Origin of the sequence: Parabacteroides sp. AM17-47, assembly GCF_003434625.1 — a bacterium.
Classification (GTDB): domain Bacteria; phylum Bacteroidota; class Bacteroidia; order Bacteroidales; family Tannerellaceae; genus Parabacteroides; species Parabacteroides distasonis.
In genome coordinates this window covers 1-57,671 of record NZ_QTLI01000009.1, presented here as the reverse complement: position 1 = coordinate 57,671, position 57,671 = coordinate 1, and the positions used below count along the sequence as shown (strand labels likewise).

Sequence of the window (57,671 nt, the reverse complement as noted above, 5' to 3'; positions counted from 1 at the left end):
GTCCGCCTTTAATCGATCCGCCGGGATCTCTTGATTAAAGATCAGGTAAACGGGAGAATACCGGGAAATCTTCCCGGTAGTAAACGCCTCTACATTCGGATTATAAGGGGGGAGATCTTGATCCGTGGAGCTTGTCGTATGACAACTTGTCAAGATAGACAAGAGACAAAGTACGCAGAATAAACCGATAGACCGTATCATACACATGAATGTTTAAATGGTTAATCCACAAATGTACATAAATAGAAGGATTTCTCTCCTATACTTTCAGACAAACTGATAATTTTCGTACATTTGTCTTAAATATGGAGCGACCAGTATGCCACCAAAGAAGTACAGGAGTCGCTAAACAAGAGGAAAGAAAAGTATATGGCGAAGAAATTCGAAATTCGAAATAGCACGGCGGAATTCCTTATCTTCATGCTAGAAGGCAAGGAAGATGGCATACAGGTAATGTATCATAACGAAACCATCTGGTGCACGCAGAAAGCGATGTCTACCCTGTTTGACTGCTCTACAGACAATATCGGATTACACCTAAAGAACATCTTTACATCCGGTGAATTACGGAAAGATTCAACTACCGAGTTTTTCTCGGTAGTTCAAATCGAGGGCGGACGGCAAGTATCCCGAAAAACATTGTTTTATAACCTTGATGCGATCATTTCTGTCGGTTATCGTGTAAACAGCGTTCGTGCTACACAATTTCGCCAATGGTGCACATCGGTCATCCGTCAATTCGCTATCCGTGGTTATGTGATAGACAAGAAGCGTATGGAGAACGGCTCTTTCATCGGTGAAGATTATTTTGAACATCTACTAGCCGAGATACGGGAGATACGGTTAAGCGAGCGTCACTTTTACCAAAAGTTGACCGATATCTATGCTACCGCTATTGACTATAGTCGTGACGCACCAACCACCCGCCTCTTTTTCCAAAAGGTACAAAATAAGATACATTATGCCGTACACGGTCATACCGCCGCCGAGTTAATCGTGAACCGAGCCAACTCGGAAAAAGAACATATGGGACTGACCACATGGGAAAATGCGCCTAAAGGGAAGATCGTAAAAACAGATGTGGCCATTGCCAAGAACTACCTTAACGAGATGGAGTTGGACGACATGGGACATTTAGTCAACGCAGTTCTAGATATGGCAGAGCGGATGGCTAAACGACATATACCCATGACCATGGAAGACTGGGCAAAACGTATCGACCTGATACTCGAAGCCGGAGGTAATGACTTATTGACCAACGCCGGCAAGGTGACAACCGAATTAGCCAAAGCTTTCGCAGAAGCCGAGTTCGAGAAGTATCGGGTCATTCAAGACCGTCTCTTCCAATCGGATTTTGACCGTTTCGATAGCGAGACCTTGTTCCCGACAGATTTCAATCCCGATAATACATAAATAGCAACATCATGACCAAGAAACTACACAAGGAAATCCCCATCGACTACGCCGTCTGCCAGCAACAAGATTGCCCTCGGGCCGAGAAGTGTCTGCACCAGATCGCCTACCGGCCGCTCATCGAACAACCGGCAACCGTATTACGGCTGCTGAACCCCACCCTCTGTACCCGGGATGGGGCTTGCCCCTACTTCCGAGACTCCGCTCCCGTCACCTACGCACGGGGTTTCACCGGAATGCAGAGCCGGATGTTCCCGGCGCAATACCAGCAATTCATGTCGATACTCATGTCCCATTTCGGACGTAACCCCTACTTCGAGCGGCGAAGGGGCGAATTTCCACTCTCACCTAAAGAGCAAAGGATCGTGCTAAACGCCTTGCGAAGGGTCGGAGTGACGGAAGAGCTAAGGTTCGATCATTATGAGGAGAGTGTCAATTGGTATGATTGAGGCAGTACTCCTTATAAAGTACCGCAATACTCAGCCGGACAGTACCGCAGTACTTCTTAAGGAGTACCGCAGTACTTTGCTCACAGTACTACAGTACTTCCTACGAAGTACTGGCAGATACCTCAGCCATCTATCCAAGTCGCTACTACCGAGGCCGGGACGAGTGCCATGGCACCTCATCGCATCCCTCTTGGGGATCGGCGGGGCGGCGTGGTGTATCCTGTATGGCATCGTGCCCCGGCAATTATTTCCCGCCCCCTGCTCTACCTTATTATATTCGGCCGAGGGCGAGCTTTTAGGCGCACGTATCGCACCGGACGGGCAATGGCGTTTCCCGGCGGCGGATAGCTTGCCTGATAAATTCGTGGATTGCTTGCTCACGTATGAGGATAAACGGTTCTTTTACCATCCCGGTATAGACCCCGCCGCCATCTTCCGGGCGATCCGCTTGAACGGGAAAGCGGGGCGTGTGGTGAGCGGAGGAAGTACCTTGACCATGCAATTGGCACGCATAGCGAGAGGGAACCAAGACCGGACCTTCTACGAGAAAACGATCGAGATGTGCTGGGCGCTCTTTCTGGAAACCACCTATAGCAAACAAGAGATACTGAACCTCTATGCCTCGCACGCTCCCTTCGGGGGAAACGTAATCGGGCTGGAGACCGCCGCATGGCGTTATTTCGGGCGAAGCGCCTCCGAGCTATCGTGGGCCGAGAGCGCCACGCTCGCGGTTCTTCCTAACTCCCCCGCCTTGATCCACCCCGGGAGAAACCGGAAACAACTGAAGGAGAAGCGGGATCGCTTATTGGCTTCCCTTCAAAAGAAAGGTGTATTGGAAGAGACCGAATACGAGCTGGCCTGCATGGAGCCACTTCCCGAAGCCCCTCTCCCTTTACCTAATGATGCCCCTCACCTGTTAGAAAGACTGGCCGCGGAACAACCGGGGCAACGCATCCAAACCTCCGTCCGCCAAGCCCTGCAACGGCAGACACAGGCCCTCGTAAACCGTTATGCCCGTGAATACAGTTCCAACCATATCCATAATCTGGCGGCGATCGTAGCGGACGTGGAGACCGGGGAGGTATTGGCCTACGCCGGAAACGCTACCTATCCGGCCGACGAGCGGCGGGGGAACCAAGTGGATATCATCACCTCGCCCCGCAGCACGGGAAGCATCCTCAAGCCCTTCCTGTATGCCGGTATGCTGCACGACGGGCTGTTGCTCCCCTCCATGCTGGTATCGGACGTGCCCTTGAATATAAATGGCTTCTCCCCCCATAATTACAACAAGACATTCTACGGGGCGGTACCGGCCCATGTAGCCATAGAGCGCTCCTTGAACGTTCCCTTGGTACGTATGCTCTCCCAGTATAATACCGGACGCTTTATGTCTTTACTGAAATCGTGGGGAATGACTACCTTACGTTTCTCCGAGGAACATTACGGGGCCTCCTTGATCTTGGGAGGGGCCGAGGGAACCTTATGGGATCTTTCCGGTATGTATGCCTCCATGTCTCGTGTGCTTAAACATTACCGTACTTACAACGGACGCTATAATCCGGCGGATATCCATCCGCTGACTCCCTTTCCTGCGGAGAGGAAGGAACCCATCCGTTCCCTTACCGATAGCCGGCTCACCGATAAGGCGCTCCTTTCCTCCGCGGCCCTGTGGTACACGTTCGAGGCGATGTCCGCCCTGAACCGTCCCGAGGAAGAGGCCGACTGGCAACAATTCGAGTCGATGAAACGGATCGCGTGGAAGACCGGGACGAGTTACGGGGGACGAGACGCTTGGGCGATCGGCACGACTCCCCGCTACGTCGTCGGCGTATGGGCCGGTAACGCTTCCGGCGAGGGCCGTCCAGGACTTACGGGTGTCGGCAACGCCGCCCCGGTCCTTTTCGATCTCTTTTCCCTATTGCCCGGTAGCGAATGGTTCGACCTGCCCTACGATGAGACGCTTCCCCTGGCGATCTGCCGGAACAGCGGACATAAAGCCTCGCCCTACTGCGAGCAAACGGACACCTTATACATGCCGCTGTCCGGCAATAACACGGGGATTTGCCCCTACCATAAGCTCGTGCATCTATCGGCGGACGGACGGTACAGGGTCAATAGTTCCTGCGAGTCTGTCGACCGGATGATCAGCCGCCCGTGGTTCGTGCTTCCTCCCGCACAGGAGTATTACTACCGCAACTATCACATCGATTATATCCCGCTCCCTCCGGTAAAACCCGGCTGCGGGCAAGACCTGAACCGCCAGATCGAACTGATCTATCCCGAGCATAACGCCATTCTCTACCTTCCGAAAGGCTTCTCCGGAAAGTCCGAGAAATTTATCTTCAAGGCCGCCCACGCCCGCCGTGACGCTACGATTTACTGGCATCTGGACGAAAGCTATCTGGGAGAGACCACCGAGAATCACCAGATCAGTTGCTCCGTGAGCCAAGGAAAACATCTCCTTACCCTCATCGACAACGAGGGGAACCAGAAGAAAATACAATTCGAGGTCAAGTAAAGCATCCGTTAAGCCTTGACCCAAACAGCCAATTTGCCTCCCTTGACAAGGAAACGGCCCTTCCCTTCCTCATCAATCGTCACGGTATCTTTTACCGAGCCTGTGATCTCATGCCATACCTCGCCTTTCCGGTTCTCCCCCACAGACATTGTTTTCTCTCCATCTTCCCCGTTCGAGATAACCACCGCCAAGCCCGAATCAGCATGTCCCGGATCTCCCAAGCGTACGAAGCCGATCGTGTTCGGATGATCAAAATAATCCACCTCTTCCCCGTACGCATATTCTTTCCGGACACGCAATAGCATATCCAATACCTTACGATGGGGAGATTTCTTCCCTTTTACGCCATAATAATCCCCATAAAAGATACACGGATACCCTTTCTTCATCAACAGGATCAAACCGTAGGCGGAAGGTTTGAACCAATCCTTCACCTGCGACTCCAAAGAACTGTTTTTCTGGGAATCATGGTTATCCACGAAGGTGACGGCTTGATCCGGGCATATCTCGACCAAGGTCCCTTTTAATAGATCGCGTAAATCATAGTCACGACCTTTCTCGGAAGCCTCATTCAAGTTATAATGTAAGGCTACGTCAAACAAATCCACGTTATATTCTACTTGCGACAGGTAAGCCTCCAACGATTCGGTATCGTTTTTCCAATATTCCCCGACAGCGTAGAAGCCCTCTCCCCGATCCGCTCTCACCGCCTCCAGAAAATGCTTGATAAACTGGTCGTTCATATGCTTGATCGCATCGAGTCGCATACCGTCCAAGTTTAGTTCGTTCGATACCCAGATCCCCCATTCCTGCATCTCACGCACGACTTCAGGGTTATCGAAATCCAGATCGGCGAACATGAGATAGTCGTAATTTCCATTCTCATCATCGACTCCCTCACTCCAATGTTTTCCCTCTCCCAGAATCTGGAATATACCTTCCTTCTTGCGGGACACATCATAGTCCGTCCCGGAGAAATGAAACCAATGCCATTTAAAATTAGAATACATATTGCCACGCCCCGGGAAGTCGAAGCCGGTCCATCCCTCTATCTCATGGGGTTCGCTGGTAGCGTTTTCCCGTTGCCCAGGATCTACCTCTTGCGCCATAAACCACTCGGTATAATCGGCTCCCGCCTTATGGTTCATCACGGCATCCAGATATACGCCAATCTGGTTCCGGTGAAGTTCCTCGATCATTTCTTGAAGTTCCTGTTTAGTTCCATACTTGGTGCGTATGGTCCCTTTTTGGTCGAACTCCCCCAAATCATATAGATCATAGGTTCCATACCCCTCGTCCGCTTGCTCATGGCCTTTGTACGCGGGTGGAATCCATACGGCGCTGATCCCGATCTCATGTAAATGCGAGGCATCATCCTTCAGCCGTTTCCACAGCATTCCATCGTTCGGCAGATTCCATTCGAAATACTGCATCATTACTCCATTTTCCATATGTTTCTTCTATTTGTTGATAAAACAACACTTCCCAAGCGTCATAAGTTGCTGAAACTAACCACCACATCCTTTTGTTATAGTAAAAAACTAAAGAATAATAAGATGGATTCAAAGCATGTTACAGAGAGTACGTCCGGTCAAGAGGACATTCAAAAGACTTGGTGGAAAGAAGCGATTATATACCAAATCTATCCCCGTAGCTTTCAGGACAGCGATGGCGACGGAATCGGTGACTTAAACGGTATCACCTCCCGCTTGGATTATATACAAAGCTTGGGTGTGGATATCATCTGGTTAAACCCGATCTTTCTCTCTCCCAACGATGATAATGGTTACGACATCAGCGACTATCGGGAAATCATGAGAGAATTCGGTACGATGGAAGATTTCGACCGCCTCCTGAAAGAGATTCATAAACGGGAGATGCGACTGGTACTGGACTTGGTAGTAAACCATACCAGCGACGAGCATCCTTGGTTCGAGGAAGCCCGTAAATCCAGACATAATCCCTATTATAATTATTACCATTGGTGGCCGGCCGAGAAAGGTGAGCCTCCCTTGCGCCTCAGCTATTTCGACGAGGAAGGCAACGCTTGGACGTATAACAAGTCAACCGACTCGTATTACCTGCATTATTTCTCCCGGAAACAACCCGACTTAAATTGGGAGAACCCGGAGGTACGCCAAGAGATTTTCGATATGATGCGCTTCTGGTTCGATAAAGGGATAGACGGTTTTCGCATGGATTCCATCTCTCTTATCGCCAAAGATCCCTCATTCCCTCTCATAGATTCCAAGAAATATCCGGATATATTTTCTTTCTATGCCAAAGAGCCTCGCCTGCACCTCTATCTTCACGAGATGAATCGGCAGGTATTAAGCAAATACGATTGTATGAGTGTTGGAGAAGGTTCGGCCGTGATGGTAGATGATGTCGCTAAATTTGTCGATCCGGCCCGGGAAGAGTTGAATATGCTTTATCATTTCGACGCCGCCCGTATCCGGAATACAACCCTACCGGACAATCCGGAATCCGGTATAGACTATAGCTTGATCGCCCTAAAGAAGATGTTTACGGAATGGGATAAGGCGGTAGATAAGGGTTGGCCCTCGATCTACTTGGGTAATCATGACCAGCCCCGTATGGTCAGTCGCTTTGGTAGCGATAAGGATGAGTTCAGGGCCTTGTCCGCCAAGATGCTTATTACTTTTCTGCTTACGATGAGAGGAACGCCTTATTGGTTCGCCGGGGACGAGATAGGTATGCGTAACATTCGGTTCGACCGTATCGAGGATTATAACGATATCGATACGATCAACCGCTATAAGAAAGCGAAAGCAGAGGGTAAAGATCCGCAGGCGGTATTGGACGAACAGAAAGAGACCGGACGAGACAACGCCCGCACTCCTTTCCAATGGGATCGCTCGCCGGAAGCGGGATTTACGGCAGGAACCCCTTGGTTAAAGGTAAATCCGGATTATACTTGGATAAACGTAGCGGACGAAGAAAAAGATCCGACCTCCATACTTAATTATTTTAAGAAAGTAGTCAGTTTCCGTAAGGAGAATCCGAGTTTGATTTATGGCAGTTATCATTTGCTGGATGCGGAGAATCCCCAATCCTATACCTTCTTACGCAAGACTGGGGCCGACACTTATCTGATTATGCTCAATTTCTCCCCCAAGGCGGCAATCTCCACTCCGGGGATAGATATGAGTAACGCACACGTCCTATTGGACAATTACGGGGACCGAAGTCATATGGCGCCTCAAAAAGATATCACGCTCCGTCCTTTCGAAGCGATTGTCTTTCAATTGAACCATCCCGTCTATGAATCCTTCATAGATTCGCTAGATCTTTTGGAATGATTCGTTAAAAAGAGGTACAAAACGCAACCAAAGACTTTTCGGATGTGTTTAAATACAAAGCATCAGAACTTTTAAATAAAATATAAAACTATTCGTTATGGGATTTATTTGGTCTATTATCATCGGTATCGTTGCCGGCTATCTGGCTGGTAAGATTATGCGTGGAGGAGGTTTCGGGGTCATTGTTAATTTGATCCTAGGTATTATTGGAGGTGTATTGGGTGGCTGGGTATTCAGCTTACTAGGCATATCGGCCGGTGGTATCTTAGGGAGCTTGATAACCTCTACGGTCGGAGCTATTTTGTTATTATGGATCGGCTCGCTATTCAACAAATCCAAAGAGGTTTAAGAAGGCGTGCTCAATTATCAAATCATATATTACATGGCAACAAGATCTCACGAAACTTTAGTTACGGCATAATATAATGTAAAAGGCAGTCCTTGCCGGACTGCCTTTTTATTTAGATCGTTTCCACTTTTTCTTTAGGTAAAACCCATTTCAATACCAGATAACCGCAAAGACCGGATATAAACGATCCCGTGAATACACCCAGCTTCGCCTGATTCAAGAGATCGGCACCCGCCGCCGTACTGCCGTCAAAGGAAAGATTCGCTATAAACAAAGCGACCGTGAAACCGATTCCTCCCAACATGGATACTCCAAATAAATTACGCTTGCTCATCCCTGTAGGCATGGAGGCAAATGGCGTACACGCGAACAAGTAGGAGAAAGAGAATATACCTAATGTCTTTCCTACAAATAGGCCCACGAACACTGCCAACGGAACATTAACTAATGTCTGGGGTTGGATATCCCCGAATGTCACACCGGCATTCACGAAAGCGAATAAAGGAAGTATCACATAGTTTACCAAAGGATGCAACTTATCAGCGATGGTCTGCAACGGACTGATCGTTTTATCCGCCAACGTATGGATGTTATTCAATACCTGAATTTGTGTAGGCGTAAGCACTTCCGCTTTACGGGACTGACGAACCTCGGTATAGTCCAGCATATTCAAATACCCGGTCATATCACACGTGAAATCATCTAGCTTAACAACCGGACGGGCAGGAACCGTAAAGGCGATCAACACGCCGGCGATTGTCGGATGGATTCCTGACTCCAGAAATAGCAACCAAACGATAAAGCCACCGATATAGAAAAACAATCGGTTGTGTACCCGGAACTTTCCTCCCACATACAACAAAGCGAGGACTATCAGGGATATCAACAAAGGCTCGAAAGCGATATGCCCGCTATAAAACAGGGCGATAATTATGATACCTCCAATATCATCCACCACAGCCAAGGCGGTCAAGAAGATACGCATGCTCAACGGCACCCGCTTCCCCAACAAGCCCAATACGGCCAAGGCGAAAGCGATATCCGTAGCCATCGGAATAGCCGCCCCGTTTACCTCGGGAGGCGTATTACATACTAACATATAAAATAAGACCGGCACGATCATTCCACCACAGGCGGCGATAATAGGCAATAGCGCCTTCCTCACGGAACTCAACTCACCGATCAATACCTCTTGCTTGATCTCCAGACCGATCACGAAAAAGAAAACCGCCATAAGGGCGTCGTTCACGAAAGCCAGCATAGACATGGTCTCCCCGTGATGCGCGAAGAAGTTAAACTGCCCGGCTTGCAGATCGATTGGAAAAGCTAATAATAAATGATACTTATGTGCCCAAGGCGAATTGGCCAAGACCATAGCGATGATGGTGGCGGCAAATAGTAAAAGACTGGCGTTCGGCTTCTGTATAGCGAAGCGACGCAACGGTTTAAGGATAACATTAATCGTACGGTCCATAAATAATAAGTTAGATGAAGGTCTTCAACAATTGATCGTACTATGACTATTCCCGTTTCCCTCTTGGGAGGGAAACGGAATATCATCTTGAAATACCTTCAAGTGTTTTTTCTATTAATTGACTGCTTTGGCTTTTCCTGCTTGCTCCAGGTTATAAGCGCTGCGTGTGAGTTTCTCTACCCAGATGACAAAGATACCAGTTAAAATTAAATTAAACACAATAGTTAACACAGAAATTATCAACATCGGGCCACCTAATCCATATCCCAAGGCTATGAAAATAACGCCGGCTCCTACCTCTCCACGGGTAAACATACCGATAGACAGCGCCAAACGCTCCCGTTTCATCCGGTCACGGTAGAAAAACAAAGGAAATAGTTTACCGATATTGGATAAGAATGAGACGATTACGACGTGTAAAGCGATCATCGACCATGACATCATCGGCTGTGCGCCTGTCACCGTAGTTACTTCCGCCGCTTGCTGAGCGAAATCCACGCCCATAAACACCGGCATGCTCACTCCGACAAGGAACATAAAGAGATAAGAGATAAAATCGGACACTTGATGCTCGATCTTGGTATCGATATGCTTATGCCGCATGATCATACCTACGACAAACGCAGGTAAAAGTACCTCGATATGGATGCTAGCCTCCTCCCCGTACATATGTTTCGATACCAGATAAATCACTTGCGTGATACCAAACGTCACGACGGCATAGAACAAGATGGCTTTCCAGTCTTGACGTACATTATAATATCCCATTTTCTTCCAGCCCAGGATCAAGAGCAATACCACAACCAGAATAATGACTCCCAATTGCCAGCGCAAGCCGATCATCATGATTTGCAACGGGATCATCAACAGGATCGTATCCAAGTCGTCGAAGATCGCCAATACCTGTACTTTCTTATATACCCAAGAGGCTTTTAGCCCGGCGGCGGCCAACATCGTAAACAAGATACCCGCCGAGGTAGGTGCGGCGAACCGGCTTAGCAACAGGTTCTCCTTCCAAGCGTCCCAACTTCCCCATAAATCGCCCGGAAGCAAGACAAACATATAATATAAAGCCACGAATATCCACGGAAACGCAGCCGTAGCCATCGCTATGAAATAATCTTCGGTATAAGACTTCCACCGGGTCTTATCAATCTCGAACTCACGCCCCACATTAATCATGATAAACGCTAGGCAAATAAACAAAAATGTATTAGAGATCGTCTTTACCAGCGAATACTGTTCCCCCACCATAGCGGGAAGCATTTGCGACACGACCAAACCCAACACTAGAAAAAGAGAGAATAAAAGAACTTTTTTCATTCAGATAAAACTATATTAATATTTACACAATAAAATGCAGGGGCAGGGTTCCTCATGAGCCTTGTCTCTACAAAAAACAATTGAAAATTGAATTAGTTGATCGCTTGCTACTCTTTTAGATAAGCGGTCTCAACCTTTAACAAACGATTTTTGAGGCGTTCAGCCTCTCCTTTACGGATACGAAGCGTCATCTCGCAATCCATCTCGAACTTCTGTGAGATGATAGCGGGGTTATCCTCTTTTACGATACGCATGATCCCGTTCAGGTATGGGTATTCGAAAACGACCGTGATGTCCTCGTCTACCGTACGTTCCTCGATCTCTGCGGCGGAGATAGCCTCAGCGGCGGCCGTGCGATAAGCGACGATCAGCCCGCTGGTCCCTAACTCGATCCCACCAAAGTAACGTACTACGACAATCAATAAATCGGTCAGCTCATTCGAGTTGATCTGTCCGAGGATCGGTTTCCCGGCCGTGGAAGAAGGCTCCCCGTCATCGTTGGCCCGGAACGTCTGCCGCTCTGGACCTAACATATACGCCCAGCATACATGGCGGGCATCATAATATTGTTTACGGTATTTCTCCAGTTGCTCCTTCACCTCTTCTACCGTACGCACGGGGATAGCATACGAGATAAAGCGGCTGCGCTTCTCGGTATAATATCCCTCGGCTACTTGCTTGATGGTCTTGTAACTGTCGTCTGCCATAAATCAATCCGGTATTTTAGTGTTAGACACTTCCTCCCGGTACGCCCGGAAATCTTTCATGATCTCTTCGATCTCCTCGATGAAATAAGGATCTTTCACCTTATTCCTCACCTCCTCATAATAGGTCTCTATGGCAGCCAACGCACATACGTCCTGCCCTCTCAGCACGAAGTAAGGTTCCTCCTTCTCCACGCACTGCTTGATCATTTGTATAGGATTCTTCATTTTTTCTTATTTGCTATATCTAACTCTTCTTTCAAGAACGGAGCCGTAAACCCGACACCACTCTTCGCTAAAGCCTCCGGAGTCCCTGTGAAAAGGACGTTACCTCCACGGCGACCGCCCTCGGGGCCCATATCGATCAAGTAATCGGCGCTTTTGATAACATCGAGGTTATGTTCGATAACGATGATCGTGTTGCCTTTATCCACCAACTTGTTCAATACCCCCAGCAAGACCCGGATATCCTCGAAGTGCAGACCGGTGGTAGGTTCATCCAATACATAAAGCGTCTTTCCCGTATCCCGCTTCGCCAGCTCGGTAGCCAGCTTGACACGTTGGCTCTCGCCACCGGATAAGGTAGTAGAGGGTTGCCCCAACTTGATATATCCCAGACCTACATCCTGCAGGACCTTGATCTTGGATAAGATAGTCGGGATATTCTCGAAGAACTCCACTGCCATATTAATCGTCATATCCAAGATATCCGCAATTGATTTCCCACGAAAACGAACCTCTAGGGTTTCCCGGTTATATCGCTTGCCGTGACAATCCTCGCAAGGCACCAGCACGTCCGGAAGGAAATTCATCTCGATCGTCTTATAGCCATTTCCCTTACAGGTCTCGCACCGTCCGCCCGATACGTTAAAAGAGAAACGTCCCGGTTTATACCCTCTCACCTTCGATTCCGGAAGTTCCACGAACAGATTCCGGATATCCGAGAATACCCCCGTATAGGTAGCTGGGTTGCTCCGGGGGGAACGACCGATCGGAGATTGATCCACATTCACGATCTTATCGACATGCTCGATTCCCTCGATGGCGTCGTATGCCAAGGGGTCTTCCAGCGAGCGATAGAAATGCTGGCTCAAGATCGGTTGCAGCGTGCGGTTTATCAAGGTAGACTTTCCGCTACCCGACACACCCGTGACGCAAATAAGAGTACCCAAGGGGAAAGACACGTCCACATGCTTCAGGTTATTGCCGCTGGCTCCCTTGATCGTAATAAACTGCCCGTTGCCTTTCCGACGCTCGGCAGGAACGGCTATCTCCGTGTTTCCATTCAGATAGGAAGAGGTCAAGGTATCTACACGCAGCATCTCCTTGGGCGTTCCCTCAAAAACGACCTCACCCCCCAGACGGCCCGCTTTAGGCCCCATATCCACCACGTAATCGGCACTCAGCATCATATCCTTATCATGCTCCACGACGATCACGGAGTTTCCCGTATCACGCAATTGCTTCAAGGAGTTAATCAGACGGACGTTGTCCCGCTGGTGCAAACCGATACTCGGCTCATCCAATATATAAAGTACGTTCACCAATTGGCTTCCGATCTGGGTAGCCAAACGGATACGCTGGCTCTCGCCACCGGACAAGGTAGCGGAACCCCGGTTCATGGAAAGATAATCCAATCCCACATCCAGCAAGAAGCGCAGGCGGGAGCGTATCTCCTTCAATATCTCCGTAGCGATCCGAAGCTGTTTCGGGTCCAGCTTCTCCTCGATACCCTCCAGCCACTCGTATAATTCCGAGATATCCATGGCCGACAACTCGGCGATATTCTTTCCCGCTATCCGGTAGCTCAACGCCTCCTTATTCAACCGCCAGCCGTTACATTCCGGACAAGTGGCCATCTTGATGAATTGTCCCGCCCATTTCTGCGCCGAGGCGGATGCCTCGCTCTCCTGTTGCATCAAGATATACTTGGCGACTCCCTCATACGACAAGAAATAGTTAGACGATCCTAACGAGTCATTCTTGATCTGCAACCGCTCGTCCGTACCGTTCATGATCTCGTCCATCGCCTCCTCGGGAATATCCCGTATAGGCGTCTTGATCGTCACGCCATGCTTTTGGCAAAGCGCCTCGATCTGCCAGAATATCAACGAATTCTTATATTTACCCAAAGCGACGATGCCACCGCTATATATACTTAAGGATGGATCGGGAACGATCTTGTCCATATCCAACAAATTGACCTGTCCTAAGCCTTTACATTTCGGACACGCTCCTTGAGGGGAGTTGAACGAGAAATTATGCGGAGCCGGCTCACTGTAAGACAATCCGGTCACCGGGTCCATCAAGCGACGACTATAATGGCGAACCTCGTTAGTCTCGGCATCCAGTATCAGCACAAGGCCATCGCCTTGCTTCATGGCGATCTTCAAGCTCTCTTTCAAACGACGCTCGTCTGCCTCGGAGACAATCATTTTATCGATCACCACCTCGATGCTGTGCATCTTATAACGATCCAGCTTCATCCCATGGAAGATCTCTTTCAACTCGCCATCGACACGGACGTTCAGATATCCTTTTTTACGTATCTGCTCGAAAAGTTCCTTATAGTGCCCCTTACGATTACGGACCAACGGAGCCAAGAGATACGTTTTTTTCCCGTTGTACTCATCCAAGATCAGCCGTAAGACTTGATCCTCGGTATATTTCACCATCTTCTCCCCGCTCAAATAGGAATAGGCCTCTCCCGCCCTAGCGTAAAGCAAACGGAAAAAGTCATAGATCTCGGTAGTCGTACCGACGGTGGAACGAGGATTCTTATTGGTTGTCTTTTGCTCAATGGAGATAACCGGACTCAGACCCGTTATCTTATCCACATCGGGTCTCTCCATATTCCCTAAGAAATTCCGGGCGTAAGCCGAGAATGTCTCCACATACCGCCTTTGTCCCTCAGCGAAAATCGTATCGAACGCCAATGATGACTTGCCGCTACCACTCATGCCGGTAATCACCGTCAACTTATTCCTCGGAATCTCTACATCTATATTCTTCAGATTATGAACACGTGCGCCAAGTATGGATATGCGCCCGCCTTCCAATGCCTGCTTATCTTTTATCATCTTTTACCTATCTGGTTTTAGGGGCCGTAAAGATACGAAAAAAACAGAAGCCAATCAAACTTTCCAGCAAATCATAGTGTAATCTCAGCCACTTCCTCCAGCCTGTTTGTTCCCTACGGGAAGACCTCGCAGTATCCACCGTAAGGAACCAGGGTTTCTATTTATCCTTCACCTCTGGCTGGGGAGAAGGAGCCTGTATGTTCTCATAAAACCTCTTTTTCTCCTCGTTACTTTTTTGGACAAGGCTTGTCACATATACCGTAAATATTGGAAACATCATCATGCCCAAAGCAGCCAATACGACTGAGAGGACTCGTCCCGTAACCGTAATAGCGGATATGTTAGAGCCAACCGTCGTCACATCCATAAACGCCCACCATAGAGCGTCCCCATAATTAGCCACCAACGGGTTCACCTTATGCTCCAAGACAAAAAATATAAGACTTGAGAAATAAACCGTGGCCAACAACATCGTCAAGTAAGAAACAAACAAGCCGGATGCCTTATTATACGACAACCATCCCACCACGATCGCCAACGCATACCCGCCCCGTACCAAAGGAACGAAACGTAAGAAATAACTAAGCTCGGGTGAGGTGATAATATGATAATATTCTATTATATTTTGGTAAGGGATCGCTACAAGCAAGAAAATAAAGTGCGTTCGCAAATAACGTAATTTATCTTTCGATAGGAAAAGTTCCAAAACAAAATCGAAAAGAAAAAACAAACAGATCCATAATTGAATCTTCTTATAAGAAGTTTGCGTGTAAAAGGGAATATTCTTAAATGTATCGATGGAGATACTGATAACCAAGAACAGCGACAACAATAGTATAATGATATGTAACACACCATATACCCCCTTCTTTCTCAATGCGAAATCAAATACGGCCATTTTCATAAGCGTTACTATTTATTTAATTATAATCCTTTTCATTTTGGTTTATGACAACAAACCTCATATACCATTTGTTTAAACAGCGAAATGTGTTAATTAACCAAGTTTTACGTAGCAAAAACAAAACATCTTCTTTGATTCGCTGTTATAAACTCAGACTTAAACGAGAGAAGTAATTCTCATTTTTAAAACATAAATCTATGGCAAATATCAACAAGACAGTAAAGCTAGGTGTGTTTACCCTAGCAATCATGAACGTGACGGCAGTAGTATCTTTACGCGGACTGCCAGCAGAAGCCGTATACGGACTAAGTTCGGCTTTCTATTACTTATTCGCGGCAATCGTATTCTTAATCCCGACCTCTTTGGTGGCAGCGGAATTAGCGGCAATGTTCCAAGACAAACAAGGTGGTGTATTCCGTTGGGTAGGTGAGGCCTATGGAAAACGTCTAGGCTTTCTGGCTATCTGGGTTCAATGGATTGAAAGTACGATCTGGTATCCGACAGTATTAACTTTTGGAGCCGTATCCATCGCCTTCATCGGTATGGATCATCCCGAAGATATGCTGCTGGCGAATAACAAATACTACACGTTAGCGATCGTGTTAATTATTTATTGGCTGGCTACATTTATCTCACTAAAGGGATTGAGTTGGGTTGGAAAAGTAGCGAAAATTGGAGGTATGGTAGGTACTATCATCCCGGCGGCGTTACTCATCATTTTAGGTATCGTATACCTAGCGACTGGCGGGCATTCCAATATGGATTTCCACAGTAACTTCTTCCCCGACTTCAGTAAATTCGACAACTTAGTCTTAGCCGCAAGTATCTTCCTTTTTTACGCAGGTATGGAAATGGGCGGTATTCACGTGAAAGACGTCGACAATCCTTCTAAAAACTATCCGAAAGCTGTATTTATCGGTGCCTTGATCACCGTTGTAATCTTCGTACTAGGAACTTTTGCGTTGGGTATTATTATCCCAGAGAAAGACATCAATCTTACGCAAAGTTTATTAGTGGGATTCGACAATTACTTCAAGTACATTCATGCCTCATGGTTATCTCCAATTATCGCTATCGCTTTGGCATTTGGCGTATTAGCAGGAGTATTGACATGGGTCGCTGGTCCTTCCAAAGGTATATTCGCAGTTGGTAAAGCAGGTTATCTGCCCCCGTTCTTCCAGAAGACCAATAAGATCGGCGTACAGAAAAACATCCTTTATATCCAAGGAGCGGCTGTTACACTTCTTAGCTTATTATTCGTGGTAATGCCATCCGTACAAAGCTTTTATCAGATCTTATCACAGCTTACGGTGATCTTATATTTAATAATGTATATGTTGATGTTCTCCGGAGCGATCGCATTACGTTATAAGATGAAAAAGGCAGGTCGTCCTTTCCGTATCGGAAAAGGTGGCAATGGCTTGATGTGGTTGATCGGAGGTTTAGGATTCTGTGGTTCCTTATTAGCGTTCGTATTAAGTTTCATTCCTCCTAGCCAGATTTCTACAGGAAATAATACGGTTTGGTTCGCCGTTCTCTTCATCGGTGTAATTGTTGTCGTTGCGGCACCGTTTATTATCTATGCGTCTAAGAAAGCATCTTGGGTAGATCCGAACACTGAATTCGAACCGTTCCATTGGGAAGTAAAAAATGACGTATCCGAGACGAATACGACAAAAGCATAACACACATTCATCTCGATAATTACCTAGTCCGGGCTGCGAAAATATTGCAGCTCGGACTTTTTCGTAAAAATAGCACAGAATATTTACGTTTTATTATGTGTATTATAAAAATGTAATTATCTTTGCGATAGTATTCATAAAATAAAATATCAAAAGAACTATGGCACGTACAGTAGATTATTCAAAAAAGGCAGAGAAAATCAAAGAGCAAGTAGATGAATTAGTACAAGAATTAATGGCTGCTAAATCGGCTCCGGTAGTCTCCAAAAGAAGTTTAAAAGTAGCTGACATCAATTTCGAGAACGAGGATGTTAATACATTAATGCAAATACAAGCTCGCCTCGCTCGAGTTATCTTGGAGAAGAGCAAATAAGAAAAAACTCTGCTAAGGTTTTAATAAAAGCGCCTTTCCCGTCTTTAAGGATGTTTCGGGAAAGGCACTTTATTTTTCAGGTCTCGTGCGAACTTTCAAAGAAAAAGCTTATCTTTGAAAACCTAATCAATAACATGTATGGAACTAACACTCCCAACGAAAGTTAATGTGACACATCCCATCATGCTAGACACGAAGATATTAGTCGTGATCGGAGCGAACGGTGCGGGGAAAAGCTCTTTTGGCAGAGATTTATTGGAGAGATATGCGGGTCAAGCGAAAAGAATATCCGGTATACATGCCTTATTCATCAGCGATGACGAATCTAAATTATCGGCCTCCAATGAATTCGCACGTTTACAGTCTATGATCAAAGAACGACTGTTCATGCCACGTATTTCTGAATACGAGAAACTGATTTTGCAACTCCAGAGCGAGGAGTTCGAGGCGGCAGTCAATTTCAAGGAAGCCTGCAAGACTAATAACGAAGTAGATCCTCCGATCACCAAGATAGATATTATACAAGCGATCTGGGAAAAGATGTTTCCGCATAATCGTCTGATACGAAAGTCGGGATTTATCGAGCTTGTATCCACGGGGCGTGATTCAAATTCCTATACCGCCGGACGCATGAGCGATAGCGAGAAACTGGTGTTCTACTTGATTGGGGCCGCATTATGCGCATGCCCGAACGCCTTGCTCGTGATCGAAGAGCCGGAAACCCTTCTCCACAACTCCATAAAGAACCAGCTTTGGGACGAGATTGAGGCGATACGCCCGGACTGTACGTTTGTTTATCTCACACATGACATTGATTTCGCCACCTCCCGCTCCGACAGCAAACGGATCTGGATTCGTTCTTACGACGCAGATCATTCCGTATGGGATTACGAGTTGATCGAGAGTAATGAAAGTTTTCCAGAAGAAGTATATATGGAAATACTTGGCAGCCGGAAACCGATCTTGTTTATCGAAGGGACCGACACGAACAGTATCGACAGCAAGCTTTACCCCTTCATATTCCCCGATTATTTGGTGAAACCGATGGGTGGTTGCCAAAAAGTAATCGAGACAACCAAAGCGTTCGGCCAACTGAAAGACTTCCATACATTAGATAGCAAAGGTATCGTAGATCGTGATAGGCGTACGCAAGGAGAAATAAACTATCTACGGGAACAACATATTTATGTACCGGACGTAGCGGAAGTGGAGAACCTATTGATGATAGAGGATGTGATCAAGACGGTCGCCAAACGGTTGATGAAAGATCCGGACGATGTTTTCAAGCAAGTGAAAGAAAACGTAGTACGTCTTTTCCAAAAAGAACTGGATTCGCAAGTAATCCTTCATGCCAAACATCAAGTCCGTAAAAAACTGGAGACTACCGTTGATCGCAAGATAACGACGGTGGAGCAATTAACCGAACATGTAGAGAGTATCCGTCTGAACATCCATGCGGAAGAAATATACAAAAACATAAAAGAAGAGTTCGAGTCTTATATAGAAACGGAGAACTACAAAAGCATCCTCCGTGTTTATAATCAAAAAGGGATGTTACCACAGAGCCGCCTATGCGCGATCTGCGGTATCAGTAACAAAGAGAGTTATTTAAACCTGATTCTCTCCATATTAAAGGAAAACAAGGAGGATGCGGAAGCGATACGAAAGGCTATCAAACATTCATTGGGCACATAAAAAGTTTCTAAAAATGCGGGGAAAGTCCATAAAAAATTGTTCTTTTGCAAACTGTTTTATAACATTAATGGGCCAAAGCCCTATATATTAATTGTCATATGCGTACACCTACACTTCAATATCTTTACTTGCAAAAGCCGGTAACCATGATGGTAGTAATCTGTATTATATCTGTGTTACCTTGGATTGGCCTCGGCGACTTTTCCACCAAAGGGGAACCTCGGGAAGCGGCTGTAGCGATCTCCATGCTCGAGACAGGTAATTGGGTCTTGCCACAATCTTACGCGAACGAGTTCGCTTTTAAGCCACCGATGGCGCATTGGTTAATGGCTGCTTTCTCCTATCCACAGGGATATGTTTCCGAGTTCACCTCCCGCTTGCCATCGGCTTTAGCCTTTATTACCTTGATCGGGTTCGTATTGGTCTTTTTCGGTAAACGAATCGTAAAGTTTCAGGAGGCATTCATAGCGACCCTCCTATTGGTCACCTGCGTAGAGATACATCGGGCGGCCATGACGACTCGGGTGGATATGTTGCTCACTACTTTCATCGTCATAGGGCTTTTCCAGCTATATCGATGGGAAGATAAATTAGAGCTGAAAGGACTTCCCATATTCATACCTTTATTATTAGGATGCGCCGTTCTGACCAAAGGACCGGTAGGCGTAGTATTGCCCCTATTCGTATTCGGCATTTATCTATTAATGTTAGGTCAATACAGTTATCTCACCATATTCAAGACTTTATTATATGCGGGAATTTCCTCTTTATTCCTACCGATGTTGTGGTATACCGCTGCATGGAAGCAGGGTGGAGATGAGTTCCTTAATGTCGTATTAGCGGAGAATTTCGCTCGTTTCTTACACCTAAACACTCCTGAAATTTCCTATGATCTGGGGCATGAGAATGGTGTTTGGTACAATTTCATGACGTTGGCGGCAGGCTTTATACCTTGGACTATTTTCTTTTTCTTCTCTTTATTCGGGCTGAAACTTAGTAAGCCTGAGCAACCTATTAAAGAGATCTTAAAGAATACGTGGAAACGTATCCGCTCCATGGAAAAAGTTCGTTTATTTAGTTTGGTTGCTTTAGTCGGCATCCTTTTCTTCTATTCGATCCCTTCCAGTAAACGAAGCGTATATTTAATGCCGGCTTATCCGTTCATTGCCTTGTTCTTGGCTCAGTATGCCTTATATATTACAGAATACCGTACGAAAGTAACTCGGGTATTCGCTGCCTTTTTAGCTTCCGTAGTAAGTGTCGTCATGATAGCGATCTTGCTTACGGTATTCAGTATTATTGATCCTGTTGGTATCGTCGGTCAATATACACAAAACGCATCGACCTTGGACATGGTACAAATGGTATCAAAAGTATTAGTTCACCCCAGTACGCTTACGATCTGTATTATCTTCATAAATCTATTGATATTAGGAACGGTCTATTACCAGATGTTCAAGAAAATAAATATCAAGATTCTCTACGCTACGATAGCCTTGACATTCTCGGTTAATTTATTAATTGATGGTGTCATTATGAGAGGTATTCGTGAAGGGGATTCTTGCCGTGTTTTCGCTGAACGTATCCTGAAAGAATATCCATTGAATAAAAAGAATGTATATGTCGTAAATAACCTTCGGATTTATCGGAATCTGTACGGGTTAAACTTCTATATGGGAAATATCTTCCATGACTTCGATAAAGAAACACCCGCCAAAGGTTATTTCCTGATCGGAGAAAATGAGATGGAAAAGGTACTTTCCACATACGGGGATAAATATACCTTCCGTACACTGACTAAGTCAGATCAAACGTTCAGCGAGCTAAAACAAAAAATCGTGCTTAGCGAGTTCGAGTTGAAATAGAAATGTAATATCTAATAGTATACCATGAATAGTTCCTATATTTCCCCTTTCGCCAAGCCGGTCTACATCATGTTGAAACCGGTTGGTTCTGTTTGTAATTTGGCATGCGAGTATTGTTATTACCTTGAGAAAAGTAAGTTCTATCCGGACGTGAAGAATCACATCATGACGGATCAGATACTCGAGAAGTTCATCAAGGAATACATGGAATGCCAAACCATGCAAGAAGTCTTGTTTACATGGCATGGAGGCGAGACGCTGATGCGGCCGATCAGCTTCTATAAAAAAGCCTTGGAGTTGCAGCGTAAGTATGCGGGAGGACGGCAAATAGATAACTGTATCCAAACCAATGGTACCCTATTGAATGATGAGTGGTGCCAATTTTTCAAGGAAAATAATTTCTTGGTGGGTGTATCTATCGATGGCCCGCAAGAGTTCCACGACGAATACCGTAGGAACCGGCAGGGACTCCCCTCTTTCTATAAGGTGATGAAGGGAATCGAGTTGCTGAAAAAACATGGGGTAGAATATAACGCCATGGCCGTCGTGAATGATTATAACGTGGATTATCCGCTGGAATTCTATAATTTCTTCAAGGAACTGGATTGCCGTTTCATCCAATTCGCCCCGATCGTGGAGCGTATCGGCCGGCACAAGGAAGGTACCAAGCTATCTTCTCCCGAGGAACAAGACGCTGCGATCGAGCTAGCTCCGTTCTCGGTAGATAGCGAGAAATGGGGGGATTTCCTTTGCGCCTTGTTCGACGAGTGGCTGAAAGAGGATGTCGGCAAGTTCTACATCCAATTATTCGATTCCACCTTGGCCAACTGGGTAGGCGAGCAACCCGGGGTCTGCTCCTTGGCCCGCCATTGCGGTCACGCCGGGGTAATGGAGTTCAATGGCGACGTATATGCTTGCGACCATTTCGTATTCCCGGAATACAAACTCGGGAATATCCAAACAAAGACATTAACGGAGATGATGTACAGTCCGGTACAACAAAAGTTTGGAACGGATAAAGAAGATAAGCTCCCTACGCAATGCAAGGAATGCGAATATCTTTTCGCTTGCCATGGGGAATGCCCGAAAAACCGGTTCCTCCATACGCCGAATGGAGAACCGGGACTAAATTATCTATGTAAGGGATACAAGAAATTCTTCAAGCACGTAGCTCCTTACATGGATTTTATGAAAAAAGAGTTATTGAATCAACGTCCACCCGCAAACGTGATGGATTGGGCTAAACAACAACAACATGAATATTAACAGACGTGATTTCATTAAAACAGGAAGTATGGTTATGCTTGGAACATTAGCGGCTCCTTCCCTACTAGGAAGTTGCACCGGTAGTGAGAGTGATAAAGCAGCCGGTATTTCATTCGCCATGAATTATTTCAAGGTGAGTGAGGGGGATTTGAGGAAAGTATTGGCAGCAGCCTTGGAGAAAGGCGGGGATTATGCCGATTTGTTTTTTGAGCATTCATACAGGAACAACGTGGGGTTGCAGGATGGTGCCGTAAACCGTGCCTCATCTAACATCGATTTTGGGATGGGCGTACGTGTTTTGTCCGGCGACCAAACGGGATATGCCTACGTGGAGAACGTCAGCTTGGACGAGATGCTGAAGGCGGCTCGTACGGCCGCACGGATCGCCACCGGATCAGCGAATACCGCTCCTATCAACTTAACGGAAGAAAAGCATACGAACAATTTCTATAGCGTACAAACACCTTGGGACGAGATAGCCATTAATGACAAGATGCCTTTCTTGCAGAAACTGAACGATCAGATCTTCGCCAAGGACAAGCGGGTCACCAAGGTGATGGCCTCTTTGGGAGACACGACCTCTCATATCTTATTCTGTAACTCGGAAGGGCAGATTTATTACGATTATCGCCCGATGAGTGCTTTGAGTGCCGTCTGTATTATGGAGGATAACGGGAAGATCGAGAACTCGTACGCCGCACGGGCTTTTCGTATGGGAGCGGAATTCCTGACGGACGACCTGATCGACGAGCTTGCCCAAGAGGCGGTGGATAAGACCTCTATCTTATTTCAGGCGATCAAGCCTAAAGGCGGGGAAATGCCCGTTGTCATGGGTGCCGGTGGCTCTGGCATCTTATTGCACGAGGCGATCGGCCATGCTTTCGAGGCAGATTTCAACCGTAAGAACACCTCTATTTTCTCTGATCAACTGAACAAGAAAGTTTGTAACGAGCATATCAACGTGGTGGACGACGGCACGATTCCTTTCAACCGGGGCTCGGTCAATATCGATGACGAGGGTGTGGACGGACAAAAAACCTATATCGTACGGGAGGGAGTCTTGACCAGTTATCTGCACGATCGTATCAGCGCGAAACATTACGGCATCCCCTCTACGGGCAATGGCCGCCGGGAGTCTTTCCGTCAGATGCCTATCCCCCGTATGCGTGCCACTTATATGGAAGCGGGAAACGTGACGGAAGAGGAGATCATCTCTACCGTAAAGAAAGGTATCTATGCCGCCAACTTCACGAACGGGCAGGTACAGATCGGCGCGGGCGATTTTACCTTCTTCGTGAAGGATGGTTACTTGATCGAGAACGGCAAGCTTACCCAACCTATCAAGGATATCAATATCATCGGTAACGGCCCGAAAGCGTTGGCGGATATCACGATGGTGGGTAATAATTATAAAATGGATAACGGCACATGGACCTGCGGTAAGGATGGACAGTCTTGCCCGGTAACCTGCGGTATGCCGTCGGCTTTAGTCAGCAAACTTACAGTAGGAGGAGAAAACTAATATGATAACAAACGAAAATAAGAAATTGGCTCAATGGGCCATGGAATATGCCTTGAAGAATGGTTGCCAATCTTCACGTGTCACGCTTTACAATGGTTCCAGCAGTTCGTTTGAGATACGGGATATGAAAATAGACCGTCTGCAACAGGCGTCCGAGAACAGCATGGTGGTTCATTTGTTCGTGGACGGCCGTTACGGCTCCTACTCTACCAATCGCTTGGATAAGAAAGAGCTGGAGAAGTTCATCAAGGATGGTATCGCCGCCACTCGTTTCCTCGCCGAGGACAAGGCTCGCACGCTGCCGGACGCTTCCTTGTATTATAAAGGTGGGGCGGCGGACTTGCGATTGGTCGACCCGAATTTCGACTCCGTGCAACCGGACGACAAGGTAGCGTTGGCCATGAGCGTCTGTGAGGAGATCATGGGCAAGGACGACCGGATCATCTCCGCCAACGCTTCCTACAGCGACGAGAAGGACTTTAAGTACATGGTAGCCAGCAACGGTTTCGAAGGCGAGGCTTCCGGTTCCTCTTATGGCTTGGTGGGGAGTGTCAGCATCCGTGGGGAGGGCGACGCCCGTCCCGAGTCTTATTGGTACGACTCTTCCTTGTATTATGACGAGCTGGTGAAGACCGGTATCGGTACGAAAGCGCTGGAACGGGTGCTTCGAAAACTGGGACAGCGGAAAGTGGCGTCCGGTAAATATACCATGATCGTGGATAACATGAACTCCAGTCGTCTGCTTTCTCCAGTAATCGGAGCCATTTACGGTTCCTCCATCCAGCAAAAGAACTCTTTCTTGTTGGATAAGATCGACCAAAAGGTAGCGAGCGACAAGATGACCTTGATAGATGAGCCTCATTTGGTAAAGGCTTCCGGCGCACGTTATTTCGATAGCGAGGGTGTTGCCACGAAACGTCTTCCGGTATTCGAGCAGGGTATATTGAAAACGTATTATATCGATACGTATTCCGCCAACAAGATGGGCATGGAACAAACGATCGGCTCTCCCTCGATTCTTACCATGCGGAATGGTGATAAGGATCTGGACGGATTGATCGCCTCTATCGACAAAGGTATATTGGTGACCGGCTTCAACGGTGGAAACTGCAATAGCACGACTGGCGATTTCTCGTATGGCGTGGAAGGTTTCTTGATCGAGAGAGGCAAGCTATCCCAACCGATCTCCGAGATGAACGCCACGGGTAATATGCTCTCCCTATGGAGTAACCTAGCGGAAGTCGGAAACGACCCCCGCCTATCCTCCAGCTGGCGAATCCCTTCCTTGCTTTTCAATGGGGTTGATTTTAGCGGATTATAAAAAGTAATACAGAACATTAAGAGAAGGCGGAATATTTTTGAAGTCCGCCTTCTTTATTTGTATATCCATAAAAGATTACCTATATTTGCGCTTAGATATTAAATAATCAAAATCAAAAATTATGAGGAATTTCGGAAAGTCAGAAACGATATCCACCAAAGAAAAGCTTGGAGACTTTTTCATAGACATTGCCAAGTTGGTTTTCGCAGGAGTGGTATTAAGTACCTTATTGGATTTAACGGAAGATAAGATATTGATACTGATATTAGGAATCATATCTACAGTCATCATGTTAATTATGGGATTTGAGTTATATAAAAGAACAAGGAGGTAATATATGGAACCTGCAATAATATTATTTAGCTTTTTAATTGTAGTAGGAATTGTCGGTATAGCGATATTGCGTTATCAGGATTGGAAATACAAGAAACAACATCCGGAAGAACAAGAATAAAAGAAGCCGGAACCGCTAAACACAGTTCCGGCTTCTTTGTTTTTCCTTACACCAAATTATAGATCGCTATAAAATGGCAAACCGTTCCCCCGAGAACGAATAAATGCCATGCGGAATGCATATATTTATATTTATCCAGAAAGAAGAAAATCGTTCCTAAGGAATAGAACAAGCCTCCTCCGATCAGCCAATATAAGACATACATCGAATCCGTACGCTGGAAAACATCGATCAAAGGTTTGAAAGCGATAATCACCACCCAACTCATCAGCAGATAACAAACCGTTTTCAGATTATCCTTTTTCTTCATCCGACGGAAACTAAACCATACGCCGATAACCGCGGCCAGCCAAACCGTAATAAATAATCCCCAGCCCCAGAAACCCTCGTCGCGGAGAGCCACCAAGGTAAATGGCGTATAAGTACCTGCGATATGCAAATAAATAGCGCTATGATCCCAACGGCGCAACTGGCATTTTCGCTTGGGATCGGAAGCGGCGTGGTAAAAGGTAGAGGTCACATACGAGGAAGTCATGCACAACGCATAAACGGCGAAACTACCGATCACCCACGGATCACCTATACGAATCCCGGCGATCATCAAAACGATAATCGCTGTTAAGCCGAACAACATGCCCGCGCCATGCGTAAGCACATTCGCTACTTCCTCACCATGAGTCTGTCTTTGTTTTCTCATCCATCCGATCGCTACGACTACAAGGCGCTAGCCTTGAAACCGGCCTCCGATACGGCGGAAAGAATGGTCTCCGCCGGAAGATCGGTTGTTATAGTCAATGTTTTATCCGGGGATTTCAAGTCGATCGACCATGCGTCCTCTTTTACTAATTTATTCAACTTAGCGCCGATAGCCGCCACGCATCCGCCACATTTAGCGTTTGTCTTAAATTTTAATGTTGCCATATCTCTACTTATTATTTAAAGTTTACTCCATTTCAACCGTAAGCTATTTAATACCACCGACACGGAACTGAAAGCCATCGCGGCGCTCGCCAACATCGGGTTCAGTAACAGTCCGTTCACCGGGAATAAGACACCCGCCGCCAATGGGATTCCGATCAAGTTATAGATAAATGCCCAGAATAAATTCTGGTGGATCGAGCGAACCGTACGTTTCGACAAGCGGATCGCATCCGGCAATAACATCAAATCCGAAGTAATCAACGTGACCATCGCCACATCCATGGCGATATCCGTTCCCTTACCCATCGCAATGCTCACATCCGCACGGGCTAAAGCTTGCGAGTCGTTGATACCATCCCCAACCATAGCCACTTTCCTTCCGGCGGCTTGCAAGGAACGGATATACTCCTCCTTATCGCTCGGCAAGACATCTGCCTTATAATGACGGATATCCAGCATGGCCGCAACGGTCTCGGCGGTCCGTTTTCCATCGCCGGTCAATAAATGAACCTCGATACCCATTTCTTTCAAGGCCTCTACCGCCTCTCCCGACGTAGGTTTCAACCGATCCGAAATAGCCATGACCGCAAGCAATTCCGATTCCCAACCGTAATAAACGATACTCTTGCCATCCTCTTCCCACCGGATGATTTCCCGCCCAGCCTCGGGCGGAACCATCGCCTTGAAGGTTTCCAAAAAGCCTTTGCTTCCTACCCAATACGTCACGCCATGTACCTGCATTTGGATACCACGCCCCGTTACGCTCTCGAAACTATCAGCGTCGATCTCCGCAGCCTCCGTTCCTTTCAACCATGAGAGGATAGCGGACGCCAAAGGATGCTCAGACTTCATCTCGGCGGTATAAAGGATATCCAGCATATCCCGGCTCGCCTCCGATATCCAGAAAGAGTCTGTCACCTCGGGCACGCCCTCGGTCAAGGTCCCGGTCTTATCCAGCACGACGGTATCCACCTTACAAAGGTTTTCCAAGGCAAAAGCGTCTTTGATCAATATATGATGCTCGGCGCCTTTACCCATCCCGACCATCAAGGCAGTTGGCGTAGCAAGTCCCAACGCGCAAGGGCAAGCGATCACCAATACCGATACCGCCGATAAGAGAGCGTACGAGAAGTACCCGCTTCCTCCTACTACCAGCCAGACGATAAAAGTGAGTATCGCCAATCCGACAACGATCGGTACAAATATACCACTTATTTTATCAACGATACGCTGCACAGGTGCCTTACTTCCTTGAGCGGCTTGTACCATCTGTACGATTTGCGATAATACGGTAGCGCTCCCCACCCCGGTCGCCTCCATCAAGAAAGCGCCCTTTTGGTTGATCGTCCCGGCCAAGACCCGGTCACCTTGTGATTTCACGACAGGGATCGGCTCGCCACTCAACATGCTCTCATCCACGGAAGAGGAACCTTGAGACACCGTGCCGTCCACCGGGATCTTCTCACCGGGACGGACACTGACAAGATCTCCCACCCGCAAGAACGAGATAGAGACCTCTTCCTCCTGTCCATCCCGCACACGACGGGCGGTTTTAGGCTGCAATCCCATCAAGCTCTTGATAGCGGAAGAAGTGCTGTTCTTCGCCCGCTCCTCCAGAAGTTTACCCAACAGAACGAACGCTATGATCACGCCGGATGCCTCATAATAAACATGCGGCTCCAATCCTTTCTCATACCAGAACCGCGGATATACGGTATTGAAGAAACTGAACAGGAAAGCGATCGAGGTACTCAACGCCACCAACGTATCCATATTGGCGCTACCGTGCAACGCATGGCGCACGCCGTTCACGTAGAACGACCGCCCGAACACGATCATAATCACCAAGGCCAGCGCCATCATGATCCAGTTACCGCCGGGCGTATGCATAAACACCATTCCCAGCAGGGCCAGCGGAATGGAAAGTACCCACGCCCCGATCGTATTCCGGCGTAGCTTCCGGTAATGCTCTCGTGCCATCTCTTCCTGTACCGCCGTCGGATCCTCTACCTCCACGACCAAATCGTATCCGGCCTCCTGCACGGCCTCTCTCATTTTCTGAGGAGTAATCAAGGATGGATGGTATTTGACGGAAAGCGTATTCGCCGCGAAATTCACCGATGCCTCCTCCACGCCGGGAAGTCCCTTCACCGTATTCTCTACGTTATTGGCACATACGGCACAACTCATCTCGAGAACCGGTAGTATAATTGTCTCCAAATCTTTCATAGATCGTATCACCTGTTTAGTTATATATAAATGAATAACAAAGATACGATAAATATGATTGCAACCAGATTGCAAACTTTACGAAACAGTATTTACGTACGTTAAGAAACCTAGGAACTTAATAGATTTATTTGAGAAATATGACTATTATTTAACAGGGAAATACCCGACATTTGTAACGATTTTCAAACCAATTACTAAAACTTAATAACAATATGATTCTAGACTCACTTGAGAACTCTAAGCGGATCGAATGTATCCATCCGCTGTTTAAGCAGGCTTTTGACTATGTTAAGTCTACTGATTTTTCAAAAATGGAAGATGGTAAATACGATATAGCGGACGCTGGTTTCACGGTTAGCATCGCCAGCCTCTTCGGAAAGGAGAAGTCGGAAGCGGCCATCGAGACCCACAAGAAATTTATCGATATCCAATTCCCCTTATTGGGCGTAGAGAAAATCGGATGGAAACCGGGAGATCAATTACTAGAGGAGTCCGTTCCATACAACGAGGAGCAAGATATCGCCTTTTATATCGACAAACCTACCGCCTATACGAAAATCTATCCCGGACAATTCGCCATTTATTTCCCGGAAGACGGGCACGCCCCGGGTATCGGCCAAGGGAATATCCGGAAGGTGGTTATCAAGATCCCGGTCCAATAGTATCGAATACCCTATTTGTTCCGCAAGAATAACCAGCTGAATACTTATATATTCTATATCGGATCTACTTCTATTCTACAAACCACGGCGTGGTCTTTGTAAACCACGCCATGATCTGTAAAGACCACGCCGTGGTTTATAGGATTCACGACGAGAATCAAGGAATAGATACAGATACGATTATCTTTATTCATAAGAAGATTTCCCTATTCAACCGTATATTCGCATATATGCGTTTGTAATACTTTATTCACCTCAAATCCACTTAAATCTCGTAAATTCTTGTTACCTTTGATGCCCGGTACAAAATAAAAGTAATACAAAGGAAGATGATTTCAGAAGAATTGAAGAACGACCTAAAGATAAAATGGGATCGGATGAGAGATGGTATGGCGAAGATGGATATGGATGCCTGTTTGCTTACCGTAGATGTAAATCTTTATTATACGACAGGACAAATCTATAGTGGTTATTTTTATTTGCCGGTAGACGGTGAGCCGTGGTTCCTAATCAAGCGACCGAACGGGCTTTCAGGACATCAAGTGGAATACATCCGTAAGCCGGAAGACATCCCACCCTTATTTGCGGAACGAGGGATTAAGATGCCCAAAAAGCTCTTGTTAGAGGCAGATGAGTTGACTTATAATGAATACATCCGTTTAGATAAGGTATTCCAACCGGAGGAGGCCGGTAACGCCACCGCTTTCATGCGAAACCTTCGCCGGGTAAAAACCCCTTGGGAGATCGGGCAATTCCGTATCGCCGCCCGCAAGCACGAGGCTACTTATAGCGAGATCCCGGAATGCTTCCGTCCCGGTATGACAGACTTGGAGTTTCAGTACGAGATCGAGAAACGTATGCGCAAGAACGGCTCGATCGGTCTTTTCCGTGCTTTCGGAGCCAATATGGATATCTATATGGGTAGTATTCTCGCCGGGGAAAACGCCGAGACCCCATCCCCTTTTGATTTCGCTTTGGGCGGAGGCGGCATAGACGCTTCTTGTCCGCTAGGCGCTAACGGTACTTTATTAAAAGAAGGTACCGCTATCATGGTGGATATGGCCGGCAATTATACGGCTTATATGACGGACATGACCCGTGTCTTCTCCGTAGGCCGCCTGACGGAGGAAGCTTATCGGGCGCATCAAGTGGCCCTTACGATACAGCAGGAGGTAGAAAACGCTACCCGTCCGGGAACCGCTTGTTCGGATTTATATAATATAGCGGCGAATATCGCTAAGAAAGAAGGTCTTTCGGCTAACTTTATGGGAACCGAGCAACAGGCTAAATTCGTAGGACATGGCATCGGTATACAGATCAATGAGCTACCCGTGCTTACCCCGCGCTCGAAAGAGGAGCTTTTACCGAATATGGTGTTCGCCTTGGAGCCCAAATTCGTGATCCCGGGTGTCGGTGCCGTGGGTATCGAGAACAGTTTCCTTGTAACGGAGACGGGCGTGGAGAAGTTGACACGGTTCAACGAGGAGATCATCCCACTTGGAAATTAAGATTTAATAGAAGAACTTGTTATACATTATTAAATTAAAGCACATGAAAAAAACATTAGCTTTTCTACTTTTGCTGGCTATTATCATTATGCCGGCCAATGCCATGGAAAAGGAGAACGTGAAGCCTGTCAAGAACGTGATTCTCTTAATCCCGGACGGAACCTCATTGGCGACTATCTCTATCGCCCGTTGGTTGCAATGGTACCAAGATCCCAGCAAACCGAAATTGAACATCGACCCGTATTTGTGCGGAACGGTGCGTACGCATTCTTCTAACGCCCCTATCGGCGACTCCGCTCCTACTACATCATGCTACATGACCGGACAGCCGAGCCGTACGGGTTATGTATCCACTTACCCGGAGAACGACGGTGATAACGATATCTACCCGACCGACCCGGCCCGTGCCTTCCAACCGCTTACCACCGTATTGGAGGCTGGCAAGATGTTGCAGGGCAAAGCTACAGGATTGGTTTTCACTTGCGAATTCCCGCACGCTACCCCGGCGGACTGCTCCGCTCATAGCTACAATCGTGGTAAATACGACTGGATCGCTCCGCAGATGGTTCATAATGATATCGATGTCGTTATCGGTGGTGGAGTTTCTATCCTTACAAAGGATATGGAAGATTATCTATTGGCGAACGGATACAATGTTTATAAAAATGACTTGAAAGGTATGCGTGCCGATAATAATCAGAAGATGTGGGCTTTATATGGCAACAAGGAAATGGCTTACGATATCGACCGCAATCCGGAAGAGCAACCTTCTATCGAGGAAATGACTCGTAAGGCGATCGACAAATTATCCAAGAACCCGAATGGCTTCTTCTTAATGGTAGAAGGCAGTAAGGTAGACTGGGCCGCTCATGGAAATGACCCGGTAGGTATGGCTACCGATTTCTTGGCATTCGATCGTGCCTGCGGTGCCGCATTGGAGTTCGCACGCAATAACGGCGAGACTGCCGTTGTCATCGTACCCGACCACGGAAACAGCGGTATCAGCTTAGGTAGAAGAGATTGTAAAGGTTACGATAAATTGACGAAAGATCAATTGTTCCACCAATTCTCCCTGTATAAATTGACCGCCGAGGGTTTCGCCAACAAGGTAAACAGCGTTCCTAACTCAGAAGTGCAGAACGTATTCCGCACCTACGCCGGCTTCGAGCTGACTCCGGAAGAGATGAACGCATTGAACAATTGCAAAGATTATAAGAATAGCCCGATACCGGAAGACCAACGCAAACCGGAAGATAATTCCTCCATGTACAGTGGCTCGTTAACCGGATTGATGGCGCATATCATCACTTCCCGCACTTGCTTCGGTTTCACGACCGGCGGCCATACGGGCGAGGAAGTATTCCTTGCCGCTTACCATCCGCAAGGAACCTTACCCATAGGTATGAATACGAACATCGAGCTGAATGAGTACTTATGCAATTTGTTCGGATTGACACACGATAACTTGGAAAATCTTACAAGCAAGAACTTCGCACGCCACACGGACGTATTCGAGGATTACACTTGCGAGATCGTCCCTGCCGCCGACGAGAAAGGTTCTCCAACCTTGATCGTTAAGAACAAGAAAGATAAGAAAAAACAGCTAACGATCACCCCGTTCTCCAATATCGTGAAGTCCGGGAAGAAAGGCCAAGATGAGATACGGTTAAACTCTGTCGTCGTTTATGTCGATAAAAATAACACGTTCTATCTTCCGGCAAGTCTAGTTGATTTCTTAAAATAAAATCTAAAGCGGAGGCCCTTCGGTCTCCGCTTTTTTTATACATTCGCGTACATAAGACAGAATATACACAACCTATGAAAAGTAAAAGTTTAGTTTCTATCGATCAATGTTCCAAAGAGGACATTCTTCGTATTCTGGATAACGCAAGGAAGTTTGAGGAGAATCCGAATCGGAAATTACTGGAAGGCAAAGTCGCCGCCACCCTGTTCTTCGAGCCCTCTACACGTACGAGACTGAGTTTCGAGACAGCCGTAAACCGTTTAGGTGGACGGGTGATCGGTTTCTCGGACGCTTCCACGACTAGTTCCTCCAAGGGCGAAACCTTGAAAGATACGATCTTGATGGTAAGCAATTACGTGGACTTGATCATTATGAGACATCATCTGGAAGGAGCCGCCCGCTATGCTTCCGAGGTGACGGATGTCCCTATCATCAACGCTGGTGACGGGGCGAACCAACATCCCTCGCAAACCATGCTGGACCTGTATTCCATCCGCAAGACACAAGGCAAGCTGGATAACCTCACCATCACGATGGTCGGCGATTTGAAGTATGGCCGTACGGTTCACTCCTTGATCGTGGGAATGTCTCACTTCCATCCGACCTTCCACTTCGTCGCGCCGAACGAGCTGCGCATGCCGGACGAGCAAAAGAACTTCTGCGACAAGCACGGACTCAAATACGAGGAGCATACCGATTTCACGGAAGATATCATCAACCAGACGGATATCCTTTATATGACCCGTGTACAACGTGAGCGTTTCACAGACTTGGAAGAGTACGAGCGGGTAAAGAACGTGTATATCCTGCGTAACGACATGCTGAGAAACAGCCGTGAGAACCTGCGTATCTTACATCCGCTACCCCGTGTGAATGAGATAGCTTACGATGTAGATGACAATCCAAAGGCTTATTACATCCAGCAGGCACGCAACGGGCTGTTCGCACGCCAAGCTATCATTTGCGAAGTTTTAGGTATATCTATCGACGAATAAAAACGAAGTTTTATGTCAGCAGAAAAGAAAAAAGAGTTGCAGGTAGCCGCTTTAGAGAACGGTACCGCCATAGACCATATTCCTCCCAGCCAATTATTCAAGGTAGCCTCTTTACTGGGACTGGAGAAAATGAACAATACGATCACGATCGGCAATAATTTCCATAGCAACAAGATGGGATGCAAGGGTATGATCAAGATCGCCGACAAGTTTTTCGAGGAGGACGAGATCAACCGTATCGCCATGATCGCCCCGAATATTATATTGAACATTATCCGTGATTATGAGGTTGTAGAGAAGAAGACGGTTACTTTACCCGACGAGCTGATTGGCTTGGTCAAATGTAACAATCCGAAATGTATCACCAATAATGAGCCGATGCTTTCCCGCTTCCACGTGATCGACAAGGAGAAGGGAACCATTAAATGTCATTATTGCGAACGTAAGATTAATAAAGAAGACATAATCATTAGATAATTGAAAATTAAGAATTGAGAATTGAGAATTAGCTTTACGGAATCTTTAATTCTCAATTCTCAACTTTCAATTATAAAAACGCAGTTTTTATTATGAAGCACGATTGGAAACCGGGAACCATGATCTATCCATTGCCAGCCGTAATGGTGAGTTGTGGAAATGAGCCTTCCGAGTACAATATAATAACAGTCGCATGGGTCGGTACGATTTGTACGAATCCGGCGATGTGCTATATATCCGTACGTCCGGAACGATTCTCTTATCCGATCTTGAAGAAGAATATGGAATTCGTCATCAACTTGACGAATCGTGAGCTGGCCTACGCCACGGATTGGTGCGGGGTAAACTCAGGGAAAGACCATCATAAATTCGAGGAGATGAAGCTCACTCCCGGAAAAGCGACCGTCGTTAACGCCCCTACGATAGACGAGTCTCCGCTTTGTATCGAATGCCGGGTAAAAGAGGTAATCGCTCTCGGAAGTCATGATATGTTTATCGCTGATGTCGTAAACGTACAGGCCGATGACCGATATCTAGACCCAGAGACAGGGGCTTTTGATATGCAGAAAGCGGATCTTTTGGCTTACTCGCATGGTAAGTATTACGGGTTAGGTGAATTTGTCGGTAAATTCGGCTGGTCCGTGAAAAAGAAAAAATAACGGTATGAAAAAAGTCTACCTTATAGGAGCGTTGCTATCTTTCGGTCTGTTAGCAGAAGCCCAGAGCTTCATGCGTTTCGAGGACAAGGCATTCAACTTTGGAGCCAAAGTAGGATTCAACGCCACTTTCCCAGTCATAAACTCCCTTTCCATCAATGGGAAGGAAGCGGAGAATATAGACATCGAATATAAGGTAGGTTATCTGGCCGCGGTCTTTTGCCGGGTCAATATCGAACGGTTCTTCCTCCAGCCTAGTTTCTCATGGCATCGTTCTGAGGGAAATATCCGTTTTTCCATACCTCAAAGTTTGCCGGAAAATAATATGATGTCCAATACATCGGCAACTACCGACCTCTTGATGATGAAAACCAGTTCCTTAGAGGTTCCCATAATGGTAGGCTATAACCTAGTGAAGAAAGGGCCTTACGGACTTAGCCTTATGGTCGGCCCCAAATTAAAATACAACTATAAGATCGCCTATACGGTAGAGTCTTCCACCACGCATGTAGAATACGTGAATGACAACACCCCGTTCGGAGTCAATATCGCTACGGGCGTAGGGGTTAGCATCGGACGGCTATTCTTCGACTTTGTCTATGAGTTCGGATTGAATCAAGTGGAATCCGATTTCGAGAAAGTCAACAACCCGGTTCCCGAGATTAATTATGATATCAATATTGACAAGCGAACGAACGTGATGAGTATCTCACTCGGCGTACTCTTCTAAAAAGACATTTTACCCATTTTTCAAGTACTTGACCAAAACCTTATCGATCCGGGCGCCATCCATATCTACGATCTCGAACTCAAAGTCCAGCCACTTTAATTTCTCACCCGTCTTCGGTACACGTTCCAATATCTCTAGGATCAAGCCGCTCAAGGTATTATAATCATGCTCGGCATACAAATCCTCCATGTCGAAATATTCCAAGAAATCATAGAAAGAATATTGGCCGTCCACCAACCAAGTACCATCCTCACGTTGTATGATCTCGGACTCCTCTCCGACTTCCGGTACTTGTCCGATTAAGCCTTCCATAATATCCTTCAAGGTTACGATACCTTGGATACCTCCGAACTCATCCGTAACGAGTCCATATTTCACGTGTGTCTGCTTGAAAGATTCCAAGGCATTATATACGCTCTGGTTCTCGGGAACGAACTGTGCCGGGCGAAGTACTTGGTTGATCGAGAAATCCGGTTGATCGATCCTTCCGAACAAATCTTTCAGATAAACGACTCCTACTATATTATCGAACTTCTCTGAAGCCACGGGATATATATTAAATAAGTTCTCCTCCACTTTCTCCCGAATCTTCTCCGTACTATCCGTCACATCCAGCCAAACCAGCTCGCTACGATGCGTCATGATAGAACCCACGTTACGGTCTCCCAGATTAAAGACCCGCTCTACGATGTCCTGCTCTACCTCTTGCACCTCGCCACCGTCGAAGCCCTCTTTCACGATCGCCTTGATTTCTTCCTCTGTTACCCTATTTTCCTCTTTCGTATCCACACCCGTCATCTTCACAGCCAACGCCGTACTCTTTGAAAGTAGCCAAACAAAAGGAGAGGATATCAAGGAAAGAAAATTCATGGGTTTAGCAACTAACATAGAGACCTTCTCGGCACACCCCATGCCGATCCGCTTCGGTACCAACTCTCCGAATATAAGTGTAAGATACGTCACGATAATAACGATCGTCGTTTTAGCGATCCCCAACGCATACGGTTCTAGGGCCGGTATTTGCGCTATTATAACAGCGAAATTATGAGCTAACGCCTCGCCAGAGTACAAACCGGTCAAGATACCGATCAAGGTAATTCCGATCTGGATGGTTGAGAGAAACTTATCCGGCTCATTTGCCAGCTTCAAAGCAGTGCCCGCAGATTTATTACCACGTTTCGCTTCGGTTTCCAACCTAGCCTTCCGGGCTGAGACCAAGGCGATTTCCGACATCGCAAGAATTCCATTCAGTAAGATAAGGCCAATAATAATGACTATTTCCATTAATTAATTTATAGTTTGATTATGCTGCGAAGATATATAAATACTTTAATATATAAAACAAGACACCTAAGTGTCTGCGCTTACATTTAACTAAAAAACCTTACGAATCCCTTGCGGTTTCAAAAGAAAGGCGTACTTTTGCATGACAAATACAAAGTGTGATTAGAAATGCTCGATAAAATTAAGGCTCTGCTTCAAGAAGTAGAGAATATGAAAGCGGCAAATGCCGAGGAACTAGAAGCTTTACGTATAAAGTATCTCAGCAAAAAAGGCGAGATATCGGCGTTGATGAATGATTTCCGTAATGTAGCGGCTGATCAAAAACGTGAGGTTGGCAAATACTTGAACGAACTAAAGGAAACAACCCAGAGCAAGATCAACGAATTAAAAGAAAGCTTTGAGAATGTACAGACCGCAAACGATGATATCGATTTGACTCGTACGGCTTACCCGATCGAACTAGGCACTCGTCATCCTCTATCACTTGTAAAGAAAGAAATTTGCGATATATTCGGACGGTTAGGATTCAGCATCGCTGAGGGACCGGAAATCGAGGACGATTGGCATGTCTTCTCTTCCTTGAATTTCGCCGAGGACCATCCTGCCCGCGATATGCAAGATACGTTCTTTATCCAGCATAACCCGGATGTATTGCTTCGCACACATACTTCTTCCGTACAGACCCGAGTAATGGAAAAGCAAGAACCGCCTATCCGTATCATCTGTCCGGGACGTGTATATCGTAATGAGGCTATCTCCTATCGTGCTCACTGTTTCTTCCATCAAGTAGAAGCGTTATATGTAGATAAGAACGTCTCATTCGCCGACTTGAAACAAGCCTTGTTGTTCTTCGCCAAGGAAATGTTCAGTCCGGATACAAAAATTCGCTTGCGTCCTTCTTACTTCCCGTTCACGGAGCCATCCGCCGAGATGGACATCTCCTGCAACATTTGTGGAGGTAAGGGTTGCCCCTTCTGTAAAGGAACCGGTTGGGTAGAGATCCTCGGTTGCGGTATGGTAGACCCGAACGTGCTTGAGAACTGCGGTATCGATAGCAAGGTTTATTCAGGCTACGCGTTGGGAATGGGTATCGAGCGTATTACCAATTTGAAATACCAAGTAAAAGACTTACGCATGTTCTCGGAAAACGATGTTCGTTTCTTGAGACAGTTTGAGTCGGCCAATTAAATTGAAAACCTAAATCATTTACCATCTCCCCGGGCCTTAACCTAGCCCGGGGGAAACACACTAGGTTGATTATGATAAAGGTTTTTCTTTTAATAATAGGAGGAGCTATCGGATCTGCGCTACGGTTCGGAGTTTCTACGTGGGTGCAACGATCGATGCTTTACTCCTTTCCTTTTGGTATCTTGTCGGTCAATGTGATCGGCTCCTTTTTAATCGGCTTCTGCTGGAGTATAGCGGAAGCCTATAATTTTTCTATCAATACAAGAGCTTTCCTATTCACTGGTCTTTTCGGTGGTTTCACGACTTTCTCTTCTTTCGCTCTCGACACGATGGTACTTATGCGTACCGGAGAATACAAGATGGCACTACTCAATGTACTTGCCAGTAATATCCTTGGTTTGATAGCGGTCTTCCTTGGGATCATACTTGGGAAGAATATCATTGCAATGATCAAGTAAATAAATAAAAAAAAACGGCACAAGTCAGTCATGACAAGGCCGTGTTATATCGAATAAAGCTGTTTCCAAATTATCTATTTACTAACCTCAAGAATACTTTCTTAGAAAAATAAGAAGGTAAAAACAGAATAAAGAAATACAGATACGAAGCCATCGGGGAATATCCGAGAACCGTTCTATAAACACGTAAATTATACTTTATGAGAGACCATTTATTCCGAGAGATAGAACTTGAGTGAATTCGGTAAATCGCCAATGGCTCTTTCAAGCCGTAAGCGACCTCACAACGCCTAAGTATGGTAAGCCATAACCCCCAATCTTGCCGTTTACGTAATTCCGGCATAAAGACCTTTCCCACTTTCTCCGTATCATAGACAGCGGTCAAGCAGCCAATCCCATCATCACACCGCATAGAGAAATAGGTCTCCCTTCTTTTTCCGATAACAATGCTGGAAATCTTGCCACTCTCGTCGCAAGTCATATACGAGGTATAAGATAAGGCACAATCCTTCTCTCGCATAAAAGCCAACTGTTTCTCCAGCTTCTCCGGACGCCATCGATCATCACTATCGCAAAAAGCGATAAATCGTCCTTTGGCCTCCGAGATAGAGCGATTCCGGCAAACACCCGCCCCACAATTCTTTTCTAACCGGAACAACTTAATACGGGAATCCCTTTGAATATACCGCTCTATGATCTCAACAGAACGATCCGTAGAGCAATCGTCGGTAATCAACAGTTCCCAATTAAGATAAGTCTGAGAAAGAATCGACTCAATGGTTTCCGCTATAAAAGACGAAGAATTATAAGAAGGAGTAATAATGGAGACCAAACCGAAATTATCCATAACTATTTTCCGATACATTCATAGGTAAAGCCTAGCTCACCCAATTCCTTTGCGTCATAGATATTGCGACCATCCAGCAGCAAAGGTTGCCTCATCACTTTCTTGATCACGGCCCAACTTGGCAAGCGAAACTGTTTCCACTCGGTCAACAACAACAATGCGTCCGCATCGATTACCGCCTCATACATATCCTTCGCGTAAACAACCCGATCAGCAACTCTACGTTTGCACTCGCCTATCGCCACAGGATCAAACACCTTGACCACGGCACCCGCTTTCCGTAAAAGATCAATCATCACCAAAGAGGTAGCCTCACGCATATCATCCGTCTCCGGCTTGAAAGACAAGCCCCAGAGAGCGATCGTTCTCCCCTCCAAAGAGTCAAAATGTTTTCTAAGCTTCGTATAAAGGATCGTCTTCTGACGTTCATTCACCTCCTCCACGGCCTTTAGCACTCCCATCGGATAACCATTCTTTTCCGCCGTCTTGATAAGAGCCTTCACGTCTTTAGGGAAACAACTACCTCCATAGCCACATCCCGGATACAAGAATTTATTACCGATTCGACTGTCCGAACCGATCCCCTTCCGGACCATATTCACGTCAGCGCCAACCAACTCGCAAAGATTCGCTATATCATTCATGAACGAGATACGAGTAGCCAACATGGAATTAGCCGCGTACTTAATCATCTCCGCCGAGGGAATATCCGTAAAGATCACCCGGAAATTATTCAGGAGAAACGGACGATAGAGCTTGCTCATCATCTCCTTCGCCCTCTCCGACTCCACACCGACCACTACCCGGTCCGGACTCATGAAATCCTTGATGGCCGCACCCTCCTTCAAGAACTCCGGATTCGAGGCCACATCAAAGGGGATATCCATCCCACGTTTACTCAACTCCTCTTGAATCGCTGCCTTTACCTTCCGTGCCGTACCCACGGGAACCGTACTCTTGGTTACCAATACCGTATATTTCTTAATATATTGGCCAAACGTACGAGCCACCTCCAGCACATAACGCAGGTCGGCGCTACCATCCTCATCCGGTGGCGTACCCACGGCGCTAAAAACGATATCCACGTTATCCAGACAAGAGGCCAGATCCGTCGTAAAATGAAGTCTGCCTTCCTTGGAATTACGCAATACCATCTCTTCCAACCCCGGCTCATAAATCGGGATATTCCCCTCCAACAAGCCATTTATTTTCTCCCGGTTGACATCCACGCAAGTGACATCAACCCCCATCTCGGCAAAACAAGTCCCGGACACCAGGCCTACGTAGCCGGTGCCGACGATTGCGATATTCATAAGTTATAAGATTATATATTTCAGGAAATCTATAGAGAAGTCAAGTTTTGGTATACGTATATTACGCATATCAAGCCAAATGATATGCGATATTCAATTTTTTAAACTATTTACGGCAAAGAAGACAAGGATAGCCTCATGCTTTTCCCTCTATCAACGAAAGCAAGGTATTCAAATAATTATCAACAGAATCCATCAAGGGAAGAATCTCATTGGCATCCTTTCTTGCTATAACAAGGGCTTCCCGTTCTTCATCTGTTAGATTCATAGTTCTATACCATCTAATTCCACATTCTTGAAAAAAGGAGTACCTTTACGTTTCATCCATTCAGTAAAGGTATATAACTTAGTGCTAAAATATTCGCCAAATTGCCATCCTAGGTCGATTAAAGGATAGGCATAGGTATCAAAATCCGCAGAGGTTATCTTTTCCTTGTCCAACAATATTAGAATATCCCAATCCGATTCATCATGGACATCTCCACGGGCTTGCGAACCAAACAAAAAAACCTTTGTTCCAGCTGGCATCACTTGCTTTATCAAAGCCCTAAGAGAATATAATATATCGTCCTTCCTCATTGTTGTACAAAATAAACATATTATCATACGATCGATCATATTGATTTACAGCCATCGCACGATAGTTACCACCACAAATATACTTACTTTTAGCTAGGCCACAAATATTCTTCTTGATTTTTATCATATAAGACACCTTGCCTACATAGCCGGTACCGACAATGGCATTATATACAACCCCCGTTTTCCAGTACGAGGCGAATCAAAGCATAGGTACTTTCCAGAAGGGGATACTCTGGGATGTAAATCGCAAGCTATATGGCATTTAAAATCTTTCGTTTGAAACTCTTTGGGAGAATAGATACTTAGCAACAAATCCGCACTTTGAGTATTGATATCAGCCTTATAGATTTTTGCCATCCTATATTTATCCGGATAAGTATCCGCCACAAAAGACGTATCCGAGATAAAGGACTGATGACCATCCGAATTCAACACATCCCCTGCTATTATTTGATAATGATCTACATCTTTCATGTCATACAATACATGACAACTGTTACCATTTATAATGCAAGACGCTATCAATTGATTCCTGTTATTCCATACATAATGAGAACCGGACTCTTGAGTAGGTAAGGTAATAAGTCGCCGATCACGCAAATCATAAATCATGATCTTGGTATGCCGCCTCATATAATCCCCATCGGTTGGTATTTTCCGGTATAAGAAAGAAAGATACCGACCGTCTTTCGAGAACTCCGAATGGGTTACAAAATGCATATACCCCTGCCTATAGGATTCATCTTCCATCTGTGCCAACTCAGACAAAGAGATAAGCAACTCTGAAGTATTCTCCTTTAAATCCACCAAGAACAAACCGCTATCTTTAGGTGCCGGATCATCCAATTTCCCTCCATCCCGATAAGGATAACCATACCCGGGCATACAACGCTCCAAGCGCTCATAACTAAAAGAAGAGGCCAAAGATCTTTGTCCATCATGATAGACCGCATCAATCGGGCAGTCTATTACTTGGTATTCCCCTGTCGATAAATCATGAATCTTAGACACAAGCCGATTCGCTATCGCCGTATTATAAATCATCCGGTTCTTATCCAACCATTGCAGCCTGCATCCTTTATGATAATTCCATGCGTAAGAGGTATCCACCCTATGAAAGTCCTTTATAGGGCCTTGTTCCAAATCAAAATATCCGACATCCAGTCCATCAGACGGTAAAGGCATACGTAAATCCAACCTATTTTGATTCGCCAATAGCTTGGTCTCATCAAAAGAAAAAGGCGTGACATCGTGAAATCCAAAAAAGAAGCCTTCCCGGTATTGATAGGGAGAGGCGAAATACTCCTTCTTCCTTGGCAGCAAATCAAATATGCCTTGATACATATTCCGCACGAACTGCTTTAAGGCTGGATTTTTACGGACGAGGTTATAGATGGTAGATTCTAGTTTATTCATAAATCAACATGATTATTTTTTCAATTCAGAGACAACTGCCTTAAACTTCCCTGCTTTTGTACGGGGAATCTCATCCACATACTCAAATTTTACCTTTATGGTAGGGCTTATCCATTGAGATATATTTACCAACAATTTCTTCTCCGTAGCCACACTATAGGAATTCCTTCTCACAATACGTAAAATCATCTCCCCCGATACTTTTTGAGCTACTTGGCACTCCTTTATCTCCGATGTATCCTTGAATATATAGTCCAAACGTTGAATATGAAGCCCCTCTGGTGTAACTATATAGTCTTCATTCCGACCAACAATATCTTCTATAATTTGGCTATGTAATCCACATCCACATTCCCGGTCGGAGAACACTGCCGTATCCCCGTTTTGATAACGGATAAAAGGCATACCAAGATTAGCGAACCCGGTAGCCAAAATCTCACCCTGCACCCCATTCTCTACGGGAACAGCCAGATCCAATTCCATATGACCAATCTCGAAATCCTCGTGATAAACCGAGTGGGTACAATGGGTAGCGATAGCGGCTTGCTCAGAAAAACTATACAGCTCATGGATCTGTACATCTTTAAAAACAGTCTGTAAAATACTTTTCTGATTCTCATACAATTTCTCCGCTCCCGTGAATATGTGTTTAGGAGGAAAATCCAAAGCCATACCCACATTCATCAACTCATTCGCAAATGTGGTCATAATAGATGGATAGCCTATGAACATCTCTATACGTTTCAGATTAATCCAATTTACGATATCCCGAATCTTCTGTTCATTCAACTGATGCATATTTATGAAATAACGGTTCAAGGCTCTATCATATCTCCAAAAGGGAGGTCTCGAAGTTGAAATAGGAACAATAGGACGACCGGAGAAATTTATACAAGCTTTTCCGAGATCAAAGCCAAATCTATTTTTATATCTTTGGTCTACCGCCCAATAATAGGCTGCACTATATTTAGTCCAATAGAAGTCCAACGCTTTTCCCGTTGAGCCACTAGTATTAAATAGAATAAGATCTTTTTGAGGAATATTATTGGCAACCAAGCCAAGCCAATTCTCTCGAATTTCCTCTTTCGTCAGAATCGGGAACTTTTGCAAGTCTCCTAATTGTTTAAAATCAGAAGGAGATAAACCAGCATTAGCATATTTCTTTCGATAATAAGGACAGTGATTATAGGCCTGTTCCAATATCTTAAAAATATGTTCTTCTTTGTAAGAACGAATCTGTTCTTTTGACCAACCCTGGGTTGAGTTCAAGAAATCCAAGATCTTATAAAAGTCATCGTTGAAACGCTGTCTCTTTAGTTTGTAGCCGTGAAGAGAGACTGCGATATTTTGAAGCCAATAAGGAAGGGAAGAGTAAATAGATATAGTGTTCATTTGTCATTTGTCTTTTGATAATTAGGTAACTCGATATACCCCTTCCAGCCAAAATAAGGAACAAAATCAAAATGCTCCTTCTCTCTCAGTTCATCCAAGCTACCCCTCCAATCTTTAATATCACTAACTATATTTATAGTTTGTGGGTCAATTTCAGATATAGGCATTTCATGCTTTGAGAAAGCCTCATATACCACAGGTAATTTTCTCCAGTCAAAACCCATCAATGTCGTAGCCACAGTATCTACACTAGCGGGATCCTCTCCCGATATATAGACACCACATTCCTTTGGATCTCCTTGCATCGGACCAGCTCCTTCCATGGCAATAACACCATCTATAACTGAATAATAACGTTTTTTTGTTTTCCGAAACGTACCATCCGGATTCCCATATATCAGACAACGATTCAAATCCAGCGTCATTCGCCAAGTGGTATCATTCCCATACCAGTTCCCACTCCGGATTGTATTGTGCGTAGCGCCAAATACCTTCTCCCCCTCTGCACGAAGTATTTGAGCCATCTTAATTCCTATAAATGGAATATTGATTATTATCCTTTTTACGAACTTGGATCCCCATGTCTCGAACTGTCGTTTAAATGATGTATCAGGATAATCATCACCTCCATGTTTAGGAGATCCCCATGTGTGATGGGGTAAATAATTCTTATCAGCCGTTATCCCCACAAAATTCTTAATGCTTAAAGTAACACCTGTTTTTTTATGTGTTTTCATCTTCGGCAAAGAAATCACCACATCTGCCATAATAGGAGTAGCGCAAAGTAAATACTCTTGTATTGTTCCCTGATGATGTTTATTCAACTCCTCATAATTGGAGTCTGCTCCAAAATAATTACCTTCTCCCTTATGCCCATAAAACAAACTGTTCTTTTCTAAATTAAAAAGAACTGTTCCATTTGGGTCACCGGCCAATTTCTTTTTATGCGTGATAATCCCTTTCTCACTTGTCCACTCTTCATTCCGCAAATCAATTATTCGTACCGGCACTCCATACTTAGAGGTACAATCCGAAGCTATTTTTGTTAAGCCTAATTTTTTATCAATCTGCTCAAAAGAGGAATCGGTTTGAGGAGCGTCACAAATATAGACTTCTCCCTTTCCTCCTAATTTCTCACATACATAATTCGCTACATACCGAATCAACTCCGGAGATGTAACAACACATTTCCATTCATTTTTATCCGTTTCTTTTCCCTCTTTCACCAAATTTGGCTTCAATACCACCCGATCTCCCGGACGGATATCCATGAAATCAAGATAAGGAAATTGTTCATTTACATATACGTTCATATTCATTACGAATTAATATTCATCTACACAAGGATTGATACAATTGATTGTAACGATTCCCCATAACGGATACATCACATTTTTCACTCCGTTGTTTACATTTTTCAGAAACACTTTTATAGAATAATTGATCTTCCATCAACAGCCTTATTTTAGCCGCTAAATCTTTCTCATTATGAGGCTCAAAAAGAAGTCCTGCACCTTCTACTATATTCGACAGACCTTCCACATCCGAAGCGATAACAGGTTTTCCCGCAGCCATACCTTCTACTGCCGCTAAACCAAAACCTTCAAAATTGGATGACATAACAACAATATCTGATGCCTTCAAGATAGAAATAGCATCCTCCCTTACACTCAAAAATAAAATTCGTTTCGATAGATTGTAATATTGAGCAAGTTTTTGATACTCATCTAACAAGGGGCCATCTCCGACAAACAGAACATAAAAATCATCTGGTAAAAGAGCTAAAGCCTTTATAAGAGTCTTTTGATCTTTTTGTGGATAAAACCGACCTATTTGGACTATCAATTTTGCTTGAGAGGAAAGATTCAATTGTTCTCGGGCAATAATCTCACATTGCCGAATATTTTTTACATTAACACCATTGTTAATCACAAAAAACTGATACTTATTCCCTAGATACGATTTAAAAAATAGAGAAACTCCCTCTGAAATAGCAACAATTGCATCATATTTAGAATAAATAAATCTCTCTATAGGCTTCAATATCTTAAAAGACTGCCTATTGTTAAACGTACTATGTTCTGTCAATACCAATTTACAAGAAGCTGAAGAGAAATACTTTGCTAATGCCACCCAATAAAGAGCGGGAAACAGATGCACATGAACAATATCAAACTCTTTAATTATCTTTCTTAATTGAAAAAAGAATTTAGGATTATATAAAGAGTACCTTCTATTCTCTAAATAAATAACCTCACATCCCAACTTCTTTAAATCCTTTTCGTAAGAAGGAGACATTATAGACAAAGAAACAACCGTCACTAAGTTACCATGAGTAATTTGATAATCTACTAAATCTTTTACGATCTTTGCGGCACCATTTCCCCGCCACAATTGAGGGATAACATGAAGGATTCTCATTTTTAATTTTCTCTTTCTAGTTTAGTATACAAATCCATATAGCACTTCACGATAACAGGTAATTTAAATCGCTCAATATTTTCAAGTCCTCTCTTGATGAGATCATCACGATAATGATGATTTTTAATAAGTTTCATGACTCCATTCCTTATACTCTCTATACTATATGGATCCACCAACAAAGCAGCATCACCTGCTATTTCTTTCATAGGTTCCAAATCAGAAGTGAACACCACTCTCCCGACTGCTTGCCCTTCTATAATAGGCATTCCAAAGCCCTCATATAATGAAGGAAAAGAAACTATGTCACAATTCATATATTCATCTAATATTTCTTGATTAGACAAATCACACTTATAGACATATCTAATAGAATAAAAACGAAGCATATCCTCTATATCTTTTCTATATTTTCCCACAATATGCAATTCACAATTAATTCCTTTTAATGCAGGTATCAATCGTTCTAGATTTTTATTTTCAGCAGTTCCTATATGTAGAATAATCGGACAACCCTCATTAAATAGTTTAAATTTATAGTTATAATTTGTATCTAATGGATTATATATGATATGTATCTTATCTTTAAAACGAGGAAAATACGAAATAAGCTTCTCTCTCACCTCATTTGATATGCAAGTCACGTACGAAGCCTTTCTCATGGGAAGATAAAACCAAAGCCATTTAAAGATCATTTTTTTCAGCCCATGTTCAAAATCAAGAAATCTCGTATCATGAATGGTTAATACGACCTTTCCCTTACATAAAAGGATCGCATAATGCGTATCTCCCGTCAAATGAGTAATGCTATTACATAATCTTTTTACATAAAGAATGTTACGCAATAAATTACTAACACAAACTCTCGCATAGGGTAAGAAAATATTCTTAACAAGGACATTCTCCTTACGCAATCCGCTTTCCACAGTATTGAACACATGTTCTATACTATAATTTAAACCGGATTTTCTATAAACAAAAAATACATCTTTCATTAAAAACAAAATTGATAGGGAATAAATGGATTATAGCGACCGACTGAGTAATAATCAATACCTTTATAAAGCATACCAATAAAATAAACAAAGATCATTATTAGCATTATTATTTTTACACCTTTACCTTTATAACCATAAACCACATAAGAGACAATGAATACCTCATATATTGTGAAGTAGTTAGTACCTCTTGACACGATTATCTGAAAATCAGTTCCATTGAATATTGTATAAATAAGCAAAGATAAAAAGTAAAGGTTAAAGGAAAGCAACAATAACCCTTCTCGTTCTTTCTTCAATAGAGGATACGAAAGAAACAACCAAAGTGATTTCCGTGCTATTCCTAAAAAAGAAGCATTTACGCCTGTAGATTCTATTTCAGTATAGCCCATCAATCGTGTATCATCCCCTGATACATATGGTACTATCTCCCCAAAATATTTATCTATTACATCAAAGACAGATAGTCCGATACAAACAACCAGTAAAAGAACATAATATTTAGTCTTCAACTTGCTGTTCAAAAAATAAGCGACAGCAAATATCAATATAGACAAATGAAACGGGCAAGCCAATAATATAGACAAATAAAAAAAAATCCATTGACGGTTCAATATAAACCGAATACTATAAATACTGATAGCCAATGAGATCAATTGACGATTCATCCCTAATACGGGCAATAATGTGCAATAAAGACAAAAAAGAGTAAGTAAGGGATCTGGCGAATATTTCCTTATAGTGGGAAAGATTAATCCCCACACGATCACCGCTTCACAAAGCAAGAATACGTTATAATCTATCGTAAGTCCCCTTATCAGCTGATTAAACAAAACATATCCCGGCTCGAACTGTTCCCATTCATCCCATAAGCAATTTAAAAAGAACCGATAATAGTTTCCCCAATCCGTTCCCGTCTCCCACCGAAGGCCATCATGTAATACAAACAGGAAAAAAATGAATGTAAATAAAATATATCCAATCTTACGATTTGCCTTAAAATCGAGCCAAGAGCAACTATAAAGGAACAGTACCATAAATATATAGACAGCCATACTTGTCAAATTTTAGCTGCCTCATTCAATACATATTCAACCAAACTATCATAACTATAATGTTCCACAAAATGATTGTATATTAAGTTAGACAAGTCATATCTCTCTTGCGGATGATCTAGATAGTAGTTAATCTTCTCCACCGCATCATCAATTGTCCTAAATGATACAAGTTCCGGATCTATCGGTAGAAGATCTTTCAATATTGGACGATAATCACACAGTTGGAAAGCACCAGATCCATTAATCTCAAAGAACTTATTATTCACAGATTCGATCTCTGCGTAATGCAAATTATTAAATACAATCTTAGCCCCATACAATATCCGGGCCTTTTCCTTTCCTACTATATATTTTCCTTGGAAACAATCATCTAAATCAGAAGAGAAATAGGGACCCTTATTCCCAAACAAAGACAAGTGTATTCCTCGTTTTTTCATAAGAGCAAGCATTCTTGTCCGATATGGGTACATATTACCAAACGCCAGTACATCTATATTCTCTTCCTGTTCGCATGTCAATTTATCTCGCTTAGGCCGTTTATGGATACGTGTATTAAATGCCTCATTATACAACCTAACATTCAACTTCATGTTATCCCGCATGAATCTCATCATATAAGGATCTTTAGTAAAATAGAGGTCATAAGGTTCTACAAATAATTGCAGACGTTCAAGAGTTGTTAGTTGATCTGGATTTATATGGATAATATGGATTCTATTAAGCTTTATTATACGTACTAATTCCGGATGGATAAACCGATAAACCCCTATCACCAGATCCGGATCACGACGAAGAACACTATCAAGTACCCTATTAAACACACTCCGATCATAAGTTTCCGAGTATCTTCTGGCTAATGTATCAAATGTACGTAACCACTTATTAGTACTAACAGAAGAAGAGTAAATATCCACAATCGAACACGAATGCCCCTGTTGATTGAATGTTTCATTCAAGTTATATTCCAAAGAATCAAACGATTTCGATCCAACAATTACTATTTTCATATTTAGATAATTTTATACATACAAATATTTATTGTATTATCCTATAAACAACTTCTTTAAAGAATCGATATATACTTCTTAATTGAACATTAATATGTGTTTTATATATATAAATAATCATTTGCTTAAAAAATAACAATAGATCGATCTTTATAAGAGCTAAAACAAACCATAATGTATAATTATAATATTCTATTTTATTTATATCATAAAGAAAATCATTCACTTTATATCCAACCTTTATTCTTGATAAAAGATATTCCTTATTTAGAGAATACTGAAGAGATCCATATCTTACATTTCTTATATATACAATATAGTTGCAGATATCAATTTCTTTTGCTACATAGCCAACATTAACACTAAACCAAACATCATTTGAAGCGACAACTTCCTCAAATCTAATACTATACCTTTCTATCATACTAACTTTTACCATTTTTGCCCATGGCGAATAGCACCTATATCTTAAAGTATCACTTCTTTTCTTATAAAGGTCTTCTTCTAGATTAGTAACACACAACCCATCTTCTAAATCTTCTCCTGTTATTAAATCTATCGTTTTATATGGAATGTAAATTACGTCCATTACAGAATTCTCATAATCATCAAATAATCTATTTACATTTTCAGAAAAATAATCATCTGCATCAGAGAATAGCAACCATTTACCTTTTACATATTTTATACCTGTATTTCGGGCATATCCTGCACCTTTTCCTTCTTTTGTAAAAATAACTTCAACATTAGATCTATTTAAACCAGGAAACTTATCAAAATCTACAATATTAGGATCACTATTATCATCTACTACAATAATCTGTACATCCTCTCTATTGGGAATCGAATCCAAGCAACGTTGAAGTAAATTAGGAATATTTTTATGTGGAATAATTATTGAGTAATTTATCATTACATTAAAAAATTAAATTAATAAAAAACAGTAGCATTTATATTCTCTTTTTGAATCCCAACAGCTCTAAGCACCAATTCCTATAAATCAGCGTTACAAAGCAAAAAAACTCTACCGAAACGACCATCACCGTCATCGTATAAAGATTTACGTGTTGTGTAAGTAAAAGCAAAGTGATTCCTGTCATAAAAAATAAGCAATTATTCACCATCACACGCATATAAATAGCCGAATATCCAAACGGAACGAGGCGATTTCCTCCCATAAAACTATTGAAGGAAACTAAGATCACAGAAATACCCAGTAATCGTATAATAACAGAAGTCTCCTCCATATATTGCCCGATAAAAAGATACACAATCCAATCACTACAAAGACACACACATATATATGCCAAAAGCGCAGCTCCTGCGACCAAAAACATCACACGATTAACAAATCTAATATTACGTTCACGAGCTATCCTTGGGAAAACTGCTTGTGCCATCATTGAAATAGGGAGCTTCAAACATTGTATCACCTTATCAGCCATATCATAGATAGATACTTCTGACATACCAAGAATAGAACCTATCACTAATTTGTTTATATTCACGTAGATTTGAGTAGATAAACCCGAAACAAACAATGGAAGACTCTCCTTATAAGCTAATTTCAAATCTCTTATTGATATTATTGACAACCTTATCTTCTCTTTTCCTAATACGATATATAAAGATAGGCTACCTGCCAATATAGTGCCAATACCATTCAAGAGCGGCACCAACAAATAATCCTCCTGATTATGGATAAACAAGAATATAGCGACCACGAACAGCAAACGGGCCGACAAGTTTACGATCGCAATATATTTCATCTTCTCAATTCCTTGGAAGAACCAAATAGGTAACAAAAGCTCATTAAATGTCAATAAAAAAGTAAGGGCATAGACCCAATAATGATCCTTAAAAAACGGGACTATACTTATAACCGAAAAATATACGATCAAACAAATCAACCAAAGGATAAACTTACACAAATAAGTGGATGATACAATCCGAGATAGCCTCTCCTTATTCCCTTTATAAACCGCTACATTCTTCGCTCCGGACATATTGAATCCAAAGTTTATAACCAATGATACATAAGCTATAATCGTTTGAGCGAATACGATCACTCCATACAAATCCAAACCTATGATCCGTAATAAATAAGGATAAGTCAATAATGGGAATAAGATCGTAAAAACTTGCAATATGCTCAAGTAGGAAAAATTAGCCAGTACGGTCTTATTCCTACTCAGTTTCTCTCGTAAAGACATGATTTGTAAAGTGAATCTGTAGGTATACAAATATAAGAGTGAGTTCCATTTGGAACCTACCTATATTTAGATATTCAAATTTTATCGGTTATTCCTATTATCGTTTTATAGCTGCGGCTCTTTCATATAACGTGATCCACCTTTAGCGTTTTCAATTGATCTTCCACCCCTCGATCGTCCTCTTCTCCGTACTGAAATTAATCCCCACCTTCACCACCGGCAGGCCGCAGAGGGCGAAACGTTCGGGGTAATCCTTCAAATCGATTTGCTCCATGGCAGCTTCGGCGCTTTTGTCTAGTTTCAGCTCGATCACGTAAAGCGTGGAAGGTGTGCGGAGCACCATGTCCACACGGCCTTGCGGCGTACGGACCTCCACATCGACATAATTACCGATCAGCGTGAAAATGACATAGAGCAATTGCTGGTAATGGCCTTCGTAATGCGTGTTATCGCAATAGGGGATCGTGGAGAGATAGGTGCGCATCAAGCGCAACGCACCATCCATGTCACCGTTGTAGATCATCTCCGCCATTTCCGCCACCATCGTATTCAACTCGGCAGGACGTTGCACATAGTTGGGCAACAGGCTGCGCATCAAACCGATCCGGACCTCTTTATTCGGAATATCGAGCTTATAAAGACCGGAAAACGCCGAGTAGCCCTTGATCGTGATATAACCGCTTTGATAAAGTAATGGCGTGATGCTCGTCATCCGTTCCGTTGGTGCGTCAAAATCAGCCGCCACACATTTACGATTACCTATTTCTTGCGGGATCACGTGGTACTTACGCAGCATCTCGACCAAGTAGGTCGGCGTTCCGCTACCGAACCAATAAGAGTCGATCCGGCCATCGGCTAGCGCATTCAGCAGGCCGAACGGATTGTATATATCGGGCGACGGCCACGTGAAATGATAACCGTCGTAATTCTGTTTCAAGACTTCCAAGGCCTCTTCCGGAGTAACGCCGAGGTTGCCGGCCAAACGACCGATGCCCTCACCCATCTGTTCTCGCATCTCCTCTTCCGTGATACCGCAGATCGATCCATACTCGGGGAGCATACTGATATTCTTGATATTATTCAGCTCGCTGAAGATACTCAACTGGGAGAATTTCGTGATGCCGGTCAGGAAGACGAAACGCAGGTAAGGGTCGCATGCCTTCAGTGGGCTGTAGAAGTTGCGCATCACGTTGCGCAACACGGGCAGATTCTTCTCCTCATGCACCACATCCAGCAAAGGAGCGTCGTACTCATCGATCAAAACAACCACCTTTTGCCCGGTCTGCTCGAAGGCACGTTTGATAAGGCTCTCCAAGCGGTCGTTCACCATAAGCGCATTCTCATCACGCCCATAAATGGACTCCCACTCTGACAAACGACGCCCCAAATAATGTTCCAAACCCTCCCGATCCAAGTGCTTGCCGAGGCTCATATCGAAATGAAGCACCGGATAACTCTTCCATTCCTTCTCCAACTTCTCGATAGCCAAGCCCTCGAACAGCTCCTTCCGGCCCTCAAAGTAGCTGCGGAGCGTGGAGGTCAGCAAGGACTTACCGAAGCGACGAGGACGGCTCAAGAAGATATAACTCGACGCTCCATGCGTCATACGGTACACTAACTCGGTCTTGTCCACGTACACATAATTACCCTCCCGTAATTTCGAGAATGTCTGGATACCTATCGGATATAATCGTCGTTGCTCCATAGCCGTGAAGATTTATGATTTTATACTACAAATATAACACATTTCCGGCAAACCATCAACCATCAATCACAAATCCCCCCTCTCTTTCTCCACCCTCTCCCGCACCCTCCCCGATAGCGGATAACTCTGTTCCAGTATCCGGCTGCGGGAACATCGGAGTTCATTTCGCTCGGGCTCACGCTCCTTCTCCGGGAAATGGAAGGACACCAAGTGGAGGAAGGTGGCGTAGACACGGTCTAGTGATTCCAGCCGCAGACTGCCATCCGGATGGCTTGGACTCAACTTCGACAGTGTGTGGCGGCTGATACCCAAGAACACGGAAGCGTCTCGCACGGAGGACAGACCCCAACGATCCAAGATGAGGTATACCTCGAAGGACGCCACACGAATCCAAGGGTTCAGATCCGAGCTTTGCGGTTCGATCATTACGTCTCAAGGGGGAAATCTCTCCATGGTGAAACGCTAAAACCTTGAAGAAATATTAAAATAGGTTATAATACTCTTAAATTGGCACACCCATGAGTGCGCCACCCACAAATTCAAAGGCTATATCTTTACCTGCGATCCGAAGCGAAAGCCTTGGATCATCATTGTTTAAACCTTATTAAAAAACAAACACAATGGAAGAATCCATCATGTCTTTTTACAACGCTCCGATTACCAATCAAGTGCCAAACGGAGTGGTCAGTATCATCCAATTGCATGCCTACGTCAGCACCAATGAATGGCTACGGGAACGGACGGACCGCACACGTGTCGCACTGGACGACGAGAAACGGTTCAGGCAGTTGAAGCAAAGCCTGCTGCCCTATGTCACGCCCGCCGGGGTATTCTCCTACCGAAAGGAGGACCGGTTGCTTTTTCCCTCGGGTGAACTGGTTATCGATATCGATCATCTCGCCTCGCCCGAGGAGGCTTGTACGTGGCGAGACACGCTGTTCGCCGACGAGCGGCTACGCCCCGACCTCGCCTTCATCAGCCCCAGTAACACAGGCGTAAAGCTCTTCGTGCCTTATCGTTTGTCCGTTACCGCCACGATCGAGTGGGCCTTCGACGAGGCACGACGATCGGCTTGGGAATACCTTGAGTGGAGATACGGACTGAAAGCCGATACCTCAAACGCCGACCTGTCAAGGGCTTGCTTCCTCTGCCACGACTCTTCAGCCAAGCTGAGAAATCGTGGCAATTGAAAATTGAGAAATGAAAATTGAAAATTATATATTACCATGAACACTATTCAAGATTTAGAGCGGCTCGTGGCCGCTATCGAGAAACAGGGGGCGAACGTCGCTCCCACCTATCAAGAGTATATGCCGCTGGCCTTCGCTATCGCCAACGATTGCGGCGAGGCGGGACGGTCGTTGTTCCATCGCATCTGCCGTATCTCGGAAAAGTATGTGTCCGACGAGGCGGACAGACTCTTCGACCACGCCCTCAAAGGGGGTAACGGGCGAAACGGAATCGGGTCTGTCTATCACTGGGCAGAGACCGCCGGCGTGAAACTCGACAAGCAACTGGCCGGTACCGCCCGGAGCTACGCCGGGAAACAACCCGAAACTTGCGAACTTGCAAACTTGCAGCCCTCTCATCCTCTCACACACACCTGCGCACATGAGGCGTACATTAATATGCCCGTCTTCGGAAACTATGATTGGCCCCCTTTCTTGAACCAGCTCATCGACTGCGGTGACTCCCCGGCGCAACGGGATATCCTGCTGCTAGGTGCCGTCACCGTACTAGGCGCTACCCTCAACAAGCACTTGCGCATACTCTACGGACGTAAATACCATTATCCCTGCCTGCAAACCTTCATCGTGGCGCCTCCCGCCTCGGGAAAGGGGGCGCTCACTTGGGTACGCCACCTAGCCGAACCGATCCACGAGGCAATGATGGAGGAATTCAAATCCCTACGCAAGGAATACCGGCTGGAGAAGGCACGCTGGGGTTCCCTAGGCAAGGAGCGGGCGAAAACCCCTGAGCCGGAAGAGCCAAGGCCTAAGATGTTCCTGATCGCCGGCGATAACTCCGGAACGGGCGTATTGGAGAACCTCATCGAGGCGGACGGCGTGGGGCTGATCTGCGAGACCGAGGCGGATACCGTCAGCACCGCCATCGGCACGGATTACGGCCATTGGAGCGATACCTTGCGCAAATGCTACGATCATGACCGACTAGCCTTTAACCGGCGTATGAATCATGAGTATCTGGAATGTATGAAATCTTTTCTCAGTGTCTTGTTAAGCGGGACACCGGCACAGGTGAAACCGCTCATTCCCTCGGCCGAGAACGGATTGTTCTCACGCCAGATGTTTTACTATATGCCCTCCATCACCGAATGGGTAAACCAGTTCGACCTGTCCGATGAGGATTATGATTCCCGGTTCACCGGATGGGGCAAACAGTGGAAGACGTTCATCGAGTGGCTCGGCGCTTCCGTGAATCTCATTCAGCTCAAGCTGTCCGAAGAGCAAAAAATCCGTTTCAACGAACGTTTCGCACAACTTTTCGGCCATGCGGGTTTCACGCATGGGGGAGCCATGAGAAGCACCGTGGCACGTATCGCCATCAACATCTGCCGAATCCTAAGCGTGGTGGCCCTGCTACGAGCCACGGAAAAACTCCTCCCGCCACACAAAACAATTTTCAATTCTCAATTCTCCATTTTCAAATGCCCCGGTCTCTCCCCTTCCGATGACATACCGGAAGAGAATGTCCGAGACGGTATCGTACCGAAACTGGACCTGACAGCGACAGGGGCTGATTTCGAGGCCGTGCTCAACCTCACCGAGCCTCTTTACCGGCACGCTTGCCATATCCTGTCTATCCTGCCCGCTACCGACGTGCAACAACGGGAACCTACTCCTCAAGAGGCGCTATTCGATGCCCTCCCCCTCGCCTTCAACCGCCAAGAGGCGCTTCATGAGGCAAAGAGGATCGGCATGGGTACCGATACCCTAGATTCTCACTTACGGCGTATGCTGGAAAAGGGCGTGATCCAAAAGAACGCACGGGGTGAATATATATTCACGGCCAAACAACGCCAGACACCCCAATCCCCTTTATAATGTACATGTATGTGTGTGAGGTATGGAACCGACCGCAAGTTTGCAAGTTCGCAAGTTTCATTTTCCCAGATTCATAATCCATAAACAATAAATCAAATGTCCTTACCATTAAGAAAGTCCGCATTGGCGGCATCCTATTTCCCGGAACTGGCCTCCCATCAAGCCTGTAACCGTCTACGCCGCTGGATCATCCGATGCACGGAGCTGTACGACAAGCTGCGGGAGACGGGCTACCGTCCCGAGCAACGTATATTCACGCCACGACAGGTGGGGTTGATCATCCACTACCTCGGAGAACCGTAAATTAGTTGACAGGTGACAAGTGACAGTTGCGCACGGCGGTGAATTAACTGCCACTTGTCAACTATCAACTAGAACGCCCATCCAAGGCTCCTTATAATGCCCATTCAAAGAGGCTTACAATGCCTATCCAAAGGGGCTTACGATGGGCAGCGTAGTCCGGCGGCCATTGGCTACCATTATTCATTGTTAATTATTCATTATTCATTCCCTAAGGTATCACCCGGCATCACCGCCCCTTACGGCGGAACCTATCTTTGTAACGTTGATCAACAAACAATTAATTTTCTATTATCAACTTTTAATTTTCTATTACCATGCCACAAGCATTTCAAGCACGAAAGTTTTTTATCCCCAAGACGGATCCCAAGCAGGAGGTGTACAAGCCGGTTCCCTATTATTTCGGTACCCTGTCCACGCAAGACGCGGCCGATCAGATCGCCGAAGAGTCGTCGCTCACGAAGGGTGACGTATTGAACGTATTGGATCGTTATCAGCGGTATGTCATCAAGAACCTGCAGAAAGGCTACAAGGTGGAGCTGCTGGGGTTCGGAACCGTCTATAACCGCTTCGTCACGGAGAAGGGGGTAGCGACCGCCCCCGAGGTCAAGGCTACGCATATACGGACTATCGTACCGGGATTCTCGCCTTCCTATACCATACTGAACGGGGCACGACGGTACTCGCTGTTGGGCGAGAAAACTTCGTTGCTCAAGGTGACGATACTCGGGACGCCGGTGGAGGAAGGGGGCGGTTCCGATTCTGAGTCGCCTGATGAGAT

The 57,671-nt window shown here is 45.0% G+C and carries 54 protein-coding genes (1 of these 54 running past the window's edge); 26 read left to right on the top strand and 28 right to left on the bottom strand.

Annotation, left to right across the window (positions count from 1 at the left end):
• Window positions 1-201, bottom strand: partial view of an alpha-2-macroglobulin gene (locus DW205_RS08800; RefSeq protein ID WP_005862669.1) — the beginning only. Its footprint begins 5,334 nt before the window's first position; 201 of the gene's 5,535 nt are visible here — the first part of the coding sequence; the start codon lies at window positions 199-201; its stop codon lies beyond the left edge, outside the window.
• Between the two features lie 168 nt (window positions 202-369).
• Here DW205_RS08800 and DW205_RS08795 point away from each other — a divergent pair, with 168 nt between their 5' ends.
• The 3 genes from DW205_RS08795 to pbpC are packed head-to-tail and all read left to right on the top strand — an operon-like array spanning window position 370 to window position 4,380.
• The gene (locus tag DW205_RS08795) at window positions 370-1,413 is read left to right on the top strand and encodes a virulence RhuM family protein (protein ID WP_005862671.1); all 1,044 of its coding nucleotides are present in this window, start codon (window positions 370-372) and stop codon (window positions 1,411-1,413) included.
• An 11-nt stretch (window positions 1,414-1,424) separates the two neighbouring features.
• Complete coding sequence (locus tag DW205_RS22500; protein WP_005862673.1) at window positions 1,425-1,862, top strand: DUF6078 family protein; 438 nt, start codon at window positions 1,425-1,427, stop codon at window positions 1,860-1,862.
• A complete protein-coding gene (gene pbpC / locus DW205_RS08785; protein ID WP_005862675.1) occupies window positions 1,834-4,380 on the top strand; it encodes a penicillin-binding protein 1C in 2,547 nt (848 codons plus the stop codon). The genes DW205_RS22500 and pbpC overlap by 29 nt, the downstream gene beginning before the upstream one ends.
• An 8-nt stretch (window positions 4,381-4,388) precedes the next feature.
• Here the strand turns inward: pbpC and DW205_RS08780 are convergent, their stop codons facing one another.
• Entirely contained in the window at window positions 4,389-5,831 is a 1,443-nt protein-coding gene (locus tag DW205_RS08780; protein ID WP_005862678.1) for an alpha-amylase, read from the bottom strand.
• Between the two features lie 105 nt (window positions 5,832-5,936).
• Between DW205_RS08780 and DW205_RS08775 the strand changes: the two genes are divergently transcribed.
• On the top strand, window positions 5,937-7,703 hold the full coding sequence (locus DW205_RS08775) for an alpha-glucosidase (RefSeq protein WP_005862680.1): 1,767 nt from the start codon (window positions 5,937-5,939) through the stop codon (window positions 7,701-7,703).
• Window positions 7,704-7,800: 97 nt separating this feature from the next.
• Window positions 7,801-8,052 carry a GlsB/YeaQ/YmgE family stress response membrane protein gene (locus tag DW205_RS08770; RefSeq protein ID WP_005857281.1) on the top strand — a complete coding sequence of 84 codons (252 nt, stop codon included), beginning with the start codon at window positions 7,801-7,803 and terminating at the stop codon, window positions 8,050-8,052.
• 112 nt (window positions 8,053-8,164) lie between these two features.
• Here DW205_RS08770 and nhaA read toward each other — a convergent pair whose 3' ends face one another.
• The 6 genes from nhaA to DW205_RS08740 form a co-directional block, all read right to left on the bottom strand.
• On the bottom strand, window positions 8,165-9,526 hold the full coding sequence (gene nhaA, locus DW205_RS08765; protein ID WP_005862682.1) for a Na+/H+ antiporter NhaA: 1,362 nt from the start codon (window positions 9,524-9,526) through the stop codon (window positions 8,165-8,167).
• A gap of 114 nt (window positions 9,527-9,640) precedes the next feature.
• Window positions 9,641-10,849 carry a cation:proton antiporter gene (locus DW205_RS08760; RefSeq protein ID WP_005862684.1) on the bottom strand — a complete coding sequence of 403 codons (1,209 nt, stop codon included), beginning with the start codon at window positions 10,847-10,849 and terminating at the stop codon, window positions 9,641-9,643.
• Window positions 10,850-10,956: 107 nt separating this feature from the next.
• A complete protein-coding gene (locus DW205_RS08755) occupies window positions 10,957-11,556 on the bottom strand; it encodes a YigZ family protein (RefSeq protein ID WP_005862686.1) in 600 nt (199 codons plus the stop codon).
• Between the two features lie 3 nt (window positions 11,557-11,559).
• The gene (locus tag DW205_RS08750; protein WP_005857287.1) at window positions 11,560-11,781 is read right to left on the bottom strand and encodes a hypothetical protein; all 222 of its coding nucleotides are present in this window, start codon (window positions 11,779-11,781) and stop codon (window positions 11,560-11,562) included.
• Entirely contained in the window at window positions 11,778-14,633 is a 2,856-nt protein-coding gene (uvrA, locus tag DW205_RS08745) for an excinuclease ABC subunit UvrA (RefSeq protein WP_005862688.1), read from the bottom strand. The genes DW205_RS08750 and uvrA overlap by 4 nt, the downstream gene beginning before the upstream one ends.
• Window positions 14,634-14,790: 157 nt before the next feature.
• Window positions 14,791-15,537, bottom strand: a complete 747-nt coding sequence (locus DW205_RS08740; RefSeq protein ID WP_005862690.1) for a potassium channel family protein — start codon at window positions 15,535-15,537, stop codon at window positions 14,791-14,793.
• 197 nt (window positions 15,538-15,734) lie between these two features.
• Between DW205_RS08740 and gadC the strand changes: the two genes are divergently transcribed.
• The 8 genes from gadC to DW205_RS22825 all read left to right on the top strand — a co-directional run bounded on the left by gadC (window position 15,735) and on the right by DW205_RS22825 (window position 25,598).
• On the top strand, window positions 15,735-17,222 hold the full coding sequence (gadC, locus tag DW205_RS08735; RefSeq protein ID WP_005857294.1) for a putative glutamine/gamma-aminobutyrate antiporter GadC: 1,488 nt from the start codon (window positions 15,735-15,737) through the stop codon (window positions 17,220-17,222).
• Between the two features lie 160 nt (window positions 17,223-17,382).
• Entirely contained in the window at window positions 17,383-17,595 is a 213-nt protein-coding gene (locus tag DW205_RS08730; protein ID WP_005857296.1) for a hypothetical protein, read from the top strand.
• A gap of 138 nt (window positions 17,596-17,733) precedes the next feature.
• Entirely contained in the window at window positions 17,734-19,290 is a 1,557-nt protein-coding gene (locus DW205_RS08725; protein WP_005862693.1) for a DUF4435 domain-containing protein, read from the top strand.
• A gap of 98 nt (window positions 19,291-19,388) precedes the next feature.
• Window positions 19,389-21,155 carry a glycosyltransferase family 39 protein gene (locus tag DW205_RS08720; protein WP_005862695.1) on the top strand — a complete coding sequence of 589 codons (1,767 nt, stop codon included), beginning with the start codon at window positions 19,389-19,391 and terminating at the stop codon, window positions 21,153-21,155.
• A 24-nt stretch (window positions 21,156-21,179) separates the two neighbouring features.
• The gene (locus DW205_RS08715; protein ID WP_005862697.1) at window positions 21,180-22,421 is read left to right on the top strand and encodes an anaerobic sulfatase-maturation protein; all 1,242 of its coding nucleotides are present in this window, start codon (window positions 21,180-21,182) and stop codon (window positions 22,419-22,421) included.
• On the top strand, window positions 22,411-23,943 hold the full coding sequence (locus tag DW205_RS08710) for a TldD/PmbA family protein (protein ID WP_008772291.1): 1,533 nt from the start codon (window positions 22,411-22,413) through the stop codon (window positions 23,941-23,943). The genes DW205_RS08715 and DW205_RS08710 overlap by 11 nt, the downstream gene beginning before the upstream one ends.
• A gap of 1 nt (window position 23,944) precedes the next feature.
• Window positions 23,945-25,264: a TldD/PmbA family protein gene (locus DW205_RS08705; RefSeq protein ID WP_005862700.1), complete on the top strand. Its 1,320-nt coding sequence runs from the start codon at window positions 23,945-23,947 to the stop codon at window positions 25,262-25,264.
• Window positions 25,265-25,385: 121 nt separating this feature from the next.
• Window positions 25,386-25,598, top strand: a complete 213-nt coding sequence (locus DW205_RS22825) for a DUF6722 family protein (protein WP_005862702.1) — start codon at window positions 25,386-25,388, stop codon at window positions 25,596-25,598.
• A 166-nt stretch (window positions 25,599-25,764) separates the two neighbouring features.
• Here the strand turns inward: DW205_RS22825 and DW205_RS08695 are convergent, their stop codons facing one another.
• The 3 genes from DW205_RS08695 to DW205_RS08685 are packed head-to-tail and all read right to left on the bottom strand — an operon-like array spanning window position 25,765 to window position 28,868.
• Entirely contained in the window at window positions 25,765-26,415 is a 651-nt protein-coding gene (locus DW205_RS08695) for a hemolysin III family protein (protein ID WP_005862706.1), read from the bottom strand.
• A gap of 17 nt (window positions 26,416-26,432) precedes the next feature.
• Window positions 26,433-26,639 carry a heavy-metal-associated domain-containing protein gene (locus tag DW205_RS08690; protein ID WP_005857310.1) on the bottom strand — a complete coding sequence of 69 codons (207 nt, stop codon included), beginning with the start codon at window positions 26,637-26,639 and terminating at the stop codon, window positions 26,433-26,435.
• A 15-nt stretch (window positions 26,640-26,654) separates the two neighbouring features.
• Window positions 26,655-28,868, bottom strand: a complete 2,214-nt coding sequence (locus DW205_RS08685; protein WP_005857312.1) for a cation-translocating P-type ATPase — start codon at window positions 28,866-28,868, stop codon at window positions 26,655-26,657.
• Window positions 28,869-29,083: 215 nt separating this feature from the next.
• On the opposite strand from DW205_RS08685, the gene DW205_RS08680 reads away from it, so the two are divergent.
• Window positions 29,084-29,533, top strand: a complete 450-nt coding sequence (locus DW205_RS08680) for a YhcH/YjgK/YiaL family protein (RefSeq protein WP_005857314.1) — start codon at window positions 29,084-29,086, stop codon at window positions 29,531-29,533.
• A gap of 53 nt (window positions 29,534-29,586) precedes the next feature.
• Here DW205_RS08680 and DW205_RS22240 read toward each other — a convergent pair whose 3' ends face one another.
• Entirely contained in the window at window positions 29,587-29,727 is a 141-nt protein-coding gene (locus DW205_RS22240; RefSeq protein WP_005857316.1) for a hypothetical protein, read from the bottom strand.
• Between the two features lie 135 nt (window positions 29,728-29,862).
• On the opposite strand from DW205_RS22240, the gene DW205_RS08675 reads away from it, so the two are divergent.
• From DW205_RS08675 to DW205_RS08650, 6 genes are all read left to right on the top strand, one after another.
• Complete coding sequence (locus DW205_RS08675; RefSeq protein WP_005862709.1) at window positions 29,863-31,041, top strand: Xaa-Pro peptidase family protein; 1,179 nt, start codon at window positions 29,863-29,865, stop codon at window positions 31,039-31,041.
• 43 nt (window positions 31,042-31,084) lie between these two features.
• Window positions 31,085-32,785, top strand: a complete 1,701-nt coding sequence (locus DW205_RS08670) for an alkaline phosphatase (RefSeq protein WP_005862711.1) — start codon at window positions 31,085-31,087, stop codon at window positions 32,783-32,785.
• A gap of 74 nt (window positions 32,786-32,859) precedes the next feature.
• Window positions 32,860-33,780: an aspartate carbamoyltransferase gene (gene pyrB / locus DW205_RS08665; RefSeq protein ID WP_005857322.1), complete on the top strand. Its 921-nt coding sequence runs from the start codon at window positions 32,860-32,862 to the stop codon at window positions 33,778-33,780.
• A 12-nt stretch (window positions 33,781-33,792) separates the two neighbouring features.
• Window positions 33,793-34,257 (top strand): aspartate carbamoyltransferase regulatory subunit, encoded by a 465-nt coding sequence (pyrI, locus tag DW205_RS08660; RefSeq protein WP_005862713.1) that lies wholly within the window; start codon window positions 33,793-33,795, stop codon window positions 34,255-34,257.
• A gap of 92 nt (window positions 34,258-34,349) precedes the next feature.
• Window positions 34,350-34,916: a flavin reductase family protein gene (locus DW205_RS08655; RefSeq protein WP_005862715.1), complete on the top strand. Its 567-nt coding sequence runs from the start codon at window positions 34,350-34,352 to the stop codon at window positions 34,914-34,916.
• Between the two features lie 4 nt (window positions 34,917-34,920).
• Window positions 34,921-35,643 carry a porin family protein gene (locus tag DW205_RS08650; protein ID WP_005857327.1) on the top strand — a complete coding sequence of 241 codons (723 nt, stop codon included), beginning with the start codon at window positions 34,921-34,923 and terminating at the stop codon, window positions 35,641-35,643.
• A 9-nt stretch (window positions 35,644-35,652) separates the two neighbouring features.
• Here the strand turns inward: DW205_RS08650 and DW205_RS08645 are convergent, their stop codons facing one another.
• Window positions 35,653-36,927, bottom strand: coding sequence for a hemolysin family protein (locus DW205_RS08645; RefSeq protein WP_005857328.1), 1,275 nt, complete (start codon window positions 36,925-36,927; stop codon window positions 35,653-35,655).
• Window positions 36,928-37,095: 168 nt separating this feature from the next.
• On the opposite strand from DW205_RS08645, the gene pheS reads away from it, so the two are divergent.
• Entirely contained in the window at window positions 37,096-38,115 is a 1,020-nt protein-coding gene (gene pheS / locus DW205_RS08640) for a phenylalanine--tRNA ligase subunit alpha (protein ID WP_005857329.1), read from the top strand.
• 71 nt (window positions 38,116-38,186) lie between these two features.
• A complete protein-coding gene (gene crcB / locus DW205_RS08635; protein WP_008772297.1) occupies window positions 38,187-38,573 on the top strand; it encodes a fluoride efflux transporter CrcB in 387 nt (128 codons plus the stop codon).
• Between the two features lie 70 nt (window positions 38,574-38,643).
• On the opposite strand, the gene DW205_RS08630 is transcribed toward crcB, so the two are convergent.
• The 15 genes from DW205_RS08630 to DW205_RS08565 form a co-directional block, all read right to left on the bottom strand.
• Window positions 38,644-39,420 carry a glycosyltransferase gene (locus DW205_RS08630; protein ID WP_005862719.1) on the bottom strand — a complete coding sequence of 259 codons (777 nt, stop codon included), beginning with the start codon at window positions 39,418-39,420 and terminating at the stop codon, window positions 38,644-38,646.
• A gap of 2 nt (window positions 39,421-39,422) precedes the next feature.
• Window positions 39,423-40,733 carry a UDP-glucose/GDP-mannose dehydrogenase family protein gene (locus tag DW205_RS08625; protein WP_005862721.1) on the bottom strand — a complete coding sequence of 437 codons (1,311 nt, stop codon included), beginning with the start codon at window positions 40,731-40,733 and terminating at the stop codon, window positions 39,423-39,425.
• A gap of 136 nt (window positions 40,734-40,869) precedes the next feature.
• Complete coding sequence (locus DW205_RS22735; protein WP_005862723.1) at window positions 40,870-41,001, bottom strand: hypothetical protein; 132 nt, start codon at window positions 40,999-41,001, stop codon at window positions 40,870-40,872.
• The gene (locus DW205_RS08620; protein WP_008778387.1) at window positions 40,998-41,312 is read right to left on the bottom strand and encodes a nucleotidyltransferase domain-containing protein; all 315 of its coding nucleotides are present in this window, start codon (window positions 41,310-41,312) and stop codon (window positions 40,998-41,000) included. Before DW205_RS08620 ends, DW205_RS22735 begins: the two co-directional genes overlap by 4 nt.
• A gap of 141 nt (window positions 41,313-41,453) precedes the next feature.
• Complete coding sequence (locus tag DW205_RS08615) at window positions 41,454-42,731, bottom strand: hypothetical protein (protein ID WP_005862725.1); 1,278 nt, start codon at window positions 42,729-42,731, stop codon at window positions 41,454-41,456.
• 12 nt (window positions 42,732-42,743) lie between these two features.
• Window positions 42,744-44,123 (bottom strand): phenylacetate--CoA ligase family protein, encoded by a 1,380-nt coding sequence (locus DW205_RS08610; protein WP_005862728.1) that lies wholly within the window; start codon window positions 44,121-44,123, stop codon window positions 42,744-42,746.
• Entirely contained in the window at window positions 44,120-45,436 is a 1,317-nt protein-coding gene (locus DW205_RS08605) for a DUF362 domain-containing protein (RefSeq protein WP_005857336.1), read from the bottom strand. The genes DW205_RS08610 and DW205_RS08605 overlap by 4 nt, the downstream gene beginning before the upstream one ends.
• A gap of 19 nt (window positions 45,437-45,455) precedes the next feature.
• Window positions 45,456-46,544, bottom strand: a complete 1,089-nt coding sequence (locus DW205_RS08600) for a glycosyltransferase (RefSeq protein ID WP_005862730.1) — start codon at window positions 46,542-46,544, stop codon at window positions 45,456-45,458.
• A gap of 2 nt (window positions 46,545-46,546) precedes the next feature.
• Window positions 46,547-47,539 (bottom strand): glycosyltransferase family 1 protein, encoded by a 993-nt coding sequence (locus DW205_RS08595; protein WP_005857338.1) that lies wholly within the window; start codon window positions 47,537-47,539, stop codon window positions 46,547-46,549.
• Entirely contained in the window at window positions 47,539-48,597 is a 1,059-nt protein-coding gene (locus DW205_RS08590) for an EpsG family protein (protein WP_005862732.1), read from the bottom strand. Before DW205_RS08590 ends, DW205_RS08595 begins: the two co-directional genes overlap by 1 nt.
• Before the next feature lie 5 nt (window positions 48,598-48,602).
• Window positions 48,603-49,607: a glycosyltransferase gene (locus DW205_RS08585; RefSeq protein WP_005857340.1), complete on the bottom strand. Its 1,005-nt coding sequence runs from the start codon at window positions 49,605-49,607 to the stop codon at window positions 48,603-48,605.
• A gap of 28 nt (window positions 49,608-49,635) precedes the next feature.
• Window positions 49,636-50,520: a glycosyltransferase family 2 protein gene (locus tag DW205_RS08580; RefSeq protein ID WP_005857341.1), complete on the bottom strand. Its 885-nt coding sequence runs from the start codon at window positions 50,518-50,520 to the stop codon at window positions 49,636-49,638.
• 37 nt (window positions 50,521-50,557) lie between these two features.
• Window positions 50,558-51,820, bottom strand: a complete 1,263-nt coding sequence (locus DW205_RS08575; protein ID WP_005862735.1) for an oligosaccharide flippase family protein — start codon at window positions 51,818-51,820, stop codon at window positions 50,558-50,560.
• Between the two features lie 151 nt (window positions 51,821-51,971).
• Entirely contained in the window at window positions 51,972-53,525 is a 1,554-nt protein-coding gene (locus tag DW205_RS08570; protein ID WP_005862737.1) for an ATP-binding protein, read from the bottom strand.
• A 66-nt stretch (window positions 53,526-53,591) separates the two neighbouring features.
• On the bottom strand, window positions 53,592-53,951 hold the full coding sequence (locus DW205_RS08565; protein WP_005862739.1) for a hypothetical protein: 360 nt from the start codon (window positions 53,949-53,951) through the stop codon (window positions 53,592-53,594).
• 194 nt (window positions 53,952-54,145) lie between these two features.
• Here DW205_RS08565 and DW205_RS08560 point away from each other — a divergent pair, with 194 nt between their 5' ends.
• From DW205_RS08560 to DW205_RS08545, 4 genes are all read left to right on the top strand, one after another.
• Complete coding sequence (locus tag DW205_RS08560; protein ID WP_005862741.1) at window positions 54,146-54,715, top strand: BT4734/BF3469 family protein; 570 nt, start codon at window positions 54,146-54,148, stop codon at window positions 54,713-54,715.
• Window positions 54,716-54,751: 36 nt separating this feature from the next.
• Entirely contained in the window at window positions 54,752-56,590 is a 1,839-nt protein-coding gene (locus DW205_RS08555; RefSeq protein ID WP_005862743.1) for a DUF3987 domain-containing protein, read from the top strand.
• 96 nt (window positions 56,591-56,686) lie between these two features.
• A complete protein-coding gene (locus tag DW205_RS08550; protein WP_005857347.1) occupies window positions 56,687-56,893 on the top strand; it encodes a DUF4248 domain-containing protein in 207 nt (68 codons plus the stop codon).
• Window positions 56,894-57,207: 314 nt separating this feature from the next.
• On the top strand, window positions 57,208-57,671 hold a 464-nt coding region (locus DW205_RS08545), incomplete at its 3' end, for an HU family DNA-binding protein (RefSeq protein WP_121963076.1).

Coding starts and splice junctions, on each gene's coding strand:
- DW205_RS08795 (WP_005862671.1), top strand. CDS start 370: ATGGCGAAGAAATTCGAAATTCGAAATAGCACGGCGGAATTCCTTATC.
- DW205_RS22500 (WP_005862673.1), top strand. CDS start 1,425: ATGACCAAGAAACTACACAAGGAAATCCCCATCGACTACGCCGTCTGC.
- pbpC (WP_005862675.1), top strand. CDS start 1,834: ATGAGGAGAGTGTCAATTGGTATGATTGAGGCAGTACTCCTTATAAAG.
- DW205_RS08780 (WP_005862678.1), bottom strand. CDS start 5,831: ATGGAAAATGGAGTAATGATGCAGTATTTCGAATGGAATCTGCCGAAC.
- DW205_RS08775 (WP_005862680.1), top strand. CDS start 5,937: ATGGATTCAAAGCATGTTACAGAGAGTACGTCCGGTCAAGAGGACATT.
- DW205_RS08770 (WP_005857281.1), top strand. CDS start 7,801: ATGGGATTTATTTGGTCTATTATCATCGGTATCGTTGCCGGCTATCTG.
- nhaA (WP_005862682.1), bottom strand. CDS start 9,526: ATGGACCGTACGATTAATGTTATCCTTAAACCGTTGCGTCGCTTCGCT.
- DW205_RS08760 (WP_005862684.1), bottom strand. CDS start 10,849: ATGAAAAAAGTTCTTTTATTCTCTCTTTTTCTAGTGTTGGGTTTGGTC.
- DW205_RS08755 (WP_005862686.1), bottom strand. CDS start 11,556: ATGGCAGACGACAGTTACAAGACCATCAAGCAAGTAGCCGAGGGATAT.
- DW205_RS08750 (WP_005857287.1), bottom strand. CDS start 11,781: ATGAAGAATCCTATACAAATGATCAAGCAGTGCGTGGAGAAGGAGGAA.
- uvrA (WP_005862688.1), bottom strand. CDS start 14,633: ATGATAAAAGATAAGCAGGCATTGGAAGGCGGGCGCATATCCATACTT.
- DW205_RS08740 (WP_005862690.1), bottom strand. CDS start 15,537: ATGAAAATGGCCGTATTTGATTTCGCATTGAGAAAGAAGGGGGTATAT.
- gadC (WP_005857294.1), top strand. CDS start 15,735: ATGGCAAATATCAACAAGACAGTAAAGCTAGGTGTGTTTACCCTAGCA.
- DW205_RS08730 (WP_005857296.1), top strand. CDS start 17,383: ATGGCACGTACAGTAGATTATTCAAAAAAGGCAGAGAAAATCAAAGAG.
- DW205_RS08725 (WP_005862693.1), top strand. CDS start 17,734: ATGGAACTAACACTCCCAACGAAAGTTAATGTGACACATCCCATCATG.
- DW205_RS08720 (WP_005862695.1), top strand. CDS start 19,389: ATGCGTACACCTACACTTCAATATCTTTACTTGCAAAAGCCGGTAACC.
- DW205_RS08715 (WP_005862697.1), top strand. CDS start 21,180: ATGAATAGTTCCTATATTTCCCCTTTCGCCAAGCCGGTCTACATCATG.
- DW205_RS08710 (WP_008772291.1), top strand. CDS start 22,411: ATGAATATTAACAGACGTGATTTCATTAAAACAGGAAGTATGGTTATG.
- DW205_RS08705 (WP_005862700.1), top strand. CDS start 23,945: ATGATAACAAACGAAAATAAGAAATTGGCTCAATGGGCCATGGAATAT.
- DW205_RS22825 (WP_005862702.1), top strand. CDS start 25,386: ATGAGGAATTTCGGAAAGTCAGAAACGATATCCACCAAAGAAAAGCTT.
- DW205_RS08695 (WP_005862706.1), bottom strand. CDS start 26,415: ATGAGAAAACAAAGACAGACTCATGGTGAGGAAGTAGCGAATGTGCTT.
- DW205_RS08690 (WP_005857310.1), bottom strand. CDS start 26,639: ATGGCAACATTAAAATTTAAGACAAACGCTAAATGTGGCGGATGCGTG.
- DW205_RS08685 (WP_005857312.1), bottom strand. CDS start 28,868: ATGAAAGATTTGGAGACAATTATACTACCGGTTCTCGAGATGAGTTGT.
- DW205_RS08680 (WP_005857314.1), top strand. CDS start 29,084: ATGATTCTAGACTCACTTGAGAACTCTAAGCGGATCGAATGTATCCAT.
- DW205_RS22240 (WP_005857316.1), bottom strand. CDS start 29,727: ATGAATAAAGATAATCGTATCTGTATCTATTCCTTGATTCTCGTCGTG.
- DW205_RS08675 (WP_005862709.1), top strand. CDS start 29,863: ATGATTTCAGAAGAATTGAAGAACGACCTAAAGATAAAATGGGATCGG.
- DW205_RS08670 (WP_005862711.1), top strand. CDS start 31,085: ATGAAAAAAACATTAGCTTTTCTACTTTTGCTGGCTATTATCATTATG.
- pyrB (WP_005857322.1), top strand. CDS start 32,860: ATGAAAAGTAAAAGTTTAGTTTCTATCGATCAATGTTCCAAAGAGGAC.
- pyrI (WP_005862713.1), top strand. CDS start 33,793: ATGTCAGCAGAAAAGAAAAAAGAGTTGCAGGTAGCCGCTTTAGAGAAC.
- DW205_RS08655 (WP_005862715.1), top strand. CDS start 34,350: ATGAAGCACGATTGGAAACCGGGAACCATGATCTATCCATTGCCAGCC.
- DW205_RS08650 (WP_005857327.1), top strand. CDS start 34,921: ATGAAAAAAGTCTACCTTATAGGAGCGTTGCTATCTTTCGGTCTGTTA.
- DW205_RS08645 (WP_005857328.1), bottom strand. CDS start 36,927: ATGGAAATAGTCATTATTATTGGCCTTATCTTACTGAATGGAATTCTT.
- pheS (WP_005857329.1), top strand. CDS start 37,096: ATGCTCGATAAAATTAAGGCTCTGCTTCAAGAAGTAGAGAATATGAAA.
- crcB (WP_008772297.1), top strand. CDS start 38,187: ATGATAAAGGTTTTTCTTTTAATAATAGGAGGAGCTATCGGATCTGCG.
- DW205_RS08630 (WP_005862719.1), bottom strand. CDS start 39,420: ATGGATAATTTCGGTTTGGTCTCCATTATTACTCCTTCTTATAATTCT.
- DW205_RS08625 (WP_005862721.1), bottom strand. CDS start 40,733: ATGAATATCGCAATCGTCGGCACCGGCTACGTAGGCCTGGTGTCCGGG.
- DW205_RS22735 (WP_005862723.1), bottom strand. CDS start 41,001: ATGAATCTAACAGATGAAGAACGGGAAGCCCTTGTTATAGCAAGAAAG.
- DW205_RS08620 (WP_008778387.1), bottom strand. CDS start 41,312: ATGAGGAAGGACGATATATTATATTCTCTTAGGGCTTTGATAAAGCAA.
- DW205_RS08615 (WP_005862725.1), bottom strand. CDS start 42,731: ATGAATAAACTAGAATCTACCATCTATAACCTCGTCCGTAAAAATCCA.
- DW205_RS08610 (WP_005862728.1), bottom strand. CDS start 44,123: ATGAACACTATATCTATTTACTCTTCCCTTCCTTATTGGCTTCAAAAT.
- DW205_RS08605 (WP_005857336.1), bottom strand. CDS start 45,436: ATGAACGTATATGTAAATGAACAATTTCCTTATCTTGATTTCATGGAT.
- DW205_RS08600 (WP_005862730.1), bottom strand. CDS start 46,544: ATGAGAATCCTTCATGTTATCCCTCAATTGTGGCGGGGAAATGGTGCC.
- DW205_RS08595 (WP_005857338.1), bottom strand. CDS start 47,539: ATGAAAGATGTATTTTTTGTTTATAGAAAATCCGGTTTAAATTATAGT.
- DW205_RS08590 (WP_005862732.1), bottom strand. CDS start 48,597: ATGGCTGTCTATATATTTATGGTACTGTTCCTTTATAGTTGCTCTTGG.
- DW205_RS08585 (WP_005857340.1), bottom strand. CDS start 49,607: ATGAAAATAGTAATTGTTGGATCGAAATCGTTTGATTCTTTGGAATAT.
- DW205_RS08580 (WP_005857341.1), bottom strand. CDS start 50,520: ATGATAAATTACTCAATAATTATTCCACATAAAAATATTCCTAATTTA.
- DW205_RS08575 (WP_005862735.1), bottom strand. CDS start 51,820: ATGTCTTTACGAGAGAAACTGAGTAGGAATAAGACCGTACTGGCTAAT.
- DW205_RS08570 (WP_005862737.1), bottom strand. CDS start 53,525: ATGGAGCAACGACGATTATATCCGATAGGTATCCAGACATTCTCGAAA.
- DW205_RS08565 (WP_005862739.1), bottom strand. CDS start 53,951: ATGATCGAACCGCAAAGCTCGGATCTGAACCCTTGGATTCGTGTGGCG.
- DW205_RS08560 (WP_005862741.1), top strand. CDS start 54,146: ATGGAAGAATCCATCATGTCTTTTTACAACGCTCCGATTACCAATCAA.
- DW205_RS08555 (WP_005862743.1), top strand. CDS start 54,752: ATGAACACTATTCAAGATTTAGAGCGGCTCGTGGCCGCTATCGAGAAA.
- DW205_RS08550 (WP_005857347.1), top strand. CDS start 56,687: ATGTCCTTACCATTAAGAAAGTCCGCATTGGCGGCATCCTATTTCCCG.